This is a genomic window from Sphingobacterium griseoflavum, assembly GCF_014653155.1.
In the GTDB taxonomy this organism is placed as follows: Bacteria; Bacteroidota; Bacteroidia; order Sphingobacteriales; family Sphingobacteriaceae; genus Sphingobacterium; species Sphingobacterium griseoflavum.
This window is the reverse complement of sequence record NZ_BNAF01000007.1, coordinates 229,773-287,443: the sequence shown is the minus strand read 5'-3', so window position 1 is coordinate 287,443 and position 57,671 is coordinate 229,773. Positions and strand designations below refer to the sequence as shown.

Below are 57,671 nucleotides of genomic sequence, written 5' to 3'. Positions count from 1 at the left end.
CCCGAACGCCCCCCCTGAATTGAGGGTAGGTATCCACGGTGGTGACGATGGATGTATCAGGTACAGGTTGTGCATATAAATCGCCCAATCCAACTAACAAAAAAAGAAATACAAACCACTTTTTCATCCTAACCTCCTAATATGTCTATCAAATTTAAGCAAGATCTATGCCTTTGCCAAATCCACGTGTTCCCGAAATCGACCGTTTTCATCGAGGATGTAGCTCATTGGGTTCTCTGGATCTTTTATTATCTCGAATAAAGTAAATCCCCAAGGCTTCCAAAAGTTCTCTAAGACCTGTCCATAGGTTTTCACCTGCCAATGATCAAATATAGGCTTCATGGTCCAATCGTTGAGCGGCATAGGCTCGACGTAAACCTTGTCTGGCGTTTCCATATAGGTATATTCTGGTAAGCGGTTGAAGAGGTAGGCCGAATAGAAATAACGCGCGCAGATCTCTTCAAACTGTATCGGATGTAAGCACCGGCCAGCGATAGCCCTCAGCACGTCTTCGTGATATATAGCATGCGTACCATTGTCCTGCAAGGTTGCAATGAGGGCAAAGTCATTCATACGGAAAGAAAACACAAGCGTATTTATTTCGTCCCGGTAATTGAAATCAGTCGACGCATTGTCTACCGGAAGGACTAAAATTGAAAATGGATTACGGTTTTCGAACTCCATAACCGTTCGGATGGACTGCAACATGAAATGCAAGTTGCGGAATTTCTGAACCAAAACCTGCGAAAAATTCATTGGCTCTCCACTTAATTGGGCTTGTCGTATACCAGACTGGATTTCATTAAACACCACACCGTAGAGTATTTTAGCAACCCACTGAAAAAGGGATAACTGCGGAAGATCTTTTACCGCATCATACCCCTGTTGCATCGCGCTTCCTACTTCCTCCTCCAACTTTTCAAATAATGCTGCCGCATTTGCTGAGCACGGCAGTTTGAGCTTCTTGTAGGTCACCATATTTTCATCCAACATTTTGAAAGGTTTATCTTCCAGGTCGAATGTTCTCATCATCCATACTGGAAATACCTGAATTTGTTCGTCGGGCGATTCGAGCGGCTTGCCTGAGAGAAAGCATGTATTATTGTCGAATTTAAAATCCGAAAACGGATTATACAGTATTGCTGCCATAAGGGGCAAATATATTGCTTTTAGAAGGTGTTATTGTTTGTTTGCGGTCAATTTTCCGGCAGAAGCCCGCTTTCACAATCCCACATTTACTTTAAAATCCTGTAACAGCAAGCAGGCATCCATGATTTGTCCATCGTTGGCACGAATCCCTTTCAAGGTTGATGTTTTACCTTTCTCCAACAGATTTTTCATTTCCTTCTCGTCCAAAAAAACACCGTTCAGCGTACGCCAAAGCTTAAAATCACAGCCTCGCGCATAGTGGTCGCACTGCGCGACCTTATCGTAGAGTTGCACTTGCCCGGCTACACATTTAGGGCATTTGATTTTACCTTTCTGCAATGGTTTCAGCTCTTCGTGCTGTATGGCGATTCGTAGCTGTAGCAATTCGTTGGTTATTTTGACTGTGTAGTCTTTGATATGTTTCATGAAAACATCATAGGACACCTTGTTAGCGCGCATCTCTTCGAGTTTTTGCTCCCATTTTCCGGTCAGCGTCACCTTCGCTATCGATCGGTCTTTTACCAATTGATAAACTGCCAGCCCTTTCTCGGTCGGAATCAGCTTTTTCTTTTCGCGTTTGATATAGTCGCGCTGAAACAAGGTCTCAATTGTTGCCGCGCGGGTTGCAGGGGTACCCAAGCCGCAATCTTTCATTGCTTGGCGCATTTCGTCGTCTTCTATTTCTTTTCCGGAGGTTTCCATTGCTTTTAAAAGCGATGCCTCGGTATGGATCGGCCGCGCCTTGGTAAAACGCTCCGTAAGATCCAGCGAAAGTATTTCCAACCGCTCTTCCGGAGTTAGTTTGGGCAGCTGTGCATTTTCGTTATCCTGATCATCCGTATTTTTATCTTCATCGGGAAGCTCCACTTGGTCAGCAGACAACCTCCATCCATATTGTTTAATTACCGTACCTTTCGCTATCAGCTCCACGCCATTGGCGTCAATGTTCACCGTGGTTATATCTTTCAGACATACGTCCGAAAAACTTTCTACCATGCGCTTGGCAATCATATTGTAGATGTGCTTCTGTTCTTTCAGCAAATGTCCAGGCTTTTCGTCGGTAACCAATAAAGCATGGTGGTCCGTTACCTTCTTGTCGTCAACAGATCTTTTGTTCAATTTGGCACCTATTAGGTTACGACTGATGGCAGCGATGCCTTCCTCTGCAGTAGCGGCGAGATGTTGAAATAGGTCTTCGATGTGCTCGAAGACATCTTCACCGATATAACGAGATCCTGTCCGCGGATACGTAATGACCTTTTTTTCGTACAGGGTTTGCGCGATGCTCAATGTTTGGTCGGCCGAGTAGCCATATTTCTTGTTGGCATCTTGCTGCAGCGATGTCAAATCAAACAACAAGGGAGGCTGTTCTTTTGTTTCTTTTGCTTCCACTTTAACAACCTTCGCCTGCGAACCAATAGATACCTTTGCGACAGCACCTTCTGCATCTTCCTTTTTATCGATTTTATTAGAGGTAGCTTTAAACTTGATGTTATCTTTTTCAAACCCAGCCTGGATTTTATAGAATGTCTGCGGCTTGAAGTCTTTATTTTCCAAGTAGCGGGAACAGATCATAGCTAAGGTAGGGGTTTGAACACGACCAAGCGACAACAAACCTCTATTGCCGGCTGCCAACGTGAGCGCTTGCGTTGCGTTGATCCCGATCAGCCAATCGGATTCCGATCGGGAGCGCGCAGACATATACAAGCTATCATACTCCGTGCCCTCTTTGAGGTTTGCAAAGCCCTCTTTAATGGCCTTGTCGGTCTGCGAAGATATCCAAAGGCGCCTGAACGGAACCTTGGCGTTAAGGAAATAATAAATATTACGAAAAATCAATTCGCCCTCTCGTCCTGCGTCCGTAGCCACAATGATTTCTTCCGCCTGGTCTAAAAGACGTTTGATGGTATTGAGCTGCTTAACAGCGCCAATGTCGTCCATCTGTTTCCCATCTTTTTTCACCTTCTTGGCTTCCAATCGAAATGCCTCTGGAATAATGGGCAGGTTAGAAACGGACCATGTCGCAAAGCCGTAGGCTTGGGGTGTACATAATTGCACCAAATGACCAAATGCGTAAGTAAACGCATATCCGTTTCCGGTGATATAACCATCTTTCACCTCCTTCGCTCCCATCACGCGAGCTAAATCCCTCGCCACCGACGGCTTTTCCGCTATAACGACTTTCATTTGGTCAATTAAAAAGTAAAAATATCATGTAAATGTCGCGTCTCCACCCGAACTGTCAAAACCTTAATGGCTAAACCAAAAATAGGCTATCAGCCGTAACAACAAATTCACGCTGTACCTCATTAATCTAGCGAAGGAATGGATATACCCTTAATCTTTCGGTAGAGGTCAACAGCGTACACATCCGTCATACCCGACACAAAATCGAGCACAGCTCGAATCTTCGCATAGGCCTGATTGCTGTCCGTATGAAATTGCTCTGGAATCATCGCAACCAATTTCTTATCGAACATCGTTTTGTTGGTCTTCAAATAGGCGGGTACAAATTCCTCCAAAAGTGCATTCATCACTTTATAACCTGCAATTTCGATTTGCACCACGGTAGGCGCATTGTAAATCTGCGCCACCGACACCTTCGAGATCTTCTTCATCTGTTCGACGATGGGCGGCTCTAACGCATCAATCAATGCACTTTCGAAAGTTCCTGCTAAAAACTTGTCTTGATTATTGGCAAATACCGACGCACAGCCTTGAATAAGTGTATTGATCGCCTTCGCGCGGAGCAGCTCGACCTTGCTCCCTGTATCGCTTAACCCATCCAGTCGCGAACGGAGGTCTTCACCACCACACAAAGGGAGCAAGAGTTCTTCCACTTCCCTATAGGAAAGTATCTTTAGATGATGCGCATCTTCCAGATCGATTATATTGTAGCAGATATCGTCCGCAGCTTCCACAAGATATACTAGTGGATGTCGGAGGTATCCATTCTTATTTGTTGGATCTCTCTCTAGGCCAAGCTCCTCGGCTATTTGTTTAAAACTTTCAGCTTCGCCTTCAAAAAAGCCATATTTCTTGCGATGATGGTTTGTACGGATATGGCCATCTATTGCCGCACAGGGGTATTTGACGATAGATGCTAACGTTGCATAAGTTAATGCGTAGCCCTTTTTATCTTTTCCGTTAAACGGGTGTGTCAAGATGCGTAGCGCATTAGCATTTCCTTCAAAGTGCGTTAAGTCTGCCCACTCCTTTGGCGTCACGTGCTCTTGATACTTACGTCCGCCTCCTTCTGTAAAATAAGACGAGATGGCAGCTTCACCGGAGTGTCCAAAAGCCGGATTACCCAAGTCATGCGATAAGCAAGCGGAAGAAATGATGTTTCCCACCTCTTGCAAAAACGGATATTCCGTATCGATGGCCGGATTCTCTTTCTTCATGAGGTTGTAAAACAGCCTGCCCAACGAGCGCCCAACACTGGCCACTTCCAAGCTATGCGTCAATCTGTTATGGACAAAAACCGCTCCCGGCAATGGAAAGACTTGTGTTTTATTTTGTAGTCGCCGGAAAGGTGACGAGAAAATCAGCCGATCATAATCCCGCTGAAATTCAGAGCGAGCATCCAAGTGGTCGCTCACCTCCCGATGTTCGTAACCCCATCGCTTTGCAGACAGCAACTGTTTCCAATTCATGTAAACTGTAGATTTTGTGAGACAGCAAATATAAGATTTCTAAACTGGACACAGGAAAATCTCTTTCGCATAAAGCGCCTAGCGGTAGTCGTGCCATGCGACTACCCCACCTTTTTCATACAAAAAAAGCTGATAGTGAACTGCTAACGACATGAAGTTTATACACAGGTAACGACTTTTAACACTTTGTTTTTCATTATCAGCTGTATTGCGTATTTTTAAAAAAAACTACCTGAAAAGTACCATGATATACCAACTTCCTCATCCAGCAGATTTCGAACATAAAATCGATGGCAAAAACACGCACTTAATTATCCTGAAAAACCGATCGGGTATGCAAGTTGCGTTTACCGACTACGGCGCGCGTATCGTCAGCGTCTTAGTGCCCGACAAGTTTGGAGACTTGCGAGATGTCGTGCTTGGATTTAATAGTATCGAGGAATACCTCGCGGCAGATGAACCTTATCATGGCGCAACGATTGGGCGTTATGCAAACCGCATTGCCAACGGTCAATTCGAGCTGGATGGCAAAACCTATGTGCTGCAACAAAACAATGGGAGAAACTGCCTGCATGGCGGACCTAACGGCTTTCATTCCAAAGTTTGGGATAGACAAGTGTCTTTAGAAAAAAAAGTGGATTTTTACTATGTTTCTGCTGACGGCGAAGAAGGTTTTCCTGGCAACCTCAAAGTTCGGGTTTCTTATGAGCTAAGCGATGCAAACGAAATCTTGATCCGTTACAAGGCCGAGACTGACAGCGCTACGCCTGTCAACCTCACCAATCATGCTTACTTTAACTTGAACGGGGAAGGACATAGCGATATCCTGCAGCACGTCGTTCATATCCCATCCGATCATTTTATCGCGATTGATGAACAGCAAATCCCGCTTGGAGCAGCGATGCCAGTTGATCATAGTGCTTTTGATTTCCGGGCACCGAAAAAAATTGCGGAAGATATCAATGATGAAGAGGAACAGCTGCGAATGGGCAATGGCTACGACCACAGCTTTGTTAACACCCAAACATTCGCTACCCCTGCGGCGTCAGCTTATTCGGACCTATCGGGCATCCGATTGGACGTGTTGACGACGGAACCCGGTGTACAACTATATACCGGGAATTTCCTGACCGGAAATGACCGCGGAAAATCCGGTGGGGTCTATTTTCCTCGAACCGCATTTTGTTTTGAAACACAACACTATCCGGATAGTCCGAACCAAGAGCGTTTGCCGTCTACCATCCTACACCCAGGAGAGGTATTGGAATCGCAGACCATCTATCGGTTTTCAATAAAAAAGGAGGTGTAAACATCTCCTTTTTTATTGAATCAAGGTATCGAGTGCTTGTCGCACTTTCTCAAAGCCAAAAGAGGCTTTGACCTCGTTGAACATGCGCACGATCTGGTCGTTGCCCAAGTTGCCGATACTGCCTTCATGCGTGTGGTGAACCTCTTTTGCTGGCTTGAACGTTCCATTTTCGATGGCCAGCCCAATGTTCCGGTAGGCTTCTCGAAAGGGAATTCCCTGCAACACTTCATTATTGACAACCTCTACACTAAAAAGGTAATCATACTTCGGATCGTCTAAGATGTTTTCTTTAACATCAATATGTCCCAACATAAATGTTGCAATTTCCAAACATTCGTTCAACGATTGAAACGATGGAAACAGGTTCTCCTTCAACAATTGCAGATCGCGGTGATAGCCGGACGGTAGATTTGTCGTCATCAACGCAATTTCATTGGGTAGAGCCTGGATTTTGTTGCATCGGGCACGGATCAATTCGAAGACATCTGGATTTTTCTTGTGCGGCATAATACTTGATCCCGTTGTCAGGTGGGCGGGAAATGATATAAATCCGAAATTCTGGTTGATGAACAGACACACATCCATGGCAAATTTAGCTAATGTTGCAGCGATCGAACTCATGGCCTGCGCCAGAGTACGTTCGGTTTTTCCACGTCCCATTTGTGCATAGACTACGTTGTAGTTTAAATCGTCGAACCCCAATAGTTCGGTGGTCAGTGTCCGATTCAGCGGAAACGAAGAACCGTATCCCGCGGCGGACCCCAATGGGTTTTTGTTGCATATTTTCCACGCTGCTCTAAGCAGCTCCAGATCATCGACCAAGCTTTCCGCATAGGCACCAAACCACAGACCAAATGATGATGGCATAGCGATCTGCAGATGCGTATAGCCCGGAATAAGAATAGATTGATGTTCTTCGCTCAATGCAATGAGCTTCTCAAACAGTGATTCGACCGATAGTACGAGATGTTCGATTTCTGCCCGGAAGTAAAGTTTGAGATCCACCAATACCTGATCGTTGCGGGAGCGTCCTGAATGGATCTTTTTGCCCGCTTCCCCGATCCTTTCCGTTAATAGCATCTCGACTTGGGAATGCACATCTTCGACCGAATCCTCGACCGCAAATCTGCCTGCCGTAATGTCGGCATAAATATGCTTAAGTTCAGTCTGCACGGCCGCCAGATCAGCTGTTGGCAAAAGCCCTACAGCATTCAACATTTTCGTATGCGCAAGCGAGCCCAACACATCCGCTGCGGCAAGCTGCAGATCCATTGCGCGATCGTTGCCGACAGTAAATGCTTCCACAAATTTATCTACCTGTATATTCTTTTGCCAAATCTTCATTGCTATATGGTTTAATGCTAATTTATTCGAAGGGAAAGCTATTGCTCACGTTCTTTCCAAGCCCAAATTTAATATTCTTTACCAAATAAACAGATAGCCGTTTCCGAATCACGCATTTTTTGCATCGGGAGCGTAACCGGCTTTCGACAATTTGAACAGCTTCGTCTTCCAAAGACGCATAGGAGCATCATGATTTAAAATATCCCAAAAATGAATAAACCGGCTTAAATTGCCTTAAACACAATAAAAAAGTGACTACTCACTTTTTTTTAAAAAAACTCTTTGCGTGAATCTATTATATACCTATGTTTGTAGAAGTAAGGGGAAAATGGAAGAAAGAAAATAAAGGCAGTGAGTTTATACTTACACTTTATTTACCAAAGCTAAACGAACTAAAATGTGATAGACGAAGGTCTTAAATCTTGAAAAAATACAGCTAACCATTTATAAACTAATTTTGTTCTGAAAGCGTATCTCGACCTGTGATACGCTTTTTCTTTTAGTGTGTAGTCCGCATTAATTTATATCTTTGTAATAGATAGCAGGCCACTTTATTCATTTTTTTAAGCCTAAAACAAAAAAGCTATGGGAACAGAAAGTAAGCGACAACAACGATTTGCCGGGGTAATACAACAGGATCTTGCAGAACTTTTCCAGCGCGAAGGCAACGCGTGGGCTCCTGGTGCCTTTATTACTGTGACGCGTGTCCGGATGACTCCGGACTTGGCTATAGCGCGGGCATACCTTAGTTTCTTGAACACCAAGACAGCCAAGGAAGACCTTGCCAACATTCAGAGCAAGACCAACGAGATTCGCTACAAATTGGGAACGCGGATAAAAAACCAGGCACGAATTGTGCCCCAACTCGAATTTTTCTTGGACGACACCAATGAGTATGTCGAACATATGGATAAGTTGTTTGATGAAATCAGTAAGGAACCAAGACAACCAGATTAGCATCTGGTTTTTTTACTTTTTGAACGATGCCTTACCGACTAGACGACCGATTGGCTTTTCCACATCCTGCACAAGCGGATGAGGACGGATTATTAGCGATCGGTGGTGATCTCTCTCCGCAGCGATTGTTATTGGCTTATGCGCACGGTATATTTCCGTGGTATACAGCAGATAGTCCTGTCCTTTGGTATGCGCCGCACGAACGCTTCGTCTTATACCCAACGGAAATCAATGTTAAAAAAAGTATGCGCCAGTTTATGCGGAACACCGCACTGCACGTCACCGTAGACCGCTGCTTTCCAGAGGTCATTGCCCAATGCGCAAGCAAGGCGCGTGTTGGGCAAGAGGGAACCTGGATTACAGAGGATATGGAAAAAGCGTATATAAATCTGCACGACTTGGGCTTTGCACACAGTATCGAAACGTATGACGCGCACGGCACCTTAGTCGGGGGATTATATGGCATACAAGTAGGTGAAGTGTTTTGTGGGGAAAGCATGTTTTCCCATGTAGCCAATGCCTCCAAACTTGCCTTGGTTTATCTCTGCCAACAGATGGACTTTAAACTGATAGACTGCCAAGTATACACCGATCACTTGGCATCTATGGGCGCCAAGCTTATACCAGCCGATACGTATTATCAAATTTTGCAACAACAAGACCTTATACGCCATGCCTTTTAAAGAATATTTCGATATCCCATCTGATGTTACGTACCTAAATACACCGGGTAATGGCATCTTACCAAGGCAAACCAAGCAGTGGCGGGCTGAACGGGAACGCCAATTTTTTGACCTGAACAGCACGTTACGCGATCAGCAAGCCGATACGATCAATAGCGTTCGCGCCCAGCTTGCCGAGGTGTTTGGAGCCCACGTGCAACAGGTGTTCTGTACCCCCAACTTTTCGTTCGGTTACAATACGTTGCTTGATCGACTACCTAAAGAAACAAAGTTCTTACTACTAGCGGATGACTATCCGTCACTCAATTACCCAGTCATTAGTCGTAAATTTGCTTACCAAACCGTTGATGTCAGTGCCCAATTGGAGATGAACATCCGTACGGCAATTACGCAATTCAAGCCAGACATATTGGCGCTAAGCATAGTGCAATATATCTCCGGGATAAAAGTAGATTTAAATTTCATACAGGAACTTAAGCGGGAATTTCCGGGGTTACTGATTATCGGAGATGGCACGCAGCTTCTTGGAACCGAAGCATTCTCTTTCATCGAATCCGGATTTGACGCAGTCGGGTGCAGTGGTTACAAATGGCTTTTATCTGGATTTGGCAATGGTTTTTTGTTATTGAGCGAGCAATTCATCTCATTTCTGATCGATACGGCGGGCGAAATAGCGCCTCCCAAGGAGAGCATGTGGGCGGGCAAGTCATTGCTACAGACCTTTTTTGAACCCGGACATCAGGACACGTTAAGCCATGGTACGCTCGGGCAGTCCTTGGCCTTTCTGCATGGACTTGGCTTCGACAGGATTGAGAAACACATCGCGGCGATCGCGCAGATGGCCCATCAAGAACTGGCTAACCGAAAATTGCTTCTCCCGGAAGTGACAGCCAGGACAGTTCGATCGAACTTAATCAATATACAGGTTTCGCCAACCCACTACCCACGGCTCATGGAGGCCGGCATCAAGTGTTTTCCGCGCGGAAGCGGGATCCGAATAGGTATACATCTGTATAACACAGTCGATGACCTGCACCGCTTATTACAGCTCATTGACCGTTTTTAATTAATTAAAAGAAAATACGATATATGAAATATAAAATTGGCGACTTGGTTCGTTTTGTGGATGAACCAATCGAAGGGCATATCACCTCGTTCCAACAAAACGAAATTGTTGGCGTAACGGACGAATCCGGCTTTGAAATACCCGTTCTGATCAGTAAAATCACCCTTGTCCACGGGAATATGCGTCGCGCAGACGACGACGAGTCGCCCCGTAGTTCGTCGGCAAGCAATCAAAGGTTTGTGGAACGAGGCATCTATCTAGGTGTGGATGGTGAGCAGCGTGATGGATTAGCGAAGTTTTTTATAATCAACCATAGCTCATTCGAACTGTTGGTCAGCATTGGCGAGCGCAGTGGAAATAAAACAACAGGCTTATTTGCCGAAAAAATATCGTCGCAAGATTTCATACAATTCTACACGGCGAATTTCAGCAGTATGGGCAAATGGCCAAACTTTGACATACAGATCTTGCGCCATAGCACACAAGCAAACCTTTCTACCGAACCGATCAGCAAGGCGTTTCGCGTGAAACCCTTGGACTTGATCCAATCGAAAGAGCATGACCCTATCATGGAAGCAAAAGTATGGCGTTTCGAACTTGATAAACCTGAGGAGAACATTGGAGTGGATAAATTGAAGGACCACTTCATCAGCCATCGTCCCAACAGGCGATAAGGTAGCTGCAAGTAGAAAAGACATATGCCCGCCGGAAACTCATTCGCACGGGCATACGTCCTGTTGGCGCGCAAAGCGTATAGTTAACCTACCTCTTTCACATTTTTTTCCAAATCAACGGTAGACTTCTTTACCGACAGCACCAGCACAAACGCACCCGCGAAAAGGAAAAACCAGCCCCACTTAAGGTGTAGGGTTACCGACAACAGATTATCGACAAACTTCATCCCAAAATAATTGTTGATCTTAAAGTAGACGGCCACAAAGCCTAATGCACACCATAGTAAATAAATCTTTGTACTAAGCTGGTATAACGATACCTTTCGCAGAAAATACGCAAAAACACAGAGCCCCAACAAGCCGTATGTGATGTAAAATAAACTAGCATCAGTTTGATACAGGTTCCAATTTCCCTTGATCGGCACCTTCAAAAATGGAAGAAATAGCGGCGCAAGCGCTGAGATAAAGATGCCTAACAAGGCCATAGGTTTTCGGAGAATGTACATCGTTGCAATATTTTCTATGCAAAGATTTAGAAATCTTTGCCCATTTTACAACACTTTATTGAAAATATGATGGAAAAATATGTTGTCTACCTCGTTTTGCATTTGCCCAATAGATGATTTAGGTTACCTTAACTAAACAGCGCTTTTGTAATAACCAATAAATGAGCTAATTAACATTTTTTTAACATTATTTAAAATGATTCTAAATTCACCGTATTGACAGATTTTTGACAGAAAAACCTTTGCTTTCATCTACATTTGCAGGGAGAAATTATTGAGCAAGATAAGCTTTGAAGAATTTAAAAGTTATAGCATTTACCCACAAGCATGTCGAATTAAAAGACTTGGGCAATTTGGTCATCTGCAACGAAGAGTTGGAAGAACGCTTAATTAACCTAAAGAATACGTTGGATATTCCGGAGATTTTTTACATCGCGACGTGCAACCGTGTGGAGTTTGTTTTTTCTGGTGCCCATGAACTGAACGATGAATTCATCGCAAATTTCATGCATCGGATGAACTTTTGTGTTCCGAGCGAGCGCTTGCAATGTTACTTGGGACAAGTAACCAGATACGCGGGAATGGATGCGCTTACGCATCTTTTCCGAATGTCATGCTCACTGGAAAGTTTGGTGGTAGGCGAGAAAGAAATACTGTCGCAGGTGCGTAGAGCTTATGAGCGCTGCAGAGAGGCTGGGTTTACAGGAGACTATCTTCGATTGGTCATGGATCGCTTAGTCAAAACGGCAAAAGAAGTATACACCCACACAAACATTTCCCGCAATCCGATATCCGTTGTTTCCTTGGCTTATCGAAAGCTTAAAGAAACAAAACTCCCTCAAAACGCTCGTATATTGGTAATCGGATCCGGAGAGACCAATCAACATTTAGCGAAATACTTGAAAAAACATCAACATTCCAATTTTGTAGTGTTCAACCGAACGCTGGCAAATGCCGAAAAATTGGCTGCGGAACTGCATGCGGAAGCGTATCCGCTTTCTGCTTTAGGGAGCTACAAAAAAGGGTTTGATGTGATGATCGTCTGTACCGGATCTCCGGAAGCGATTATCGATGTGCATCTTTACAAGATGCTGCTCCATGGCGAGACCGACCGAAAAGTGGTCGTTGACCTCGCTGTGCCAAATGATGTAGACGTTGATGTAGTCGCTAATTTCCCCATGCATTACATTGAAGTGAGCAGCCTACAGGCCATTGCGGAAAAGAACAAGCAAGACCGTTACAACGAGCTCGAGAGCGCAGATGCTATCATACAGCAGAATATACAGGAGTTTCTTCCGCTAATAAAGCAACGTCGTGTGGAAGTTGCCATGCGCGAGGTGCCCGAGAAGATCAAAGAGATTCGGTCTTTTGCGCTTAATGAAGTCTTCGCGCAAGACGTTCAAAAGCTTGATCCCCAGGCACGCGAAATTTTGGAGAAGGTGATCAACTACATGGAGAAGAAATACATCAAAGTTCCTATGTTGATGGCAAAAGAAATTCTCGTAAAAAATTCCCAATCGGAAATCAATTAATCGCTTTCTTCGTTCAAATTGTAGCCTAATTCTGACAATGTAAGTCGGGATTGTACGACTATTTGGTTAAATTTGCACGTATTTCAACACAAAAATATCAGGAGTGAACAGAAAACTAATTATTGGGACCCGAGGTAGTCAACTCGCGCTATGGCAAGCCAATCATGTCAAAGCACGTCTTGCAGAAATTGGTATAGAATCCGAATTAAAAATAATCAAAACCCAAGGAGATATCATACAGCATCTGCGGCTAGACAAGCTCGAAGGGAAGGGTTTTTTCACCAAAGAGCTGGAAGAAGAGTTGCTATCTGCTCAAATAGATCTTGCTGTTCATTCACATAAAGACTTACCTACAGTAAATCCTCCGGGACTCATTATCGCAGCCGTTTCGGAGCGGGAAGATCCCGCCGAGCTCATCATCATCCATAAGGATTGTGTAGACATCAAGAAACGTTTATCGCTGAAGCACAACGCTTCGGTGGGCACCTCCTCAAACCGACGTAAAGCCCAATTGCTATCATTGCGACCTGACCTAGAATTCACCGATTTGCGGGGCAACCTTCAAACTAGGATCCAAAAGCTGCGCGACGAACAGTATGATGCGATCGTGTTGGCTAAGGCAGGTGTCGCGCGAATCGACATGGATCTTTCTGATTTCCACATCGAGGAGATCGCACCTATCGAAGTGATTCCAGCTCCTGCACAAGGCGTGCTTGCTATTCAAATCCGTGAATCGGATGAAGAGCTTTTCCATAGCCTGCAGGCCATACATAACCAAGATGTAGCGGCCACCATAGGTGTAGAACGCAAGGTGCTAAACATGTTCGATGGAGGATGCCATGCCCCGTTGGGCTGCTATTGTCGCCAAGCAGAACACGGAGGTTTTGAAGCTTGGACATCCATAGCTGAAGATAACGAAGATTTTCCTGACCGACTCTATGTACATTCCGACAGTACAGCCGGTATGGCAGAGCAAATATTTTCTAAATTCCAAAAGGGGCGTAAGATGCCATCTAGTGTGTTTATTACGCGCGATCTAGATGATAACTCTTACTTAGGTCGATACCTTGCCAAACACGGGGTGCAAATTGATGCACGCTCCTTGATCAAAATATATCCCACAATCAATAAGTTGGATTCCTTTATACTAAAACGCGCTGACTGGATATTTTTCAACAGCAAAAATGCCATCGACCACTTCTTCAAATTAAATCCGCTAATCCTGAAACGCACAAAACTCGCTGTGTTAGGAAGAGGCTCCGAAGATGCATTGCGCAAGTATGACCGCGTCGCCGACTTTTCCGGAGACAATTTGGGGATAAAAACTACAGACATCGCGAAAGAATTCGCAAAGCTCGTAGATGGTCAGACCGTTTTCATCCCGCGAGCAAAAGATTCGCTACTTTCTATACAGCAGGCGTTGACCCCGGAAACCAAGGTAATAGATATGCCGATTTACGAAACGGTACTGGAAGAGAATGTGGATAAGTCGAATGCTGATGTATTGATCTTTACAAGTCCAAGTAATGTGGAGGCCTATTTTAGAGATAATCTTGTAGAGCCAGGGCAACAAATCATTTGTATAGGCCATTCTACGGCCAAAAGTATCGAAGCTATGGGGTTACGTTACAGGCTACCATTCACTCCAGATGAAATCGGACTGTCCGAAGCAGTGTTCGGACTAAACTATTAATTTCAATGAGAGAGCAGAGGTTGCTCTCTTTCCTATTTATAAAAGCTTATCATACGATGTTACAACGTCCAAGAAGAAACAGAAAATCCACGGTTATTCGAGATATGGTTCAGGAAAGCCACCTATCGGCATCGAACTTGATCTTTCCACTTTTTATCGTGGATGGGGAACGGCAGAAAACCGAAGTATCGTCCATGCCTGGGATTTTCCGCTATTCGATCGATAACTTACTGCGCGAAGTTGAAAGTTGCCTAAAGCTCGGACTACGTGCTTTCGATCTATTCCCAAATATCGATGATTCCTTAAAAGACAAATACGCCAGCATAAGCTACAAAAAAGGAAGCCTCTACCTACGGGCTATCGAGGCGGTAAAGAAAAATTTTCCGGAAGCCTGTGTCGTCACGGATGTTGCGATGGACCCCTATAGCGCTGACGGCCATGACGGGATTGTCGAAAATGGCGAGATCCTGAACGATGAAACGTTGGAGATACTGGGAAAAATGTCTTTGGCCCATGCGGAAGCAGGCGCAGATATTATCGCTCCGTCAGATATGATGGACGGGCGGATCGGTTATATACGACAACTGTTGGACGCACATGGCTTTAAACACGTTTCGTTGATGTCGTATACGGCGAAATATGCGTCAGCTTTTTATGGCCCTTTCCGAGATGCACTGAACTCGGCCCCGAAAGCCGGCGACAAAAAGAGCTACCAAATGAATCCGGCCAACTCCCGGGAGGCACTGATTGAGGCGCAGTTAGATATGGAGGAAGGAGCCGATTTCCTGATGGTAAAACCCGGACTCCCCTATTTGGACATCGTGAAATTGCTCCATGACAACTTTGATCTACCGATAGCGGTATATAATGTTTCTGGAGAGTATGCCATGCTTAAAGCAGCCGTAAAGAATGGTTGGCTGGATGAAGAAAGAGCAATTATGGAAACATTGTTGAGCTTTCGACGAGCCGGTGCGACATCCATCTTAACCTACCACGCGAAAGAAGTTTTGGAAAAGGAATGGCTGAAGGCATAAACTGAGCATTTGCATTTCGTACTTTTTTCATGCTTGGTTCGGGCTTTCATGCATGGATCGGGCGTAGACACGCTAATCCGTTTTCAAGTTATTAAAAAAGCCCATATCTATTTAAAGCAAATACTGACTAAAAAATGAAGGTCTGTTTGTCAAAAATAGATAACTTAGCCGCTTACATTTCAGACTATGACAACAGCACACCAAGATATATCAAGGGTTACATCCGCAAAGCTATTTGAAAAGGCAAAAAAATTTTTCCCGGGAGGGGTAAACTCCCCTGTACGGGCTTTCAAATCCGTATATGGAACGCCGTTGTTTATCGAGCGTGGCGACCAAGCTTACGTTTGGGACGCTGACGGCAACAAGTTCATCGATTTTTGTTGTTCTTGGGGTCCGCTTATCCTAGGACATAACAACGGTGCAATCCGCGAGGCGGTGGCTGCCCAGTTGGATAAAGGGTTAAGCTTTGGCGCACCCACGCGCTTGGAGAACGAACTTGCCGAACTAATCCTGAGCAACAACAGCTATATCGAAAAAATCCGCTTTGTTAGTTCTGGTACCGAGGCGGTGATGTCGGCGATTCGACTGGCTAGAGGATATACAAAGCGCGATAAAATTGTAAAGTTTGAAGGTTGTTACCATGGGCACTCTGATTCGCTGTTGGTTAAGGCCGGATCGGGGTTAGTCACGTTCGGCGAGACATCTTCCGCAGGCGTTCCCCAATCTTTCGCCGAGGAAACAATCGTCATTGCACTCGACGACAAAAAGGCCGTGGAAGAAGTGTTCCTTCGTTTTCCGAATCAGATTGCCGCGGTTATTATCGAAGGTATCCCCGCCAACAATGGGCTACTTCTTCAAGATAAGGCGTATATGGCGTTCTTACGAACGATGACCGAAAAGCATGGCTCTCTTTTAATTTTTGATGAGGTTATCACCGGATTTAGGGTAGGGTTTCAAGGCGCTGCGCACCATTACGGCATTAAGCCTGATATCATTACCTACGGAAAGATTATCGGTGGCGGCATGCCTGTCGGCGCATATGGCGCTTCGAAAGAAATCATGGCACACATCTCCCCGGACGGCGGCGTTTATCAAGCGGGCACGCTATCCGGAAATCCGATTGCCATGGTTGCCGGCATAGCTACCCTATCACAGCTTGCATCACCGGGATTTTACGAGAAACAAGAACAGACGACAAAAGCATTTGTCCAAACGTTGAAAAGCTATATAGCCGATAAACATTACGATGTGCAAATATTCACGGTGGGCTCCATTTTTTGGTTTGCTTTTACCACACAGCAACGTATAAGCCGTGCCGACCAAATTGACCCGCAATCGATGGAGAAATATAAAGTTATGCACCGCGCCTTATTAAATCAAGGCGTATATTTCGGCCCTTCAGGCTACGAAGTGGGCTTTATCTCCAGTGCACATACCAATGAAGACTTGGAAACTACCATTCAAGCAATCAAGCAGGCATTGGATATCGTTTTTCAATAAATAAAACTTTTTGGACGCAGCTTTGTTATTTAGCAGGTGAATACATAAAATCATTCAAATCAAAAGATATGAAAATGAAGACATTGACAACTGCTCTAGCAGTTCTTGCAGTATCCGCAACGATTGTATCCTGTAATCAGACGACGAAGAATAGCGAAGGAGAAACCACAGATTCTACAGCTTTGGCTGATTCAGCTGGCGCTATTGCCGTAAACCCCTTACAGCATTCGAAAGATTTTCCAGGAGCAACACTGAAGATCGCTTCGATCACTTCGGAAAAGGTAGGCGCTGACTCGGCGAAGATTACGGTTAAATATGATGTGAGCAACTTTACGCTCACCGAACAAACAGAGCATGACCACCATATGGCCAACTCGCATGAAGGACAACATATCCATTTTATATTAGACAACAAACCGTACGCTGCGTTGTACAAGCCGGAACATACGGCTATGGTGCCGTTGAATTCCGAGCACTACTTAATGTCCTTCTTATCGCGTTCCTATCATGAAGCGATCAAGACCCCAGAAGCACACAAATTAATCAAATTTAAGATCGATGCAGACGGGAAATTAATGGAGGAGGCCGCTCCCAAGGATATTGCGCTCTTCTACAGTCGCCCGAAAGGTGATTATAAAGGTGAAGATACCAAAGCGCTGTTGTTGGACTTCTTTGTTGCCAACGGCACGTTGTCTGCCGACGGACATAAAGTCAAAGCATCTATCAATGGACAAGATTTTACACTCGATCAGTGGGTGCCTTACGAAATTTTAAACCTTCCTATGGGCGAGACTACCGTTAAATTGTCATTGGTAGATAAAGATGGTAATGCCGTAACAGGTGATAACGTTTCGGTAGAGCGTAAAATTAATCTTAGCGCCGAATAAAGCAAGATTATTGCTATAAAAAAGGAGATCCACGCCATGCGTGGATCTCCTTTTTTATTTTCAAACATGGATTAAAAGCCGACGCTTTTCAGATTTAATCCCGCACGCTCATTGAGACCAAACAACAGGTTCATATTTTGCACCGCCTGTCCCGAGGCACCCTTGAGCAGGTTGTCCGTGGCGTTTAAAATCAACAGCTGGTTGCCGTGCTTCTCTAGGTGTATAATACTTTTATTGGTGTTGACCACCTGCTTTAGATCAATATTTGCCCTGCTTATCCAGGTAAAAGGATGTTGCTGATAGTAGCTTTCATACAGGTGGTAAGCCTCGTCTTCACGCAGCGGAGATTCAACATAGATCGCCGAGAAGATGCCACGTGTAAAGTCACCGCGCTGCGGCACAAAATGAATTTTCTCTGCAGCACGTGTCAGAAGCGATTTTTCCGACAACGGTAAAAAACCGGCTTGCAGCTGATCCAAAGATTCGGAAATTTCCTGAAGATGTTGATGTTCGAAAGACTTGTAGGCGGACAAGTTGTTGTTGCGCCACGAAAAATGCGTTGTCGCGCCCGGCTTTTGCCCTGCTCCTGTCGAGCCTGTAGTGGCATTGACATGTACTGCGTCGGGCAGCAAATTCTCTTGCGCTAAAGGTAGCAAAGCCAACTGTATATTCGTAGCGAAACAACCGGGATTGGCAATGTACTGTGCTTCGCGGATCGCTTCCCTATTTAGTTCCGGTAAACCGTAAATGAAATGTTTATCCTGATACGCTGTATTCGCTTTCAACCGATAATCTTGCGAAAGATCGATAATCTTTACCCGTTCCGCGACGGGATTTGCCTGCAAAAACTTACGTGCATCACCGTGCCCCACGCACAAAAATAACACGTCAATTTCGTTATGGAAGTCTGCAGAAAAAGTGATTTCTGTCTCTCCAAGCAAATCGTTGTGCACCTCGTACACTTTATTCCCCGCGTTTGAGGCTGAATTGGCAAATACAATATCCACATTAGGATGATAGATTAAGAGTCGGAGTAACTCTCCTCCCGTGTAACCTGCCGAACCGATGATACCTACTTTAATTTTACTCATTATCCATGTGTTTATATAGCCCAAAGAAGAAAAGATAGAACCTCTGCTTAGCCCGCTCCGGCTACCGCCCTTACGGCCTATTATAACGCTGTCCTTTTATATGTCAGAAACTCCGTATCCGGATCTTCTATCCCAAACCCCGTTTTTACATAAAGACTTTGCGCCGTTGTATTTTGTATTTGCGTCGAGAGCCTCAAAAAAGTAGCACCTTCCTCCTTTGCAAATTGCGCCGCAGCTTCAATTAGCTGTGCACCTATACCCTGCCTACGTTGAGGCAGGTCTACGTAAAGGTCGTTCAGTATCCAGTTTTTTGCTGTCCGCATCGACGAGTACGTCGGATAAAGCTGCGTGAATCCAATGGCTCTGCCATTCTGGTAGGCCGCAAACAACACCGATTCCTCCTTTGACAAGCGTGCCTGCAAAAACTGTCGCGCGCGTCGTAAATCAGAATCTTGTTTATAGAACACCCGATAAGCGTCAAATAGAGGAACGACGTCTTCCAGCTCGCCCAAGGATATACGTACGATCATGCTTATTTTTCGTTGACTTTATGCCAAATTATTGTTTGGTTACCAAATATTTTGGCAAATCCTTTTACATCATCACCTGTGTAGCCTTCGTTCATTTCCCCATAGCTTCCGAATTTATTAGACATCAGGTCGTGATCCGACTCAATGCCAATAACAACAAATCGGTAAGGGTGTAGCTCTACCGTGACACGACCGGTTACTACCTGCTGGGAAGAACTCAAGAAAGCCTCAATATCGCGCATGACCGGATCGTGCATTTGACCTTCATGCATGTAGTTACCGTAGAAACCAGCGATTTGGTCTTTCCACGATAATTGCCATTTGGTCAAGGTATGCTTCTCTAAGGTATGGTGCGCTTTAATAAGGATTAGCGGTCCTGCCGCCTCAAATCCTACACGGCCTTTGATACCGATAATCGTATCGCCGACATGGATATCCCTACCGATGCCATAAGGTTGTGCCAAGTCTTGAAGCTGTTGAATGACTTTCACCGCGCCTAGCTCTTTGCCGTTCAACGCAATAGGTTCACCTTGCACAAAATCAATCGTTACCTGCTGCGGCTCGGTGGAAGAAACTTGCGTGGGCCACGCTGACTCTGGGAGATATTGATTGGAGGTAAGTGTTTCCGCCCCGCCCACAGACGTTCCCCAAAGCCCTTTGTTAATGGAATACTTAGCTTTTTCGGCATTTATTTCCACACCGTGTTTCGCCAAATATTCGATTTCCTCCTCCCGGGAGAGTTTAAGGTCACGAATCGGCGTGATGATCTCCACACCAGGAATCAACGTATTGAAGATCATATCGAAACGTACTTGGTCGTTTCCGGCGCCGGTAGATCCATGAGCCACACATGCGGCTCCGATTTGCTTAGCATAATTTGCGATGGCCGTCGCTTGGCAAACCCGCTCAGCAGACACCGAAAGCGGATAAGTCGCATTTTTTAATACATTACCGAAAATTAAGTATTTAATCGTATCGCGGTAGTAATCTTCCGTTTCATCGATCACTTGGTGTGACTTGACGCCCAAATCGTAGGCACGCTTTTCAATGGCTTGCAATTCCTCTTCGGAAAAACCACCGGTGTTTACCACGACCGAATGCACTTCAAGACCTAAATCTTTAGTCAGATAGATACAACAAAAGGATGTATCCAAACCACCGCTAAACGCTAATACTACTTTTTTCATTTTATTAAATATGGATTATGAAAGCTAATGACTAGCTTCAAATTTACAAAATTATATTCCCTTTATGATTCCTGTCCCTACCGGAAAGACGGCTGCAACAATTTTCCTTGATGATTTCCACAATTTTGCTTCAATCCTTTTAAGTAATGACTGTTTCTTCACGATACGATCCAGTCTTTCTTTCGCCTCCGCACGCCTTTGGATTTTTTCTTTCAATTCCCGTTCTTTTTCAACCGGATCCCAAAGCATGGCGGTACACATACAGTTCTTACGTTCTTTGCTAACGAGAATATCGTAATTCACGCAAGACTGGCATCCTTTCCAAAACTCTTCGTCCTGTGTAAGTTCCGAATAGGTAACCGGCTCGTAGCCGAGGTCCGAATTGATTTTCATCACGGCTAATCCCGTGGTTAATCCAAAAATCTTGGCCTGAGGATATTTTTCCCTGGACAGTTCGAAAATACGCTTTTTTATAGCTTTCGCTAACCCGACTTTTCGAAACTCCGGATTGACAATTAGCCCAGAATTGGCGACATAGTCACCATGGCTCCACGTTTCTATATAACAGAAACCAGCCCACCGTCCGTCTTTGTGTAAAGCAATGACCGCCTTCCCATCTTCCATTTTACGGGCTACATATTCCGGCTTACGACGTGCAATTCCTGTTCCCCTAGCTTTCGCAGATTCGAACATTTCGTCGCAAATTGCATCCGCGTAATCCGTGTGTGCAGCCGTAGCTGGAATAATTAAAAAATCTGAAAGTGTCATCTGAAATGTTGACCTATTATTTTGCACCGAGATGCTTTACTAAACGCTTAATATTTAACGATCGAGGGGACCACCGAGCTGGGCGATCATCATTGTGGAAGTAGCCTGCCTCCAGATCAAGCTCGAGGCAGAATAGGTCGTCGTAGCCTTAAAACCGGACAACTGAACATGTTTTTGCCATATAGAAATTCCATTACACGCTTCTTGTGAAGCTGTACCAGACAAGTCCCATGTGCATTAACTCGTTTCATTTAGCTGTCTTTCAATCCTTAGACTGCGCAAAAGTAAAAAATAATTTTTTTCTTTTCTGCAATTAGTGCATAGTTTTTTTATTAAAAAACCATTAACCTTTGCCACTCATCACCAATATACTAATAAGACGCATTATCGAATGAAAGGTTCAAAAGCGACCAAATTGCTTGCCTTTGACGGTTGTAGTTTTATAAGTCTATCTATTTGTGTAATATTGTACCAAATTTTAAGTCATATAGCATGGTCGGTCCTAGCATTATCTTTTATATTTTCTTCGCTGTGCCCTACATTTTTGTCATGTACTGGCTTGTTAAGCAGGACAAGAAAAAATACATTTGGGGGTTGTCTATCGTAACCATCATTGCGATTATTGGCATTATTGTTTCCCAAAAGGCCAGTAAGGTAGCCTTACAAAACTACCAACAACATCAAATCGATGCTCGTGAGATCGAAAGGGAAAATAAATCGGATTCGCTTCAGCTCGATTGACCTATGCAGTAGAACAGAACGCCACGTTGTGCTTGAAGGACAACATGACGTTCGATCCGCTTATCTGTGGTTTCTTAGTCAGTGATTCCTTCTAATTTGAAAAGGAAAGCATAAATCAGCGCTACATCTTTCAAATAATCAAAACGACCCGACGCGCCTCCGTGTCCGTAATCCATATCCGTTTTCAATAAAACCACCTTGTCACCCTTTTTGGTTGCACGAAGTTTCGCCACCCATTTTGCCGGTTCAAAATATTGCACTTGGCTATCGTGCAGGCCGGTGGTCACCAAGAGGTTTGGGTATTCCTTTTCTTCGACATTTTCATAGGGAGAATAAGACTTCATATAGTCGTATGCGGATTTACTATTGGGGTTACCCCACTCGTCATATTCGTTGGTTGTCAATGGAATCGATTCATCCAGCATGGTATTGACGACATCGACAAAAGGAACCTGAGCAACAACACCATTCCAAAGCGAAGGCGAAAGATTGATAACCGCCCCCATCAGTAAGCCGCCAGCGCTACCCCCTTGGGCATAAAGGTGCGACGAGCTGGTGAAGCGTTCCTTCTGCAGAAATCGCGCACAGTCCACAAAATCGGTAAATGTATTTTTCTTGTGCATCATCTTTCCATCCTCGTACCACTGTCTACCCATTTCTTCTCCTCCACGGATATGGGCGATGGCATACGCGAAACCTCTATCCAGCAAACTTAAGCGCGAAGAACTAAAGGTAGGATCCATGGACATACCATAAGAGCCGTACGCATAAAGCAATAACGGAGCTTCTCCATTTTTTTTGAAGCCTTTCCTGTACACCAATGATATCGGAATTTTAGTTCCATCAGCAGCCGTAGCAAACTGCCGTTCCGTAACATAATTTTGCGCATGGTAACCCCCGACCACTTCTTGCTGTTTTTTCAAGGTTTTTTCCCGCGTAGACATATTATAATCAAATGTCGATGAAGGTGTCACAAGGGAGGTGTAACCGTAGCGAACCACTTGGCTATCGTAGTCTTCATTGACACTGGGATAAACTGTATACGCAGGCTCCCCGAAATCCAAATAATGTTGGCTATTGTCCTTTAACGAACGTACGGCCATTTGTGTAAGTCCATTTTTACGTTCTGATACCACGACAAAATCCTTAAATTCATCCAGTCCTGCTACCAGAACATCTGCACGATGCGGGATGACATCCTTCCAATGATCTTTTGTAGTCTTATCCAAAGGGCTTTCGACTACCTTAAAATTTTTCGCGCCATCATTGGTCAAAATCAAGAAACGATCTGCGAGCGCTGTTACCGAATATAACACGTCTTTTCGTCGAGGCTGAAAAGATTTAAAGGCCGCCTCCGGCGTATTAGCATCCAATATAAAGACTTCCGAAGATAGTGTACCACCTGAATAGATCATAATATACCGGCCGTTTTTGGACTTATCCACGCCGATATAGTTTGTATTGTCTTTCTCATCATACACCACTGCATCCCCCTTCGTGGCTGTACCGAGCCGATGCCGCTTTATCTTTTCACTCAACAGCGTAACGGGATTCTTGGACGTATAAAAAAAGGTCTTACTGTCGTTGGCCCAAGTGGCCTCTCCTTCCGTCCGGTCAATCCGATCCGATAATAACGCACCTGTCTCCAAATCTTTAATATATATCGTATATTCCCTCCGGGAGACTGTATCTACGCCGAAAGCGAGCAACTTGTTATCGGGGCTCACCGAAAAGCCGGTTGCTGCATAGTAGGGGTGACCTTCGGATAGCACATCAACATCGAGCAGAATCTCCTCTTGCGCTTCAAGATGACCTTTTTTACGACAGAATTTAAAATATTGCTTTCCCTCCTCTGTTCGAGTATAGTAATAATACCCATTCTTTAAATACGGTACAGATTCGTCTTTTTCTTTGACGCGTCCTTTCATCTCCTGAAATAGTCGCTCCTGCAGTCCTTCCGTGTCTTTCAGCATGGCAGCCGTGTAGGCATTCTCCGCCTCTAGATACTCGAGCACCATGGTAGAGTCGGGGCCCTTCTTGAAATAATCATTCATCCAGTAATAAGGATCAGGAACGGTATCTCCATGCATCACTCGGACATACGGTTTCTTTGCTGCTACAGGAGCAGTAGCATCTGGCCAAGACGCCAAATGATTGATGTTGTTATCGGAACATGCTATTGCCATAGCGCCAATAATAATCATATACTTCCATTTTTTATACATCAGCACGTATTTTAAAGCTAAAGTTAATGTAAAAAGAATATGGATTTATGTTTTTTTAACAACATCTGCATGGTAGTTGCATTATATTTGTTATTGACTAAACAGAAACATATGATAGAGACAATGAAATTTTACGCCATACTGGGCTTGAGCCTACTTTCTTTTTTTGGCAATGCACAAACAAAAAAAACAAATCCGGCCAATTGGTACAACTTGGATTATCAAACAGACGGTGTCCGTGGTATCAGCACGGAAAAAGCCTACGAGCTCCTGCAAGGTCGTACATCCACACCGGTAATCGTTGGGGTTCTAGATGGAGGTGTTGACTACCAGCATGAAGATCTAAAGGATGTTATGTGGACCAATGCAAAAGAGAAAGCAGGAAACGGCAAGGATGATGACGGAAACGGCTACATCGACGACCTGCACGGATGGAACTTCATCGGCAATGCGAACGGTGAAAACGTACATTACGATAATTTGGAGGTAACACGATTGATTCGCGTCTATGAACCAAAATATATCTCTGTACTACCTTCAACACCATTGAGCGAGGCAGAACGTCGCGAGTTTGTGGCCTACCAAAAAATGATTGGGGACTATACCAGCAAACTGGATCAAGCAAATTTTGGCAACATCAACTATGGACGCCTGAAAGAAGAAGTCGATGCCATGGTTAAAAAGATGGGTAAAGACGTGAAAGATGTCACGAAAGAGGATTTCGACAATTTTACCGCTACATCCGACCGGCAGAAGATGGCTCTTCGCATGGCGAAGCGTGAACTTTCCAATACCCCTTTCGACAAGTTTTACAAAGACCTGGAGGATGGCGTTAAATATTTCAGTGCACAAACCGAGTATCATTTGAACAAGTCGTATGACCCGCGCCACATTGTAGGCGACAACTACGACGATGCGAGCGAACGATATTATGGAAATGCCGATATAAAAGGACCGGATGCGGATCATGGGACACACGTCGCAGGTATTATCGCCGCGAAGCGTAAAAACGGCATTGGCATAGACGGCGTAGCCGATAATGTGCAGATCATGGGCGTACGCTTAGTGCCCGACGGTGACGAGCGAGACAAAGACGTGGCCAATGGCATTCGCTATGCGGTTGACAACGGAGCGAAAGTTATTAACATGAGCTTTGGAAAAGGGTATGTATACAACAAAAAGACAGTCGATGAAGCGGTTAAATATGCCGAAGAAAATGACGTTTTGCTGGTACACGCCGCGGGCAATGACTCGAAAGACAATGATATCGTGAACAACTATCCAATGAAGTACTACACGGATAGTCTGGGCGCAATTGTGGGTGAAGCCACAAATTGGATCACGGTTGGTGCAACATCATCGGGCTTGGATGACGACTTATTGGCGAGTTTCTCCAACTACGGCTACAAGTCGGTCGATGTATTCGCCCCCGGCGTGAAGATAAACTCCACGATGCCTGAATCAACTTACAAAGAACAGGATGGAACGAGCATGGCTGCCCCTGTGGTGGCGGGATTAGCTGCCTTACTGCGCTCGTATTACCCCCAGCTTTCGGCCAAGGAAGTGAAAGATATTATTTTAAAATCAGTCACCAAGGTGGATGAAAAAGTAAAGGTGCAAGCAGAAGGTGCTCCAAAAAAAGTATTTTTAGCTGAAATAAGCGTCAGTGGAGGTATTGTAAACGCGAAAAATGCAGTTGAAGAGGCTGAAAAACGCGTCCAATCAGAAAAGTAAAAAAATGTTAAAATCTATATAATATATATTTCTATCTTGCGTTCTATATATAACTTAATTAAATAAAAGGCTTATGGTAGAACACTTTACACAAGATGAGCATGATACGAAATTAAGCGAAACGACGGTGGTTATGGTGGATCAGAGCGATGAAATCTTTGAAGAACATTTACGGTCCAGTTTTTCAAAACTGGAAAAATCACCAAGCGCGCACACGATCGACAAGATCTTGCATTACTCGAAAAGCTTAAAAAAGTAACATGGCAAAGTCTCTAAACAAAATTAGAGACTTTGTTTTTTGTAAGGAGTTTTGAATATCTTTGTTCATGTTAAAAAAGGAGCGATACAGGGAATTTGTCAAGTACTTTTCTACGCATAACCCCGATGCACAAACCGAGTTAAATTACAGTAATCCGTACGAACTGTTGGTGGCAGTTATTCTCTCTGCACAATGCACAGATAAACGAATCAATCAGATAACGCCGGCGCTTTTTGAAAGGTTTCCCGTGGTCGAGGCATTGGCAGCAAGTAGTGTGGAAGAGATCTTTTCGTACATTAAGTCTGTGAGCTATCCGAATAATAAAGCCAAACACCTTTTGGGCATGGCACAAAAGCTTTTGTTGGAATTTCGAGGTGAAGTGCCAGAGAAAGTCGAAGATTTGGTAAAACTCCCCGGGGTAGGACGCAAAACGGCTAATGTGATTTCATCGGTGGTATTCCACCGGCCAGCGATGGCCGTAGATACCCATGTATTTCGCGTAAGCAATAGACTAGGACTAACCAGCCGAGCCACCACGCCCCTAGCGGTAGAGAAACAGTTGATTAAATACTTACCTGAAGATACGATTGCTATTGCGCATCATTGGCTGATATTGCACGGGCGGTATATCTGTCTGGCACGCAAACCGAAATGTGAAATTTGCCCCATTACCTATTTCTGCAAATACTATGCAACCCTGTCAGCAAAACACGAACAAAAAAAAGACTAACATTATTAGTAAAATAAATTGTTGATCTCAAATATAAATTGTAATTTTGATATGTAAGTACTAAAAATATGAGTAACTCAGACAAATTAAAAGCTTTACAGCTTACTTTAGATAAATTAGAAAAATCATATGGTAAAGGTACCATTATGAAATTAGGGGATTCAGCGGTAGAACCTATCGAGGCTATTTCCACGGGATCGTTGGGTTTGGATATTGCATTGGGGATCGGCGGTGTACCGAAAGGACGTGTCATTGAAATCTACGGACCGGAATCCTCGGGAAAGACAACCTTGGCAACCCATATTGTGGCAGAAGCGCAGAAAAAAGGTGGTATTGCTGCTGTTATCGATGCGGAGCATGCCTTTGATAAATACTACGCACAGAAATTGGGTGTGGATGTGGAAAATCTGCTTATTTCGCAGCCGGACAATGGTGAACAGGCATTAGAAATCGCGGACAATTTGATTCGGTCTGGAGCAATTGACGTTATCGTTATTGACTCTGTTGCCGCACTGGTACCCAAAGGAGAGATCGAAGGAGAAATGGGGGACTCAAAAATGGGTCTACAGGCGCGTTTAATGTCACAAGCGTTACGTAAACTAACGGGTACGATATCGAAAACAAATTGCTGCTGTATTTTCATCAATCAGCTACGTGAGAAAATTGGTGTGATGTTCGGAAATCCCGAAACGACAACAGGTGGTAATGCACTTAAATTTTATGCATCGGTTCGTTTAGATATTCGCCGAACATCACAGATCAAAGATGCAGATGAGGTTTCTGGAAACCGTGTGAAGGTAAAAATCGTCAAAAATAAGGTGGCTCCGCCTTTCCGTATTGCCGAATTCGATATTATGTTCGGACAAGGCATTTCTAAGGTCGGCGAGATTATTGACCTTGGGGTAGAGTACGGCATCGTTAAAAAATCCGGCTCGTGGTTCAGCTATGGCGACACCAAATTAGGGCAAGGTCGTGATGCGGTTAAATCATTGCTTTTGGACAATCCCGATTTAAGCGATGAGCTGGAAGCAAAAATACGGGCTGAAGTAAGCGGTGTTGATCTGGATCAACACGCCGCACTAGAAGATTAGTTTTAAGACTTAAATAGGCTATGGAAGGGTTGTCGAAATTTCGACAACCCTTTTTTAACGGCTCGTTTTCAACTTATCCTTAAAGACCTTGCGAAATTTCTCCATCTTGGGCTTGATCACATAAACGCAATAGGCTTCTCCCCCATTCTTCTCGTAATATTGCTGATGATAATCTTCTGCCTTGTAAAATGCGGCAAATGGCTCTACCGCGGTCACAATAGGATCTTTATAAACCGCTGCTTTATTCAGCTGATCGATATAATATTGGCTCTTTTTAAATTGTTCCTGCGTATGCGCAAAAATTACGGATCGATATTGCGGCCCTACGTCGTTTCCCTGACGATCAAGCTGTGTCGGGTCATGCGATAGAAAAAAGGCTTCCAGCAGTTCATCATAAGAAATCGTGGCTGTATCAAACAACACTTGAATCACTTCTGCATGCCCGCTCCGACCGGAAGATACCTGACTATAAGTGGGGTTAGCTTTTTTGCCGCCCGAGTAGCCCGACAGCACCGATTTGACACCTTTTAACGTCGCAAATTGTGCTTCTACGCACCAAAAACAGCCCGCACCAAATGTAGCCGTATCCAAAGTTCCGGTGCTATGTGCCGGCAACTGCGCAAGAGCCGCGGTTTTATCGGCACCTTCATTCCGCTTTCCACTCGACTGCGCACATGCAGTTAGGAACGCAAACCCTAACAATATCGTCAGGAAATTATGTAGTCTATTGCTCATTTTTAAATAAGATAAGTATAAAAAAAAACGTCATTACTAAGTTTTTGACCGTACAGCGGAGATTTAGTTTAATATCCACCGGATCAGCTACAAAGTAATGACGTTCCTATAACAATAGGCCACAACCGACCTATTGACTAACTATTTTGCTTCTTGAAAACGCTTCGCGACAGCATCCCAATTGATCACGCTAAAAACGGCATCAAGATAGGCTGGGCGCTTATTTTGATATTTTAGGTAATACGCGTGTTCCCACACGTCAATACCCAAAATTGGCGTACCCTGTACTTCGGCCACGTCCATCAACGGGTTATCTTGGTTCGGGGTAGAGGTAACGGCTAACTGCCCATCTGTCTTAACGATCAACCAAGCCCATCCAGAGCCGAAACGAGTAGCTCCTGCATTCTGCAACTGCGTTTTCAACTCCTCAAAAGAACCGAAAGTTGACTTAATCGCATCGGCCAATTCTCCAGTGGGTTCGCCACCTGCGTTTGGCCCTAAAACAGACCAAAACAATTTGTGGTTGAAATGTCCACCGCCGTTGTTACGGACTGCTGCAGGATATTTAGAAATGTTTTTGTTGATATCTTCTAAGGATAAATTCTCAGCATCTGTTCCTGCGATAGCTTTGTTTAAGTTATCTACATAAGCTTGGTGGTGACGATCATGGTGAATTTCCATGGTGTCCTTATCGATGTGTGGTTCCAACGCATCGTTCGCGTACGGTAATGCTTCTAATTCAAATGCCATAATATTTCTGTTTTTAATTATTATAAAATTAATAGCACGAATATAACAAATTCACGGCAGGTTATGTTTTAAGAAAGTATGAATTTGTGGCCTTCCCTACCTTTTATTACGAAAAAATGATCGAATCAAATCGGCACACTTTTCCTCCAATACCCCGGAAACGATTTCGGTTTTCGGATGATAAAGATGTCCGTGTTTAGAGGCTCCTCTTTTCTCATCTTTTGCACCATATACAATACGCGAAATCTGCGTCCAATACGACGCACCTGCGCACATCACACAAGGCTCTATCGTTACATACATGGTACAGTTTTGCAGGTATTTCCCGCCCATAAAATTTGACGCAGCCGTAAAAGCCTGCATCTCTGCGTGGGCCGTCACATCGTGCAATCGTTCCGTGAGGTTATAACCTTTACCAATAATTTTTCCCTGGCTAACAATAATGGCGCCTATGGGCACTTCGTCCTCTTTGAACGCAACCTCCGCTAATCTCAGCGCCTCCTGCATGTAACGCTCATCTAAATGAATGTCATCTTCTGCCGCACCGTCAAAATGAAATACCCGCATGCTTACATCAATTTAGAACCGTTGGGCACGATACGCTCAACGGTAGTCAACACAATATCTCCTTGTTCATCCGCGAAACCTGTGACCAAGCATTCCGACATAAAATCAGCGATCTGCTTCTTCGGAAAGTTAACCACAGCAACGACCTGACGTCCTACAAGCTCTTGTCGCCTGTAGTGTGCCGTAATCTGAGCGCTGGACTTTAACACGCCAATTTCCGGCCCAAAATCAATCTGCAATTTATAGGCTGGCCTGTGTGCCTTTTCAAATTCAGCAACTTCCACAACGGTACCCACGCGAAGATCCACCTGTTCGAAATCCCGCCACGAAATCAATCCCGACATATATTAAAGCCGATTGGATTCCAAATTTGATAATTCCTTTGCCAAGGTGAACAGCACATAGTCCTTGGTTCGACGCAACCGCCGCGCTAACTTGTCAAGCAAAATATCCTCCTGACCAGCTTGATAAACAAGGTCCTCTTGCGTTAAATGATTATATTTTCTACTCAGTTTTACCTTAAGCACGTCCCATTCGGGATCAGATATTTTTAATGTAGCCATAACTATTCTTGAAAAAATACGTTATTATTGTAACGTAATAAAATAAACAAATATTTTTCACATGAAAAAATCTCTACTTACTTTAATTTGTTTGATTTTTGCTGTAGGCATGAGCAACGCGCAATTATTGCCAACATTCAAACTGGGTGTTAAGGGTGCATTAGGCTTTTCCAGCCTAAGCTCCGAAGGACGGTTTTTCAATTCCGACACCAAAACAGGATTTCAATTAGGGGCTTGGGGACGCGTCGGCATCGCAGGCTTCCATGTACAACCGGAAGCGTATTATGCCAGTAAAAAGGTCGGCGCGCAATTCGAACAATCCGGTGAAAAAGGCGAGGCAACTTTTCAAAGTTTCGACGTGCCAATTTTGTTAGGAACTCGCATCGGCTTGGGCCCAATAGGTGTTAGGGTTCAGGCAGGCCCGGTGTTTTCGTTCGCACAAGACGGAAAGGTAAACTTCACTACCGCGACAGATTGGGATCGATACAAGAAAACATCGACAGGTATTGTTGGAGGCATTGGCGCAGACATTAGCAAATTTACCGTCGACCTTCGCTATGAGCATGGTCTAACGGACTTGAACGAAAGTCCCGACTATAACCAGAAAATCAGAATGTGGACAATTGGTGTGGGATTTGCATTCTTATAGACCGAAAAAAGGCACGTGATAAAGAGGGGCTATGTCAACAGAAAAGACATAGCCCCTTTTGCTTAGAATTGTTCTAAATTATTCGATTTTATTGCCTATTGTCAGATTTCTGTTAACAAATAAATAGATTTGCGAATCAATATATAAAATCAAGGATAATGAGTAATTCAAAGCCAGTTTTAAGTTCTTCGCTGGGAAGAAAACTGATCATGAGCTTGACGGGAATTTTTTTATGTACGTTCCTAATAGTTCACCTGATTGGTAACCTGCAGTTATTTAAAAACGACGAGGGGTATGCCTTTAATAACTATGCGTATTTTATGACGCATTTCACCCCTATTAAAGTAGTTTCCTATCTTCTTTATGCATCTATTGTTATCCATGCTGTGTATGCTTTGATCTTGAGCATGCAAAACAAAGCTGCAAGGCCTGTCAACTACGCGCGGTATGATGGCAACGCGAACAGCACTTGGAGTTCTCGCAATATGGGAATTCTTGGTACAGTTCTTCTGGTATTTATTGCGACTCACATGCAAAATTTTTGGTGGAAATACCATAACGATCAAGTGCCTTATATCGAATACCAAACGGATCTATCAACCGGTGTAAGATCTTCGAGGGCATTGGAAGCCAATGAATTTATCGATTACCAAGTCAGCACGGATAATGGTGTAGAAATTGTCAAGGCGCGTGACCTTTACAAGCAAGTAGATTTCGCCTTTGAGAATCCATTTCTTGTATTCTTTTATGTACTAGCTATGGCCGCATTGTCTTTCCATTTGATTCATGGTTTTCAATCAGCTTTTCAGACCGTCGGTTTTTCACATAAAAAATATGTGCCGATTATCCGATTTATCGGAGTGTGGGGATTTGGCGTACTCATCCCAATTGGATTTGCGTTGATGCCGTTGTATTTCTATTTCGTTAAATAATATATAAGATATACTATTCATATCTCTTAAATATAAAGTATTTAAATATGTTAGATTCAAAAGTACCTGCCGGCCCATTAGCCGAGAAATGGTCAAAGCATAAATTTGAAATGAAGTTGGTCAATCCAGCCAACAAACGTAAGTTCACGATTTTAGTTGTGGGTACCGGATTGGCAGGCGCATCTGCAGCAGCTTCATTGGCGGAGTTGGGCTACAATGTGAAGACTTTCTGTTACCAAGACTCCCCACGTCGTGCACACTCTATCGCTGCACAAGGTGGGATCAATGCCGCTAAGAACTATCAAAATGATGGGGACTCCGTTTTCCGGTTGTTTTACGATACGATCAAAGGCGGAGACTATCGGGCACGCGAGGCTAACGTTTACCGTTTGGCCGAAGTGTCGGTAAACATCATCGATCAATGTGTAGCGCAAGGCGTTCCTTTCGCTCGCGAATATGGCGGTTTATTGGATAACCGTTCATTTGGTGGGGCGCAAGTATCCCGCACATTTTATGCGCGTGGCCAAACGGGACAACAATTGTTGTTAGGCGCCTATTCTGCATTAAACCGCCAAATAAAAAAGGGAAAAGTAAAATCGTACACCCGTCACGAAATGTTGGATTTAGTGAAGATCGATGGTCATGCACGTGGTATTATCACCCGCGACATGATTACCGGCAAAATAGAATCCCATGAAGGCCATGCTGTGCTACTGTGCACTGGTGGGTACGGTAACGTATTTTTCCTTTCCACAAATGCAATGGGCTGTAATGTTACGGCAGCTTGGAGAGCACACAAAAGAGGTGCATATTTCGCTAACCCTTGCTACACGCAAATACACCCCACCTGTATCCCCGTAACTGGCGATCACCAATCCAAGTTGACCTTGATGTCTGAATCGTTGCGTAACGATGGGCGGGTATGGGTACCGAAAACGAAAGAGCTTTCTGAAAAACTACGCACTGGAGCACTGAACCCGGCAGAGATCAAAGAAGAGGACCGCGATTACTTCTTGGAAAGAAAATATCCGTCCTTTGGTAACTTGGTTCCCCGTGACGTTGCATCCCGGAATGCGAAAGAAATGGTAGACGATGGGCGTGGTGTAGGAAAATCGGGCGTTGCCGTATTCTTAGACTTCGCGGATGCCATCAAACGTTTAGGCAAAGACACTGTAGAAGCGAAATACGGAAACTTGTTTGATATGTACTATCAAATCACCGACGAAAATCCATATGAACAACCGATGCGTATCTATCCAGCTGTGCACTATACCATGGGTGGTGTTTGGGTTGATTACAACTTGATGACGACCGTTCCAGGTCTTTACGCGTTGGGCGAATGTAATTTCTCGGATCACGGAGCTAACCGCTTAGGGGCATCTGCATTGATGCAAGGGTTATCCGACGGCTACTTCGTTATTCCATTCACTGTGGGCGATTACCTTGCCAAACTAGGCAGCTTTGCTCCAGTAGACAAAAACCATCCGGCTTTTGAAGAAACACGTAAAGAGGTAGAAGACAAAATCAACACCCTGTTGAGCCTGAAAGGTTCGAAAACCATCGATGACATCCATAAGGAATTGGGCAAAATCATGTGGGAGTATTGCGGTATGGCACGCACCGCAGAGGGACTGACAAAAGCGAAAGGATTGATCCAAGCATTGAAGAAAGAGTTTTGGACGGATGTAAAGGTATTGGGTGAAAACGATGAGCTTAATATGTCCTTGGAAAAAGCCGGGCGCGTAGCCGATTTTATCGAATTGGGAGAACTTATGGTTGACGATGCGCTAAACCGTAGCGAATCCTGCGGGGGCCACTTCCGGTTGGAGTCGCAGACAGAAGAGGGCGAGGCTATGCGTGACGACGAAAACTTCACCTATGTTGCTGCGTGGGCGTTTGCAGGTGAAAACCAACCTGAGGTTCTACACAAAGAAGAATTAGTCTTCGAAAATGTTAAATTAACACAAAGAAGTTATAAATAGTATATTGGGTGAGCGGGCTTGCTTGCTCAATCCTATTACATAACCATACTATCATGGCACAACATATGAATTTAACGCTGAAAGTTTGGCGTCAAAAAAATGATAAATCCAAAGGTCAGTTCGTCACGATCCAAGCGAAAGATATTGCTGATGATATGTCCTTTCTTGAAATGCTTGACGTAGTCAACGAAGATCTCACGCGTTTAGGAGAAGATCCAATCTACTTTGACCACGATTGTCGCGAAGGGATTTGCGGCATGTGCTCATTGGTCATCAACGGACGTCCCCATGGCCCTAAATACGGCATTACAACTTGCCAATTGCACATGCGCACGTTTCATGATGGACAAACTATCGTTATTGAACCTTGGCGCGCAGCCGCTTTCCCGGTATTGAAGGATTTGGCAACAGACCGCACATCCTTTGACCGCATACAACAGGCCGGTGGCTATGTTAATGTCAATACGGGAGGTGTGCCTGACGCGAATACTATTCCTATACCAAAGCGTATCGCTGACGAGGCATTTGAGGCTGCTACATGTATCGGTTGTGGCGCCTGTGTCGCGGCGTGTAAAAATGCATCAGCTATGCTTTTCGTGTCAGCCAAGATCTCCCAGTTTGCATTGCTTCCACAAGGACAGACCGAGCGTTACGAACGCGCGCAAGCGATGGTCGACCAAATGGATGCGGAGGGATTTGGTAACTGCACCAATACCGGCGCCTGCGAGGCCGAGTGTCCGAAAGGTATTAAATTAACAAATATTGCACGCATGAACCGTGAATATTTTACAGCAAAATTCTTCCGCGAGGAGGATGTTCATACACATAGTTAGGCTACCCTATCTATTACGGATAAAGAGTCCTCGTTACAAACAATAACGAGGACTTTTGTTATATTTACATTTTACGAAAACGGACTTAAATGCTGACAAAGATTCGATTCCTGCTTTTGATCCTAACATTATCTTTATTAGGTACGGCCATAACCATACATTTCACTATTACGGATGAGGAGATGTTGCAGTTGGATGAGCGAAAACTTACAGCAAGTATCCATCGATTTGAAGACAAGATCAATGATGTTTTAAACGATAGCTTAACCGTCAAGACGTTCCAAAACGTGGACAAATATCCCATACAGTTAGCGAAAATAACGGATGACCTTGCAAAGGAATATATCTTCTTATATGTTTATCGCGACAATCAAATCGTGCATTGGTCAACCAATATTTACGTACCTGTTAGCGATGTCGGCATCCAAACTAAAACGGCTTATCTGCAATCGGAAAACCGATCGTTCCTTGTAAAGAAAAAAAATCTACAGCATGGTGTTTCCGTTTTGGCTCTCGTTCCAATCAAGCGGAATTTTGAAAACCCGAACAATTACTTGACCAATAATTTCCTGAGTGTAATCGGTGTAAAAAACATAGAAATCGCACAGTATAATGATAACAAAAATATACGCAATGTCTATAGTAAAGACAACAACTACCTCTTCTCCATTAAACTCATTGATGGAAAAAAAGACAATATCTATATAGATCTCCAATTTATCTGTTGGATTGCAGCAATCGTCTGCTTACTGATTCTTACCAATAGCATATGTCTACATTTTGCCAAGAATGGACGCGCTTGGCTAGCCGTACTGCTATTCTTTTCCGTGCTGGTTATCGTCCGCTACATTGATCTACGATCGAATTGGTTGGCCGTGCATTCCAGTCTAGAATTATTCGATCCGAAATTCTACGCGTATAATGAATTTTTACCCAATGTATGGGCTTACCTGATGACCACGATGAGTATCTTTTGGTTTATATGCTTTGTAAAGCATATACAGCGCTATCTCTCGGTACCGAAAATGCTCATGAAAAAAAAGGTCGCTATTATATTTTGTTTCCTCGCAATCATTTCGGTTTATTTTATTGCAGAGGTCATGTTCTATTTCTTAGGGACCTTGCTTACCCATTCACCGCTATATGAAAATGACTTCACCAAAATTCTGAACCTTGGGTTTTACGGTTGGCTATGTATTTTGCTGTTCTGTTTCAATGTGACCTCTTTGGTCTTGTATATAGATGGCATCATACAAATGATAAGGTACATACTCAAGGATATCACCGAGATTTTAAACTTGGAATTGGGCTGTCTGATCATTGCATTGTTCCTTACGTCGATCATCGGGCATCATTTGTATTTCTGCCTCCTTTTCGGCTGCCTCCTCTCTCTACGCACCTACAAAACTTTCAGTTTTTCTGCTCCTTACCAACTTTCCACTTTCATCACAACGATATTGTTTTTATCCGGCATATCGGTCCTTTCGTATAACCATTACAACCGCATCAAGAAGGAGGATGTCATGAAACAATCGATCTCCCATTTGCTAGCGGAGGACGATGTAAATGCCGTTTCGCTTTTTGTGGATATCGAGAAAAACATCAACAATGACTACAAACTCGAAAAGCTACTTAGTATAAATGATTCAGCGGCGGACATACCTTATATTGCAGATTATATTAAGACGCGCTATTTAAGCGGATATCTCTCCAAATTTGATTTTCAAGCTTTTTTTTACAATAACGAGGGGAGGCCCCTAGAGAAATATGCGACAGATGTCGCTGCCGCCTACAGAGAGAAAGTTATCAAAAGTGCAATAAAAATCCCCTTTACAACAAATTTCTACCGCTTGAAAAGCGAACTGGGCACCCATGAGTATTTCACCCACCTAACCATCCCCTACGAAAACAATCCAGACAAATCCTTTCACATCTATATCAACCTTAAAAATCTCGCCTATAGCACGCTTTTACCTTATCCAGAGATCCTGTCGGATAGCAAATCATCTGCTTGGCAATTCGATGCATTTGAAAATAACTCTTATGCTTTGTACAAAGGACATACGCTTGTTACGCAGTATGGAACATACAATTATGCAGAAAACGATTTCAACATCCCGAATAAATTGCGCGAATTCATAGACGTAAAGGAGCACGACAATTTTCTTCACTTGGCCTATAAACCCGATCAATACACGACAATTGTACTCAGCAAACAAAAAACAACAGCTTGGGAATATTTGGCCTTGGGGTCTATTATTTTTATATTGCTTCTGATTTTCTTCGGTCTCTTCAACTTTACAAACTATATCTTCAAAACTGTCAGTAGCAAGTCGTTCCATTGGAATAGAATCCGTTATCATTTTAGGCTACTTTTTAACAACATACAATACAGTACACGTATACAAACCTTGGTTATTATGTCTGTTCTTCTAGGTATCTTGATCTCGGGCGGAATCGCATTTATCAGTATAAACAAGCAACTAGAGGAAACAACATCCGCCAACCGACTAAAGGAAATAGCCGAAATCACCAAGAAAATAGAGAACAGTATTGCGGGCACGCGGGAAGATACGCGCCAAGTTATCGTGAAAATACTGAAGGATATGGCACCTTCCACCATGACAAACTTCAACCTTTACGACAAGGGCGGCAAACTTTTGTACTCCTCGCAACCCAGGATATTCGACCTCAAACTGATATCAGAATACATCAACCCTGCGGCCCTGAGTAAGCTTGCCGTTCTGCGCAAGTCAGAAGCATACGAACAAGAACAGATTTCCATCTTCAAGTTTGCAGCCGCTTATGCCACGATAAAAAATGAGGAATACAAAACGGTAGCCTACCTTAACATCCCCTATTATACGACCGAAAAGGATGCAACGGCAAACAAAAACCTGCTCTTGAACACCATCTTGAATATTTACACCTTTATCATCATCCTGTTTGGGTTTATTGCGGTAGCGGTATCCAGCAAGATCACAAAGCCTTTGGATATTGTGCGCCAGAAACTTGCCGAAACCCAATTATCCAATAAGATCAATGAGCCCCTTTATTGGGAAAGGAATGACGAGATTGGCATGTTGATCAAGGAATACAACTACATGCTGATTAAACTGGAGGAGAGTGCCAAACAATTACGGGATGCCGAGCGGGAAAAAGCGTGGCGAGAAATGGCGAAGCAGGTCGCCCATGAAATAAAAAATCCATTAACCCCGATGAAGCTCGGCATACAGCAATTGATGCGTTCCTATCATGAAAACGATGAGCGTTTTTCCGAGCGGTTTCTGCGGATTTCCAATTCCGTGATCGAGCAGATAGATAGCTTATCCAAAATAGCAACCGAGTTTTCTGCATTTGCGAAACTTCCTGAAACAAACTTGGTGAAGATCAATCTTATCGAGAAAATACTGAAGGTCATGAATTTATTTAACAGCACGTCGACGACACTAATCGTGCTGAACAACGAAACGGCAGATCGGGCAATCTATATATTGGGTGATCGGGACCAAATGCTTCGCTCGTTTAACAATTTGTTCAAAAATGCTATCGAAGCCAGTGTTGGCCGGAAAAAAACAAAAATTAATGTCGAAGTAAGTTATCCGGATAAAGATCATGTACAAATCTTGATTCAAGACTATGGTTATGGCATATCTGATGAAGTGATCCCAAATATATTTAAGCCTAACTTTACGACGAAAAGTTCTGGGACTGGCTTGGGACTTGCCTTCGTGAAACAAACCGTTACCGGTATAGGCGGCAAGATCGAATTTGTTACGAAAGCAAATGCAGGGACTACCTTTATCATCACCTTACCGATATACCGTGACTAGCCATCATGGGCTTTTTAAGAACTCGACAAGCACCTCATGGTATGTAGAGATATGAAGCTCAACTATGGCGTAGAACGATACATGTGTAGCACGCCCCGGTCCAGACAAGTTCAACAGTTGATATTGGTGAAACGTAAATAATGATCAAATGCATTGGTTTGAAGGCGAGTTTCCAACCGCAGAACTATTTTCCGGCATGTTACTATTCCGTAAATCGACGAATAACAGCGGAACTACAGGAAGGATCGAAGTTTTTTTGTCGACCAATGCTAAGCGTCAACATTGGGAAAGTTTGGTAACTTATTTCAATACAATTCCAGCACGTCCCATAATTGCATTGTCATTGTACAGCAGTACGGTATAAGCGCCTTTTTTGAATTTGTCTAACGACCAAAGGAATTGGTACTCTTCGCCTTTATTCGTGAAGTTAATCACATCTTTGAATGTGTATTGCAGTTTCTCTCCGTGTACGTAAAAGAAGTTGTTTGCATCCCCAAAGAGATTACCAGAAGGATCCACGACACGTACGAATATTTCCTTATTTCCGTTTTTAGCTAAAGCGTTATCCGCTATGGAAAACAAAATCTGCAAACGATCCACACGTCTTGCCCGGCTCTCGATTTCTATCGTTCCCTTTTTCGATACCGAGACGCCATTTACATGTATGTTAGAAACTTTCAATCCGGATGCGATCGTAACCTTATCCTTGAGTTGGATATTTTCCTTTGAGAGCGCCGTTATTTTTTTATCGGTGGATGCCACTTTATTAAAGAGATCCAGATTTTCCCGTTCTAAAAGCTCATTCCGAACCTTCAGTTCATTCAGGTTGACACGTAGATCGGATACGTCACCCTTGAGCCTAGTAACTTCCTGGCGGGCAAGGAGGATATCTTCTTCGGTAATAGTCTGTTCTTCCAATTTCACGCGTAAATCTGAGATTGCTTTTCGAGCTTTCGCTTCAGAATCTTCCAAACTGGCATCTACCATTTCTGCGTTTTTGAGATTGACCAAATTATCAAGTTCAGCTTCTATACGATCAATTTCTATCTGTAAATCCTGCTTTTGAATAGCCATCGTGTACAGCTTTTCACCCGAAGATTTGAATTTTACATAGAAATATAAATTGGTAGCCAAAAGCGCAGCAATTGCAATCAGGAAAAAATAAATCTTGGAATTACTTTTCTTGATCGGGTCGCCCTGAACATTCCTCTCCGAACTGTATGTCTCTACCTTCTCAATATCCGCTTTCTTGTGCATTTTTATCTAGACGTATGTGGAGCAAAGTAATCGAATTACTAGCAATGAATGTTAAAAACAAAAATTGTTCCAAATAGCGCATCACACGAACATTAATAGCTTATTCAAAATAATTCAAACTTTGAAATCCGCCCTTACGAAGATATTCTTCCTTTCGCATTAGTTGTAGATCGCTAGCGACCATATCTTCAACAAGCATAGGTAATGTAAATTTCGGCTCCCATCCTAATTGCGTCTTTGCTTTGGCAGGATCGCCAATCAATAGATCAACCTCCGTAGGCCTGAAATATGCCGGATCAACTTTGACTACCGTTTGCCCTAATTTGATATTCTCAACAGGGATTCCCAGACGATTTAATACCCCTTCATCCCGATCGATAATCACACCCTTCTCCAAAGCATCCTTACCGCTAAACTCAACCTCTATGCCTAATTCCGCAAAGGCCATGCGCACAAAATCTCGGACCGTAGTCGTCACCCCTGTCGCGATCACAAAGTCTTCCGGCTTTTCTTGTTGAAGAATCAACCACATGGCCTCTACATAGTCTTTTGCATGCCCCCAATCCCGTCTGGCAGACAGATTGCCTAGAAAAAGCTTGTCTTGCAGCCCCAGAGCAATTTTTGCTACTGCGCGTGTTATTTTTCGGGTCACAAAAGTTTCTCCACGAACCGGACTCTCATGGTTAAACAGTATCCCGTTACAAGCGAACATATTATAGGCCTCTCTATAATTGACTGTGATCCAATAACCGTAAAGCTTTGCTACAGCGTAAGGGCTTCTTGGATAAAACGGCGTTGTTTCGCTTTGTGGCACAGCTTGTACTAGTCCATAAAGCTCAGAAGTAGAAGCTTGGTAAATGCGTGTCTTGGCCCCGAGACCAAGCAGACGTACCGCATCCAAAATACGCAGTGTTCCTATACCATCGGCATTTGCCGTATACTCGGGCGTATCGAAACTCACTTTCACATGTGATTGCGCCGCCAAGTTATAGATTTCATCTGGTCGAATCTCTTGGATAATACGGATTATATTGGTGGAATCGGTGAGATCACCGTAATGCAGTATAAAGTTTCGTGAGCTTAAGTGCGGATCTTGGTAAAGATGGTCAATCCTATCGGTATTGAAAGAAGATGACCGTCTTTTCAGTCCGTGAACGATGTATCCCTTTTTAAGGAGAAACTCTGCGAGGTATGCGCCATCCTGCCCCGTAATCCCCGTTACAAAAGCTACCTTTGGTTTATTTGTATCCATAATTTCAAATAATACGCAAATTTAAAAACATTTACGTTTTTCCCTTACCTATCTTTAAAATAAGCGAAATAAATAAAGCCACGCAAATGCGTGGCTTTATTCCGTAACATTTTTATTGTTGCATACGCGTAAAATTGAACACGAGGTTGCCCGTTCCGCCGTTGTCCAACGGGATAGGCATACGCATAACCAAAGACTGTCCATCAGAGTAAGAGAGGTTTAATCGGTAACCAGAAGTTACGTTTGCAGCTTTCTCTCCAGCATATAGCTTCTTAAACTGGAACTGAGGATGTGTATTTTCTGCTTTCCCATCATACACTGACCAAACGATATTACGCACCGCCCCATCCGCACAAAGCGTTCCGGAGGCATTGAATGTAATGCTTCCGCGATAATTACCTCCAGGTAAATTCCAAACACTGCCGATAAAACAGTCTACTGGCGCCTCATCGAATATATTCTTTATGGTATATGCTGCAGGGATATCTTCCCTATCTACCGCGTTTAAAACCCACTTGCCTTTTAAACCGCTTCGCCACTGTGACGCTGAAGGACCATCAGCACCGACCGAGGTTGATGTCCCAGCACCACCAGAAGACTTTCTCTGCGCCCCACAAGAGCCCAACACCAACACCATAGCCACGACGGTAAATACAGATAAGATATGTTTTCGCATAATGTAAAATTTAGTTTTTTATTTTTTAAGTATATTCGCAAATATAAAAATTGCGCTGATGACTTCATCCAAAAATCATACCATAAGCAAAATTGCCGCCAAAGCGGTCCTTCGTATAGTGGTGATCCTTATTGCGCTCCCCGTTATCCTATACTTTACCCACCCCAAGTCGATGGCTTCGCAGGTATCCTTTACGAATGTGTGGTCCATCGTAGCCCCCATCTTGCTCTTGCTATCCTTCCTAGTACTCCTCATCACAGTTCTTCGCGAAAAATACGCTAAATTGGAATGGAACTGGCTATTGGCCCTATCCGGGATTTTCCTTTGTCTTTACCTGATTATGTTTTCCATAAAAGTACTGTCCATTTTTAATTAGTTGAACTTAATCCGCCATATCATACGAAGCAGCATTCATGAACAAAAAAAGCTATTGGTCCATCCTCAAAAATATAGGTAAAGTCCTCATTACCCTTAGCGCGCTTTATTGGGTTTCGAATAAAATCTCCTTCCAAGATTTGCGAGACGCACTCCAAAACTGTAATTACATCTATTTGTTTGCGGCTTTATTATGCTATACCTGCTCGCAAGTGGTAGCATCTTCTAGATTGAAAAGCTTTTTATCCGTCATCGGCCTGAACCTCAGCGAACGTTACAATTTCCGCCTTTACCAGTTGGGCTTGCTCTATAACTTCTTTCTCCCAGGAGGTATTGGTGGCGATGGCTACAAGATCTATTTCCTGAAAAAGAATTATCCCATAAAGGGGCGACAAGTATTGAGCGCAGTTTTCTTCGATCGACTGAGTGGACTATGGGCGCTCAGTATGATAACGGGATGCCTGGTTATTTTCATGCCACGTCTCGCCATTCCTAACAGCTTTACGATAAGCCTTTTATCCATAGGTACGGTTACTTATATATACTTCCTTAAGCTATTTTTCAAGCCATTCCTATCGAAGTTTGTCATTACGCATCTGAAAGCGCTGGCTGTGCAAGGCCTACAAACGCTGAGCGCCATCAGCATCTTATACGCCCTTAATTTTGGCGGCAAATTTTCGCCCTATCTGCTTTTATTTTTACTGTCATCACTTGTCGCAATTGTGCCTTCCATACTCGGCGGTGTAGGGCTACGCGAATCTTTAATGACGTTTGGTGCAGAATATTTTCAATTAGATGGGCACCTTGCCGTACTCATCAGCTTAATTTTTTACATGATTTCGCTCACGGTGGCATCCTCGGGCATTTATTATATCTTCCGGCCGCAGCGGCTCGGAGCCAACAAACTGCCTACGGCCAATGAGGTCGAGCAAGAATTAGAAAAAGAAGAATAAGAACCATGGCAAATATCGTTATCACCGGTGCCAGTAGCGGCATTGGTTTTGAAGCCGTACTGGATTTAACGGCAAACAAAGCAAACAAGGTAATCGCGCTGGCACGTTCGGCAGATAAGCTGAGAAAACTGCACGAGATAGCAACATCCCTCAACCACGATGGCGGCAAGCTGTATCCAGCACAATTTGATATCGCTTACGACAATTATCCCGATGCATTAATACCCTTCATCACCTCCAAGTTTGACAAAATAGACATCCTTATCAATAACGCGGGTTTACTGATCAATAAGCCTTTTCTGGAAACTAGTTTGCAGGATTTTGCACAGGTTTTTCAAACAAACTTATTGGGTCAGGTAAACATGATCCAGCACCTTGTTCCCTACATGCACGAAGGGAGCCATATCGTCAATATCGGCAGCATGGGGGGATACCAGGGATCTTCCAAGTTTAGTGGCTTGTCTGCCTATTCGGCCAGCAAAGGAGCATTGAGCATTCTGACCGAATGCTTAGCAGAAGAGCTCAAGCCGCAGGGAATAAAAGTAAACTGTTTAGCATTGGGCTCGGCACAAACGGAAATGTTTGAAGCCGCCTTTCCCGGTGCAGAAGCAGCTGTGCTAGCCTTTGAAATGGGCCGCTATGTGGCCGAATTTGCACAAAACGGACACAAATATTATAACGGAAAAATACTGCCCGTAGCCACAAACACGCCATAACACGGTGCATACGCCCCAATCCGTCTGATTGGATCATCGTTCATTGATCCAATCAGACAAATCATGGAGTACCTGCTCGTTGAAAGTTTCTTCAATTTCCGCATACTCCTGTGGCGACCCTGTCTTAGCCTGTTGGAAAAGATGGTTCAATCCCTCATAGGCTTTCAGAAAATGATCCTTTCGGTTGGGAAGGTGATCGGTCAGGCTTTCTAGATTTGGCGCAAAGGGTACCTGTAAATCTTTGGTACCAAAAGCTGCAAAGACCGGCACGTCTATTTTTTCGATAAACGGAACGGGATCAATACGCATAAAATAGCGGTAACTTGGCAGCAGCATCATTTTGAATTCGTCTTCTTGCGAAGCTGTCAAATGCCCCAAAATGAGCGAAACATTCGCTATAATTTCCGTATATGCCTGCTGGTCGGACAGCTGTCCTTTGACGATGGCAAAATTACGCCTGTTTATCGCTTTAGCCTGCTCTAGCTGTTTGTCATTCATTCCTTGTATGCGTCCCAACTCATAGGCTTGCAGTAGCATCAACGAATCGATAGGGATAGCCGGCGGGGCCAGCAAGGCGATGAAGTCAATGTTCTCCGCTCTTTGTCCAGCCAACAGAGCAGCGATCAGCCCGCCCTCGCTATGCCCAATGATCCCTACACGAGAGGAATCTACTTGCTTTTGCTTTTTTACAAAGCTTAATGCTCCTAGTGCGTCTCTGCTGAAATCGCCTATGGTACTCTGCACATAGTTGCCTGTCGACTTGCCAACGCCCCGCTCATCGTAACGTAACACAACGACACCTTTTTTGGTGAGGTAGTCTGCAATCAGCTTAAAGGGCTGGTGCCCCTCCATCGTTTCATTCCGGTCTTGTGGACCACTTCCGGTAATCAGCACTACTGCCGGATGTTTGCCGTGCGCTTTAGGGAACGATAGCGTACCCGCCAGCTGCACCGCGTCGAATCCGTTGCCGAAAGATACGTCCAAAGTATCATATGGGTAAGGCGGCTGCGGCAATTGGGGACGCCGTTGAATTGCTGGTTCAAAAGGCTCCAAAACCAGTGGCAACCGTTTATTTTGCTGTTGAACAACGCCTCGTAGTTTTCCAGCGGCAAGCTTTCCCCGAAAAAAGAACTCGATAGCGGAAGCCCTCACATATAACGAATCATGCTGCACAAGCACTTTGTCAAAAATCAATTTCGACGTCGGTTGTCTAGCACGCTGCATCTCACCTGACCATTCGCCCATGTCATTCTTCTTGATATGGAAAACGATCGGCAGTGTTGCTCCTTGAATGGACAACAATCCTTTCCAGCTGCCCTCCATGCCCTGAGCAAAACCTAAGCAGGATTGGAACATCAAAACTAACGATACTAAAAAATGCCTCATCAAAATCAAATCTATATTGCTTTAGATAGCAAAATGTCGACCAATTTTAGGAACATTCCGTAACAGGACATATTGAAGAGCCCTGCAGTTTCACCGTAATAATTGTATATTTGCAAAATTTTTAAGCATGAGAAAATTAATCGGATTTATACTTACCCCCATTTTTTATTTCAGTTTTTCGCTGTCGCTTATCTTATTTCATCCCATACAATGGTTATGTCTAAAACTGGGCGGTTACCAAGCGCATAAAAAAAGTGTAGATATGTTAAACGGTTTGCTTGTGGCTTGCAACTATACCTTATTTAACCGTACCTCTTTTATTGACAACGAAACTATTCCGACGGGCAGACCAGTTATATTTGTTGCAAACCATCAGAGCACCTTCGATATCCCCCCTTTGATTTTCTTTTTAAGGAGGTTTCATGGAAAGTTCATTTCTAAAATAGAATTGGCTCAGGCAGGCATCCCCAGCATATCGTTCAATCTGCTCCACGGCGGAGCTGCAAATATTGATCGCAAGGACCCGAAGCAATCTATATCGGAAATACTAAAATTAGCAATGAACATGAAAGCTAAGGGTTGGTCCACCTTCATATTTCCGGAGGGCACACGCACCAAAACGGGTAAGATGAAGCCTTTCTCTATAGGAGGCATTGCCACGTTGTTAAAAAAAGTTCCAGATGCATTGGTTGTCCCTATCGCCATCAACGGATCCTATCGAATGGTTGAATATGGAATGTTCCCCTTAAGACCATTTACATCCATGAGTTGGGAGGTACTAGATCCTATCGACACCACAGGTATGAATGCAGAAGAAGTCGTAAAAAAAGTGGAAGAGATTATCAAGAAAAAGGTGGAAGGCAACTAATTGACCTTTCTATCTTTCCAATTGTATTTTCCGACGTTACCGGCAATGCCAATATAAATGAGGTACAAGGAATGGACAAATGACAAAAAGGGCAGACTAAAGAGCAATGTCCGACGACGTGCGAATGCACAAAGCGGGTAAATAAAAGCCAATTCGGCTATGACCTTCAGCCCAAAAGCAACTAAAAACAGCACATGTAAGTTGGGTAGGTCTAGAAAAAAATGTATGGCACTTGCTAGCAACGCCAGGTTGAAGAGCCAAACACTTACACCAAGCAGAACCACCCGCTTGTCCCTATATTTGGTACTCTTGGAAGCCCAACGCCGACGCTGGCTAATAAATCCAGCCAAAGTCGGCTTTGCATCCGTATATACCACAACATCTGTCGACTTGCAAAAACGGATCTTATCGGCGTGGCGTTCCGCTACTTTGTGCAGGAAAAGCTCGTCATCCCCCGAAGCAAGATCATCAATACCACTGAAACCACCCATTGCATAAAAAACATCCCGTCGATAGGCTAAATTTGCCCCGTTGCAAGTTGTCGGTTTTCCATTGCCAATACCTGCCGCGCCTAGACCAATAAGATACAGAAACTCTAATGTCTGCAGCTTTTCAAAATAGCTTTTTTCTTCCGAATATACGACAGGGGAAGAGAGCATCATGGCATTCGTTCTTTCGAAATAGGCGATAACGGTCGAGAGCCAGTGCACCCCCATCCGGCAATCCGCGTCCGTTGTTACGATAATTTCTCCAGTCGCGGCCGCTATGGCGCGACTTATCGCCAATTTCTTATAGGAATTTAATGTATCACCTTCCTGCAGCCGGATCAATTTCACCCCTCGATCACGATAAGCATGGACGATATCCGCGGTAGCATCTGTAGAATGATCATCTACAATAATAATTTCCATGTACTCTTTGGGGAAATCTTGAGAGACCATACAATCAAGCGTACGTGCAATATTTTCTTCTTCATTCCGTGCCGCGATCAATACAGATACCTTACGCTTGAAGATATGTCCGGCAGACTCCGGTGTGAACGCAGGAATACGGTTCCAACCCCTTCGCATATACAGCACTAAAAACGTATACACGATGGTCATGACGATCAGGAACACATCAAGACTTGTTGCTATTGACATAATTAACATTAAAGACGAAAATAGATCCTACGATAGCAGGGAGGATCAGGTTGACGAACCAGATGCAGGAAACGATAGCCATAACGGCGATCTCCTGCGTGGTTATATAACTATATAGATTGCTGGCTACAAAGCTGCGTACACTGAAATCGAATATATCGAGTGAAGGAAGGGCAGATTGGATAAAGAACAAAATAAAGATCATTAGTATCATAGCCGTGTATGGCATCCCAGGAAGGAAGACGAGCATCAGCACGATATACTGTGAAGTAAAAATCGTAAACCTTGCCGATGACAACAATAAAACATGCCAAAGCTGACGCGAGCTGAAATCTTCCAAGATAGCGAAAACTGTCTTAATATTTTTCAGGAAACGAAAGCGCCCGATCAAGCTCTCTATCCAGTGCACATTGAAATAAAGCACAAGGAAGGCAGCAGCATATATGATCGCCAAGAGCCATACGCCAAACTGCACGGAATCAGGTGTTGGAAGGTAGGTAGCGACAAACCATGCGATACTCAAGGCTCCAAAAACGCTGGTAAGCACGAGCTGCGCGAATAAGCCAACGCCCATCGCCACTGCTCCCGAAGCCCTGTTTTCAGGTTTCAACAGCATAATTCGACCACCATACTCCCCGATTCTATTGGGCGTAAAGATCGCCCAGGTAAGTCCACAGAAAACAGATTGTGTAGCTTTCCACCAGCTTATTTCCTCGATGCTTCGACTCAGGTACTTCCACTTTACCACCTCAATGGCCCAATTCATTAACATCATTAGCACGATAACGAGGGCTGTCGTGCGAGCAGCCCATTGATCTACACCATCCAATAGTGCCTGAAATTCGCGAAGGTTTTTCTGGTTGTGAACCTTGGTGACAATAAACCAGCAAGCCATTGCCACGATGGCAAGCTTGATCAGGAGGTTTAAATATTTTTTCTGCTTTTTTGTCAACGAATCCAAATAAAAGCACAATGTTACTAAATTTTGATGACATGTTACGTTAACATAGTCGATTAAGACCAGCAAGAAAAGATGGGCACAGCATCGTTTTACAAGACAGCGGGATGAATTTTGCTTATAAAATTGTAATATTGCGGTTATGCAACGAGAAAAGGCAAAAGAGCGGATTATATTGGGAATTGACCCGGGAACGGTTGTACTAGGTTATGGGATTGTCAAGCAAGTGGGACAGCAAGTCAGCCTCATATCACTTGGGGTGATCAAATTGGGACATTTGGAGGACCATGGACTAAAACTGCAGCGCATCTTCAAAAAGACCGCAGCACTTGTTCAAGAATATAAACCAGATTGCGTAGCGTTGGAAGCTCCTTTTTACGGAAAAAATGTACAGGTTATGCTTAAACTAGGTCGCGCACAGGGAGTGGCCATGGCGGCAGCCTTGAATTTTGACATACCTATTTTTGAGTATTCCCCGAGAAAGATAAAGCAAGCAGTAACCGGGAGTGGCAACGCCAGCAAAGAACAGGTCGCGGCTATGCTGAAAACTATTCTCAAATTTGACGAGACGCCCGAATTTCTAGATGCTACCGATGGGCTAGCGGTGGCCGTGTGCCATGCTTTTCAACAAAATTTCGCCCCAGGGAGCAAAAGCTACAGCGGTTGGTCGGCCTTTGTCAAAGACAATGAGAAACGGATTCGCTAGAGTTTAACCTGCCGAATAACATTTTTGACATTCAGCTCAACAATATCGGTCATGCTTCTACATTTATAATACGCTTCATTTTCATAGAATAGCGCATATCCCTCCCGCAACTGCATAATATTCTCTTTCGTGGACAACTGTTGCAGCTGTGAGGCATCGCGTAAATCCTTGATACGGTGACGTTCGCTTCGTACGCGATGTACAATGGAAGATCGCTCTTCCTGCTGGTATTGCAGCACTGTCTTTTCGTTGAGGTGGTTCATCGCTAATTTGACATAAGGAAGATTCTCCTTGAAATACTGCGGCATATAGACTTTCGAATTACCTTCGTAAAATTGCTGATCGAAATCTATCGCACGGATACGAAACTGGAAGTCATCGAAATCCGGTGTTATCTGCATGACGAAGTTGTAGGCGCGCATATCTCCTAAAAGGGAGATGATACACCGCTCGTTGAATTTCACAAATTCTTTGGCGATGCGTGTTTGATTATAATCCGGATTTATTATATTGCTCTTGCTGAAGACATCGCCGGGAATCCCGACGATATGTTCCTCTACCAACGTTTCCCTATCGACAAGATAATTTACCTGGTTGGGCGATAGAATTTCTTCAAGTTCCAGGCCATAGATGCGCGATGCATCCGCTTGCTTGATATAAAAATAATCATATACATCGTTCAATCTATTAATAATGCGAATCCGGAACGGTCGCGTATTGCCAAATGCACAATACTCGATTCGATCGATAATTTTATGCTCTACGATACGGATATTGCCCGATGCTTTTAAAATTGCGTATACTACTTTAAGTCCTTCATACAACTGATCGACTGCATGCGGTGGGTACAGAGGTGTTTCCCAAAAGGTATCCTGACCATATTTATCCATTACCGGCACCGTTTCCGAAAAATTTAATAGATCTTTATAGGCCACTGGCAGCTTTGCATCTCGCTGATAGAGGCGCAGGTACTTTGCAAGTCCAGTCCCTACTGGATACATAGGTTTCTTCCTTGAGATTTTTACGTCGTCCATTTCCATCCCTAACTTTTTAGTAAAGATAACATTCCTTGTTAAAAGCATGTAGGTTTTTGGTTTACCGCGGAAAAGGGTTTTAGTTGGCTCTGGGAAAAAAACGCGAGGAATACTGCAGAAATAAAACATTTATAAAAAAAGAACGATTTGTTACAAAAAACAAAATAGTATTCCAATTATACTTACTATTTTTACAAAAAAAATAAATTTTCAGGGCATATTGGTATGTATCGGTCAGACCTTAAAAAAGGAAGAAGCTCCCCGGGCGAGGAGCTTCTACGCTAACCAATTATAAACCTATGTTATTTTGAGGGAAGTAACATGCCTTTTTAACAAAACTTCTGTTTTTTATTCCGTTTTGTTAATACAAATATAAAATATATGCTATTTCTCTGCAAATTTTATTTGATTTTTATTTATTTTACAAAAAGTATCAGGTATTTTTACAACAAACCACCATTTACATGGACAAAAAGTATTCAAATTACGATTTAGACAATTTAGACGTTCAAATTTTATCCATTTTAATGGAAAACGCCTCGATTCCATACACTGAAATAGCAAAAAAACTAATAGTTTCGGGAGGAACCATCCATGTGAGGATGAAAAAGATGGAAGAACTGGGGATAATTAAGGGATCAGAGCTAATAATTAACCCGCAAAAGGTCGGTTTCGACATCACCGCCTTTTTGGGTATATACTTGGAGAAGGGATCCCAATACTCCGATGCAGTGAAGCAGCTACAATCCATCAAGGAAGTGGTGGAACTTCACTATTGTACGGGTCAATATAGCATGTTTGCTAAAATAGTTTGCCGCGATACGGCACATTTACGGAAAGTTTTGAATGAGGATATACAAGCGCTGACTGGAATCCAGCGAACAGAAACGATAATCTCATTGGAAGAGAGCATTAAAAGGCAAATCTCGCTTTAAAAAAAACCTACAAACCGGTCGTGAAAGGCCGGTTTGTAGGTTTTTTAAAGGATATTACCAAGCAAATCAATGTAAAAACGTATTCCTTGGTCTATCTCCTTCAAAAAGATGAATTCGTCCGCCGCATGCGAGCGTGCAGAATCTCCGGGCCCTACTTTTAACGAAGGAACGGGCAACAAAGCTTGATCGCTCATAGTAGGGCTTCCATAAACAGTAGCGCCAAGCCTTAAACCGGACTGAACTAGTGGATGATCAAGCGGGATGATTGAGGGATTTAACCGCGTAGAACGCGGTGTTACGCTGACATCGACATGCTGCCGAATAATAGCTAAAACTTCCGCATTCGTATAAGCATCCGTTGTTCGGACGTCGACCACAAAAGAACAAGAAGCAGGTACCACATTATGCTGCGATCCCGCATGAATCATTGTGACCGACATTTTTACAGGACCTAGGTAGTCCGAAATTTTAGGAAAAGTAAATGTTCGGAACCACTCGATAGCTTGGACAGCTTTGTATAGTGCGTTTTCACCTTCTTCACGAGCTGCGTGTCCAGCGATTCCGGTTGCTTCACAATCCAACACCATCAATCCCTTTTCTGCTACCGCCAAGTTCAATAGCGTCGGTTCGCCCACAATGGCACAGGCGATAGACCGCAGCTGTGGAAAGGCTGCCTCCACACCACCTTTTCCCGAAACCTCTTCCTCGGCAGATGCCAATAGGCATAAGTTATACCGAAGATCAACACTATCGTAATAGTGTAAAAAAGCGGCGAAAAGTGATACCAAACAGCCGCCAGCATCATTACTGCCCAGTCCAAATAGTTTGCCTTCGGCTACGCTAGGCGTGAACGGATCTCTGCTATAACCCGGGTTAGGCTTTACGGTATCGTGATGCGAGTTTAGCAAAATGGTTGGCTTATCCTCATCGAAGTGACGGTTGTAAGCCCACAAATTGTTACCCAAACGGTCGTAGGCCACGGCATGCTCGTCAAGAAAACGACACAGCAGATCTGCTGTGTCGTTTTCCTCTCTACTGAAGGAAGGTATAGCGATAAGTTGCTCCAGTAGCGTCTTGCATCCTGCTGTTAATCCCGCTATAGACCTACTAGTCATTGTAAAGCCCTCCAGCTTTCTTTGCAGAGAGCTTGATGCCCTTTATAAAAGCGGAGCTGAAACCATGATGTTCCATCTCGTTTAGCCCTGCAATGGTGCAGCCCTTGGGCGAAGTAACTTTATCAATCTCCCCTTCCGGGTGATTTTGTGTTTGCAACAAAAGATCTGCGGCGCCCTTCGCCGTTTGCACGGCCATCTTGAGCGCATCATGGGCATGAAACCCGATTTCGACCCCTCCTTGGGAAGCTGCTCTGATCGCACGCAGGAAAAAGGCGATACCACAAGCGCATAGCGCAGTTGCGGAGGTCATCAAATCCTCCTGAATAACCACCACCGCACCGACCGCCTCAAACAAGGCTTCCACTTGTGCAACAACTTCATCCGTGGCATTGTCCGTCGCGATACAGGTCATGGATTGCCCGATGGCGATCGCTGTGTTGGGCATCGCACGAACGACAACGGAATGCCCCCCCAGCACAGTTTTAACGTCAGCGCAGCTCACGCCGGAAACGACGGAAACAATAATCTGATTCGTTCTAACAACCGGTTGAATTTCCTCCATCACCTTCCTTAACTGCTGAGGGAGGATAGCAAGGACAACAATATCGGCTTGGGAAACGGCTTCCGCATTTTGGTCGCTGGTACCGAATCCTAAATCGGCTTCTTGCTTTAAGGCCGCAATATTCCGTCTTGTCAACGTAATATCGGCAGCTTTGTATTGCCCCGATTTCACCAAACCCTTGGCGAGGGAAAAACCGATGTTCCCGCTGCCCACTATCGTTATCTTGCTCATGATATTATTTTGCTAATAAACAGGTACCGAATTCTCCCTGCTGGTACAGGTGGAGATTTAGCGCGTTGCCAATATAAACATTTTTCACTCCTTTCCCAATAGCATGAAATGCATTCTCCAGCTTGGGGATCATACCCTCATAAATGACGCCCGACGATTTAAGCAACTCAAAATCATCGGCTTTTATCGTTTTAATAATCGATTTATCATCGTTCACATCGCTCAGCACGCCATCTTTTTCAAAACAGTAAATCAGTCGTGTATCATATATCTTCGATAGAGATACCGCGAGCGAAGAGGCAATGGTATCGGCATTGGTATTAAGGAGCTGTCCCAACCCGTTATGGGTGATAGCCGAGAACACCGGTGTAAAACCTGCTTCCAAAAATTTTTTAATACTCAAGGTATTAACGCTGTCGACAAGGATATCGCCAACATAGCCATAGTCTACCTCCCGCACCGGTCGCTTGACCGCCTTGATCGTATCGCCATCGGCACCGCTTAGTCCAAGTGCATCACAGCCAAACTTTTGCAGCGAAGATACAATCTTCTTGTTGGTCAAACCGGCATAAACCATGGTCACAATATCTAGCATTGCTGCGTCCGTTACGCGGCGGCCATCGATCATTTTAGCTTCGATACCCAGGTCGGCTGCCGTGCGTGTAGCTACCTTACCTCCGCCATGAACGAGGATCTTCTTGCCCTGTAAAGCCGCAAATTTCTCCAAGAAACTCTGTAATTGATCTTCGTCATCAATTACGTTGCCCCCTATCTTTATAACATTCAACACACTACCCATCTAATTGAATATATACTTTTTTTTATTTCAAATTTTCCAACATTCGCTTCAGCACCACCTGCGCGGCCCAGACACGATTACTTGCCTCTTTGATAACCAGTGAATTTGGCCCATCTAAAATTTCGGAGGACAACTCCAGATCACGTCGCACCGGAAGACAGTGCATAACTTTAGCATTATTGGTCAGCGCCAATTTAGCATTGTCCATCATCCAATTTTGCGCCACCGGATGTACCTGACCATATTCCACGTAAGAAGACCAATTTTTGACATATACAAAATCTGCTCCTTTCAAGCTGTCCGAAAGATCATCCGAAATGGTGGCACCCTTGGTGAAATCTTCACAGAGATCGTATCCCATCGGATGCGCAATCGTAAAATCGACCAGCCCCTGTTGCTGCGCTTTGCACATCCACTCTGCAAAAGAGTTTGGAACCGCTTGCGGCAGCGCTTTAACATGGGGAGCCCATGCCAGTACAACCTTAGGCTTATCGACCTCCTTATGTTCAGCTATCGTAATTAAATCGGTCAAACTTTGCAAGGGGTGTCTCGTTGCACTCTCCAAGGACACGACAGGAACACCGCAAAATTTCACGAATTTATTAAACAAGTCTTCATTGTAGTCGGTTTCCCTATCTTTCAAACCGGGAAACGAACGCAAACCCAAGATATCGCAATATTCGCCCATAACGGCTGCTGCTTCCCGTATATGCTCTACGGTAGTGCCATTCATAACGACACCATCTTGCGTTTCTAGGGCCCAGCCATCCTTATCCATATTCATGACCATCACGTTCATACCCAAATTCATCGCTGCCTTTTGCGTACTCATGCGCGTACGCAAACTCGGATTGAGGAAAACCAAACCTAAGGTTCTGTTTTCGCCCAACGCCTTATTTTCGTAGGGGCTTGCTTTCAAAGCCAATGCATCTTGAACAACTTTGGACAGATCATCAATGTCTGCTACCGAGAAAAATTTATTCATTTTTATGTTTGATTACGCTTTCAATCGTTCGTCGAAAGCCGTTAAAAACCGATCAGCAATATCCTTATCAATATTTAATGCAGGCAATATCCGAATCACATTGGGTTTTGCCTCGCCGGTAAAGATGCGATTCTTTTGAAGCAGATCTTTCTTTACCTGACTAAGCTCTTCGGGCAGTTCGATACCAATCATTAATCCCCTACCGCGAACCTCCTTCACCTTATCAAATTTCTTAAGCTCATCCATCAGATAGCTACCGACCGTCCGCGCATTCTGCAACAACTGCTCGGATTTAATCACATCCAACACCGCCACTGCCGCAGCGCAGGCCAAATGGTTTCCACCAAAGGTGGTGCCCAACAAACCAAAAGAAGCTTGAAACTTGGGCGCAATGGCCACAGCCCCTATCGGAAAACCATTTCCCATCCCTTTGGCCATGGTGTAGATATCAGCGGAAATACCGGCATAGTCATGTGAGAAAAAGTCGCCCGTACGACCGTATCCGCATTGCACAGAGTCTGCGATAAAAACGGCATCATACTGATCGCACAAGCTACGGATCAACTTCAGAAAAGCAGTAGACGCTTCACGAATCCCCCCAACCCCTTGGATACCTTCAATGATAACGGATGAAACTTCCTCACCATAACGGTTGAAAGCATCCGCCAAAGCTTCTTCATCATTAAAAGGCAGGAAGATCACGTTATCGGTTTCGTTCACGGGAGCTACAATATTAGGGTTGTCCGTGACAGCGACAGCCAGCGAAGTACGTCCGTGAAAGGATCTGGTAAAAGCTATTATTTTCTTTTTCCTATTATGGAAGGAGGCTAGCTTCAGTGCATTCTCATTGGCCTCGGCACCGGAATTACAAAGAAACAAGGTATAATCTCCCTTACCGGAAAGTTCCCCCAACTGTTGGGCCAACTGCTTCTGCATGGGGATTTCAATTGAATTGGAATAAAACCCGATACGATTCAGCTGCGCTGTCAGGGATTCAACATAATGTGGATGCGTGTGACCGATCGAAATCACCGCATGCCCGCCATATAAATCGAGGTACTCATTACCTTCGGCATCCCAAATTGTAGAGCCATGTGCTTTTACAATATTGATGGGATTAATAGGATAAACATTAAATAAGTCCATTTAAGATACGATATTAGGGAGTAAAAATCTCCTGTAGGCAAATATAAGTAAGACCTATGTTAATAAGCCAAGAAAAAACATATAAATTCAACCTCACACAAAAACAAGAAAATCCCCAACTGTCGGCAGCTGGGGATTTTCTATACAAGTAAGAAGACAATCTTCTTCTAAAATTAATCTTCTTTTTTCTCTTCTGTTGTAGGAGTTTCCTCAGCAGGCGTCGTCTCTTCAGCAGGAGTTACCGCTTCAGCTTTAACCTCTTCGGTTGCTTCTACGGGAGCTTCTGCTTGCTCAGCGGCCTTCTTCTTTGACGAACCGCGACGACGTGTCGCTTTCTTCTCCGTTTTGGCAGTTTGGCCATAAACTTCGTTATAGTCAACCAATTCAACAAATGCCATTTCAGCATTATCACCCAAACGGTTTTCCAACTTAATGATACGCGTGTATCCGCCGGGACGAGTAGCCACTTTTTCAGAAATTTCGCGGAACAAAATTGTTACCGCTTCTTTGTCTTTTAAGTAAGCAAATACCGTACGGCGAGAGTGCGTCGTATCATTTTTAGATTTGGTGATCAATGGCTCCACGTAAGTACGCAATGCTTTAGCTTTCGCCAAGGTAGTGGTGATACGTTTGTGCTTGATCAATGAAGTCGCCATGTTAGCTAACATCGCCTTACGGTGACTGTCAGTGCGGCCTAAGTGGTTTACTTTTTTTCCGTGTCTCATTTTAATTGTGTTGTTTTGTGCGTACCGTCTACAGAAATTAAAAAGGCAAAAGTAAAAAAGTAAAAAACCTATACAGTCTTTCTAATTTTTACTTTTTTAATTTTTTAATTCTCTAGGGAATTACGCAACAGGTCGCTTTATTTATTAATTTATTCTTCGTCCAATTTGTATTTAGACAGGTTCATTCCAAATGATAAACCTTTCGATTTAACCAATTCTTGGATCTCGCTCAACGACTTTTTACCGAAGTTGCGGAACTTCAACATGTCCGCCACATCATAGGTAACCAGTTCAGCGAGCGTGCGGATATCCGCGGCTTTTAAGCAGTTCAGCGCACGTACAGAAAGATCTAAATCTACCAATTCTGTTTTCAAGATCTTACGCATGTGCAAGATTTCCTCATCAACAACTTTAGTTTCTTCTTTCGTTTGTGATTCCAAAAGCATATTCTCATCCGAGAACAGCATGAAGTGCTGAATCAAGATCTTGGCAGCTTCTTTTAAAGCTTCCTCTGGGTGAATAGAACCATCCGTTGAGATATCCAATAACAATTTCTCGTAGTCAGTTTTTTGCTCTACACGGTAGTTCTCGATTGTATATTTTACATTTTTAATTGGGGTGTAGATTGAATCGACAGCGATTACACCTACAGGACCATCC

The 57,671-nt window shown here is 43.9% G+C and carries 56 protein-coding genes (2 of these 56 cut by a window edge); 26 read left to right on the top strand and 30 right to left on the bottom strand.

Annotated features, from left to right (window positions below; genetic code table 11):
- The 4 genes from IE165_RS11360 to IE165_RS11345 all read right to left on the bottom strand — a co-directional run.
- Positions 1 to 127, bottom strand: the 5' end (the start) of a protein-coding gene (locus IE165_RS11360) for an energy transducer TonB (RefSeq protein WP_189626729.1). 302 nt of this gene lie to the left of the window's left edge; 127 of the gene's 429 nt are visible here — the first part of the coding sequence; its start codon is at positions 125 to 127; its stop codon lies off the left edge, out of view.
- Between the two features lie 38 nt (positions 128 to 165).
- Positions 166 to 1,149: a hypothetical protein gene (locus tag IE165_RS11355; RefSeq protein WP_189626728.1), complete on the bottom strand. Its 984-nt coding sequence runs from the start codon at positions 1,147 to 1,149 to the stop codon at positions 166 to 168.
- Positions 1,150 to 1,221: 72 nt separating this feature from the next.
- On the bottom strand, positions 1,222 to 3,336 hold the full coding sequence (locus IE165_RS11350) for a type IA DNA topoisomerase (RefSeq protein WP_189626727.1): 2,115 nt from the start codon (positions 3,334 to 3,336) through the stop codon (positions 1,222 to 1,224).
- A gap of 122 nt (positions 3,337 to 3,458) precedes the next feature.
- Complete coding sequence (locus IE165_RS11345; RefSeq protein WP_189626726.1) at positions 3,459 to 4,805, bottom strand: deoxyguanosinetriphosphate triphosphohydrolase; 1,347 nt, start codon at positions 4,803 to 4,805, stop codon at positions 3,459 to 3,461.
- A gap of 244 nt (positions 4,806 to 5,049) precedes the next feature.
- On the opposite strand from IE165_RS11345, the gene IE165_RS11340 reads away from it, so the two are divergent.
- Entirely contained in the window at positions 5,050 to 6,114 is a 1,065-nt protein-coding gene (locus IE165_RS11340) for an aldose epimerase family protein (RefSeq protein ID WP_189626725.1), read from the top strand.
- A gap of 12 nt (positions 6,115 to 6,126) precedes the next feature.
- Here IE165_RS11340 and argH read toward each other — a convergent pair whose 3' ends face one another.
- On the bottom strand, positions 6,127 to 7,458 hold the full coding sequence (gene argH, locus IE165_RS11335) for an argininosuccinate lyase (protein WP_189626724.1): 1,332 nt from the start codon (positions 7,456 to 7,458) through the stop codon (positions 6,127 to 6,129).
- 585 nt (positions 7,459 to 8,043) lie between these two features.
- On the opposite strand from argH, the gene rbfA reads away from it, so the two are divergent.
- Genes rbfA through IE165_RS11315 form a run of 4 tightly spaced genes read left to right on the top strand, consistent with a single transcriptional unit; the run spans position 8,044 to position 10,838 of the window.
- Positions 8,044 to 8,415: a 30S ribosome-binding factor RbfA gene (gene rbfA, locus IE165_RS11330; protein WP_189626723.1), complete on the top strand. Its 372-nt coding sequence runs from the start codon at positions 8,044 to 8,046 to the stop codon at positions 8,413 to 8,415.
- Positions 8,416 to 8,441: 26 nt separating this feature from the next.
- Entirely contained in the window at positions 8,442 to 9,098 is a 657-nt protein-coding gene (gene aat, locus IE165_RS11325) for a leucyl/phenylalanyl-tRNA--protein transferase (RefSeq protein WP_189626722.1), read from the top strand.
- Positions 9,088 to 10,164 (top strand): aminotransferase class V-fold PLP-dependent enzyme, encoded by a 1,077-nt coding sequence (locus tag IE165_RS11320; protein ID WP_189626721.1) that lies wholly within the window; start codon positions 9,088 to 9,090, stop codon positions 10,162 to 10,164. The genes aat and IE165_RS11320 overlap by 11 nt, the downstream gene beginning before the upstream one ends.
- Positions 10,165 to 10,187: 23 nt before the next feature.
- Positions 10,188 to 10,838 (top strand): DUF8465 domain-containing protein, encoded by a 651-nt coding sequence (locus tag IE165_RS11315; RefSeq protein ID WP_189626720.1) that lies wholly within the window; start codon positions 10,188 to 10,190, stop codon positions 10,836 to 10,838.
- Positions 10,839 to 10,921: 83 nt separating this feature from the next.
- Here IE165_RS11315 and IE165_RS11310 read toward each other — a convergent pair whose 3' ends face one another.
- Positions 10,922 to 11,344 (bottom strand): hypothetical protein, encoded by a 423-nt coding sequence (locus tag IE165_RS11310; RefSeq protein ID WP_189626719.1) that lies wholly within the window; start codon positions 11,342 to 11,344, stop codon positions 10,922 to 10,924.
- Between the two features lie 290 nt (positions 11,345 to 11,634).
- On the opposite strand from IE165_RS11310, the gene hemA reads away from it, so the two are divergent.
- The 5 genes from hemA to IE165_RS11285 all read left to right on the top strand — a co-directional run bounded on the left by hemA (position 11,635) and on the right by IE165_RS11285 (position 17,990).
- Complete coding sequence (hemA, locus tag IE165_RS11305) at positions 11,635 to 12,876, top strand: glutamyl-tRNA reductase (protein ID WP_189626718.1); 1,242 nt, start codon at positions 11,635 to 11,637, stop codon at positions 12,874 to 12,876.
- 103 nt (positions 12,877 to 12,979) lie between these two features.
- Positions 12,980 to 14,569 carry a hydroxymethylbilane synthase gene (hemC, locus tag IE165_RS11300; RefSeq protein ID WP_189626717.1) on the top strand — a complete coding sequence of 530 codons (1,590 nt, stop codon included), beginning with the start codon at positions 12,980 to 12,982 and terminating at the stop codon, positions 14,567 to 14,569.
- Between the two features lie 56 nt (positions 14,570 to 14,625).
- A complete protein-coding gene (gene hemB / locus IE165_RS11295; protein ID WP_189626749.1) occupies positions 14,626 to 15,603 on the top strand; it encodes a porphobilinogen synthase in 978 nt (325 codons plus the stop codon).
- Between the two features lie 186 nt (positions 15,604 to 15,789).
- Positions 15,790 to 17,103: a glutamate-1-semialdehyde 2,1-aminomutase gene (hemL, locus tag IE165_RS11290; protein WP_189626716.1), complete on the top strand. Its 1,314-nt coding sequence runs from the start codon at positions 15,790 to 15,792 to the stop codon at positions 17,101 to 17,103.
- A 74-nt stretch (positions 17,104 to 17,177) separates the two neighbouring features.
- Positions 17,178 to 17,990 carry a hypothetical protein gene (locus IE165_RS11285; protein WP_229826516.1) on the top strand — a complete coding sequence of 271 codons (813 nt, stop codon included), beginning with the start codon at positions 17,178 to 17,180 and terminating at the stop codon, positions 17,988 to 17,990.
- A 71-nt stretch (positions 17,991 to 18,061) separates the two neighbouring features.
- On the opposite strand, the gene argC is transcribed toward IE165_RS11285, so the two are convergent.
- From argC to IE165_RS11265, 4 genes are all read right to left on the bottom strand, one after another.
- A complete protein-coding gene (gene argC, locus IE165_RS11280; RefSeq protein ID WP_189626714.1) occupies positions 18,062 to 19,081 on the bottom strand; it encodes an N-acetyl-gamma-glutamyl-phosphate reductase in 1,020 nt (339 codons plus the stop codon).
- Positions 19,082 to 19,161: 80 nt separating this feature from the next.
- Complete coding sequence (locus IE165_RS11275; protein WP_189626713.1) at positions 19,162 to 19,611, bottom strand: GNAT family N-acetyltransferase; 450 nt, start codon at positions 19,609 to 19,611, stop codon at positions 19,162 to 19,164.
- Positions 19,612 to 19,613: 2 nt separating this feature from the next.
- Positions 19,614 to 20,798, bottom strand: a complete 1,185-nt coding sequence (gene argG / locus IE165_RS11270) for an argininosuccinate synthase (protein ID WP_189626712.1) — start codon at positions 20,796 to 20,798, stop codon at positions 19,614 to 19,616.
- A 51-nt stretch (positions 20,799 to 20,849) separates the two neighbouring features.
- A complete protein-coding gene (locus IE165_RS11265) occupies positions 20,850 to 21,566 on the bottom strand; it encodes a GNAT family N-acetyltransferase (RefSeq protein WP_189626711.1) in 717 nt (238 codons plus the stop codon).
- 549 nt (positions 21,567 to 22,115) lie between these two features.
- Between IE165_RS11265 and IE165_RS11260 the strand changes: the two genes are divergently transcribed.
- A complete protein-coding gene (locus IE165_RS11260) occupies positions 22,116 to 22,307 on the top strand; it encodes a hypothetical protein (RefSeq protein ID WP_229826515.1) in 192 nt (63 codons plus the stop codon).
- Between the two features lie 74 nt (positions 22,308 to 22,381).
- Here IE165_RS11260 and IE165_RS11255 read toward each other — a convergent pair whose 3' ends face one another.
- Entirely contained in the window at positions 22,382 to 24,532 is a 2,151-nt protein-coding gene (locus IE165_RS11255; RefSeq protein ID WP_189626709.1) for a S9 family peptidase, read from the bottom strand.
- A 111-nt stretch (positions 24,533 to 24,643) separates the two neighbouring features.
- On the opposite strand from IE165_RS11255, the gene IE165_RS11250 reads away from it, so the two are divergent.
- The 4 genes from IE165_RS11250 to recA all read left to right on the top strand — a co-directional run bounded on the left by IE165_RS11250 (position 24,644) and on the right by recA (position 28,346).
- Positions 24,644 to 26,266, top strand: a complete 1,623-nt coding sequence (locus tag IE165_RS11250; RefSeq protein ID WP_189626708.1) for a S8 family peptidase — start codon at positions 24,644 to 24,646, stop codon at positions 26,264 to 26,266.
- Positions 26,267 to 26,339: 73 nt separating this feature from the next.
- A complete protein-coding gene (locus tag IE165_RS11245) occupies positions 26,340 to 26,525 on the top strand; it encodes a hypothetical protein (protein ID WP_189626707.1) in 186 nt (61 codons plus the stop codon).
- Positions 26,526 to 26,592: 67 nt separating this feature from the next.
- Positions 26,593 to 27,255, top strand: a complete 663-nt coding sequence (nth, locus tag IE165_RS11240; RefSeq protein ID WP_189626706.1) for an endonuclease III — start codon at positions 26,593 to 26,595, stop codon at positions 27,253 to 27,255.
- Positions 27,256 to 27,323: 68 nt separating this feature from the next.
- Positions 27,324 to 28,346 carry a recombinase RecA gene (gene recA, locus IE165_RS11235; RefSeq protein ID WP_189626705.1) on the top strand — a complete coding sequence of 341 codons (1,023 nt, stop codon included), beginning with the start codon at positions 27,324 to 27,326 and terminating at the stop codon, positions 28,344 to 28,346.
- Positions 28,347 to 28,400: 54 nt separating this feature from the next.
- Here recA and msrA read toward each other — a convergent pair whose 3' ends face one another.
- The 5 genes from msrA to IE165_RS11210 form a co-directional block, all read right to left on the bottom strand.
- Positions 28,401 to 29,081: a peptide-methionine (S)-S-oxide reductase MsrA gene (msrA, locus tag IE165_RS11230; protein WP_189626704.1), complete on the bottom strand. Its 681-nt coding sequence runs from the start codon at positions 29,079 to 29,081 to the stop codon at positions 28,401 to 28,403.
- A 141-nt stretch (positions 29,082 to 29,222) separates the two neighbouring features.
- A complete protein-coding gene (locus tag IE165_RS11225) occupies positions 29,223 to 29,831 on the bottom strand; it encodes a superoxide dismutase (RefSeq protein ID WP_229826514.1) in 609 nt (202 codons plus the stop codon).
- 96 nt (positions 29,832 to 29,927) lie between these two features.
- The gene (locus tag IE165_RS11220; RefSeq protein ID WP_189626703.1) at positions 29,928 to 30,398 is read right to left on the bottom strand and encodes a nucleoside deaminase; all 471 of its coding nucleotides are present in this window, start codon (positions 30,396 to 30,398) and stop codon (positions 29,928 to 29,930) included.
- 2 nt (positions 30,399 to 30,400) lie between these two features.
- A complete protein-coding gene (locus tag IE165_RS11215; RefSeq protein ID WP_189626702.1) occupies positions 30,401 to 30,742 on the bottom strand; it encodes a tRNA-binding protein in 342 nt (113 codons plus the stop codon).
- A gap of 3 nt (positions 30,743 to 30,745) precedes the next feature.
- Positions 30,746 to 30,961, bottom strand: a complete 216-nt coding sequence (locus IE165_RS11210; RefSeq protein ID WP_189626701.1) for a hypothetical protein — start codon at positions 30,959 to 30,961, stop codon at positions 30,746 to 30,748.
- 61 nt (positions 30,962 to 31,022) lie between these two features.
- On the opposite strand from IE165_RS11210, the gene IE165_RS11205 reads away from it, so the two are divergent.
- From IE165_RS11205 to IE165_RS11185, 5 genes are all read left to right on the top strand, one after another.
- Positions 31,023 to 31,610, top strand: coding sequence for a porin family protein (locus tag IE165_RS11205; RefSeq protein ID WP_189626700.1), 588 nt, complete (start codon positions 31,023 to 31,025; stop codon positions 31,608 to 31,610).
- A gap of 158 nt (positions 31,611 to 31,768) precedes the next feature.
- A complete protein-coding gene (locus tag IE165_RS11200; RefSeq protein ID WP_189626699.1) occupies positions 31,769 to 32,542 on the top strand; it encodes a succinate dehydrogenase cytochrome b subunit in 774 nt (257 codons plus the stop codon).
- Between the two features lie 47 nt (positions 32,543 to 32,589).
- Positions 32,590 to 34,524 carry a fumarate reductase/succinate dehydrogenase flavoprotein subunit gene (locus tag IE165_RS11195; RefSeq protein ID WP_189626698.1) on the top strand — a complete coding sequence of 645 codons (1,935 nt, stop codon included), beginning with the start codon at positions 32,590 to 32,592 and terminating at the stop codon, positions 34,522 to 34,524.
- Positions 34,525 to 34,577: 53 nt separating this feature from the next.
- Positions 34,578 to 35,357 carry a succinate dehydrogenase/fumarate reductase iron-sulfur subunit gene (locus IE165_RS11190; protein ID WP_189626697.1) on the top strand — a complete coding sequence of 260 codons (780 nt, stop codon included), beginning with the start codon at positions 34,578 to 34,580 and terminating at the stop codon, positions 35,355 to 35,357.
- A gap of 89 nt (positions 35,358 to 35,446) precedes the next feature.
- On the top strand, positions 35,447 to 39,190 hold the full coding sequence (locus IE165_RS11185; RefSeq protein ID WP_189626696.1) for an ATP-binding protein: 3,744 nt from the start codon (positions 35,447 to 35,449) through the stop codon (positions 39,188 to 39,190).
- A gap of 300 nt (positions 39,191 to 39,490) precedes the next feature.
- Here the strand turns inward: IE165_RS11185 and IE165_RS11180 are convergent, their stop codons facing one another.
- From IE165_RS11180 to IE165_RS11170, 3 genes are all read right to left on the bottom strand, one after another.
- The gene (locus IE165_RS11180) at positions 39,491 to 40,447 is read right to left on the bottom strand and encodes a DUF8428 domain-containing protein (protein ID WP_229826513.1); all 957 of its coding nucleotides are present in this window, start codon (positions 40,445 to 40,447) and stop codon (positions 39,491 to 39,493) included.
- Between the two features lie 100 nt (positions 40,448 to 40,547).
- The gene (gmd, locus tag IE165_RS11175) at positions 40,548 to 41,699 is read right to left on the bottom strand and encodes a GDP-mannose 4,6-dehydratase (RefSeq protein ID WP_189626695.1); all 1,152 of its coding nucleotides are present in this window, start codon (positions 41,697 to 41,699) and stop codon (positions 40,548 to 40,550) included.
- A 112-nt stretch (positions 41,700 to 41,811) separates the two neighbouring features.
- Positions 41,812 to 42,375, bottom strand: a complete 564-nt coding sequence (locus IE165_RS11170) for a hypothetical protein (RefSeq protein ID WP_189626694.1) — start codon at positions 42,373 to 42,375, stop codon at positions 41,812 to 41,814.
- Positions 42,376 to 42,433: 58 nt separating this feature from the next.
- On the opposite strand from IE165_RS11170, the gene IE165_RS11165 reads away from it, so the two are divergent.
- From IE165_RS11165 to IE165_RS11155, 3 genes are read left to right on the top strand one after another with little or no spacing between them, the layout of a single operon-like run.
- Positions 42,434 to 42,751 carry a hypothetical protein gene (locus tag IE165_RS11165; RefSeq protein ID WP_189626693.1) on the top strand — a complete coding sequence of 106 codons (318 nt, stop codon included), beginning with the start codon at positions 42,434 to 42,436 and terminating at the stop codon, positions 42,749 to 42,751.
- Between the two features lie 37 nt (positions 42,752 to 42,788).
- Complete coding sequence (locus IE165_RS11160) at positions 42,789 to 43,703, top strand: lysylphosphatidylglycerol synthase transmembrane domain-containing protein (protein ID WP_189626692.1); 915 nt, start codon at positions 42,789 to 42,791, stop codon at positions 43,701 to 43,703.
- Between the two features lie 5 nt (positions 43,704 to 43,708).
- Entirely contained in the window at positions 43,709 to 44,419 is a 711-nt protein-coding gene (locus IE165_RS11155; protein WP_189626691.1) for an SDR family NAD(P)-dependent oxidoreductase, read from the top strand.
- 33 nt (positions 44,420 to 44,452) lie between these two features.
- Here IE165_RS11155 and IE165_RS11150 read toward each other — a convergent pair whose 3' ends face one another.
- Positions 44,453 to 45,805: an alpha/beta hydrolase family protein gene (locus IE165_RS11150; protein ID WP_189626690.1), complete on the bottom strand. Its 1,353-nt coding sequence runs from the start codon at positions 45,803 to 45,805 to the stop codon at positions 44,453 to 44,455.
- Between the two features lie 127 nt (positions 45,806 to 45,932).
- On the opposite strand from IE165_RS11150, the gene IE165_RS11145 reads away from it, so the two are divergent.
- Positions 45,933 to 46,673, top strand: coding sequence for a lysophospholipid acyltransferase family protein (locus tag IE165_RS11145; RefSeq protein ID WP_189626689.1), 741 nt, complete (start codon positions 45,933 to 45,935; stop codon positions 46,671 to 46,673).
- On the opposite strand, the gene IE165_RS11140 is transcribed toward IE165_RS11145, so the two are convergent.
- A complete protein-coding gene (locus tag IE165_RS11140; RefSeq protein WP_229826512.1) occupies positions 46,670 to 47,815 on the bottom strand; it encodes a glycosyltransferase family 2 protein in 1,146 nt (381 codons plus the stop codon). The two genes, IE165_RS11145 and IE165_RS11140, sit on opposite strands and share 4 nt — an antisense overlap.
- Positions 47,793 to 48,767 (bottom strand): lysylphosphatidylglycerol synthase transmembrane domain-containing protein, encoded by a 975-nt coding sequence (locus IE165_RS11135; RefSeq protein WP_189626688.1) that lies wholly within the window; start codon positions 48,765 to 48,767, stop codon positions 47,793 to 47,795. Before IE165_RS11135 ends, IE165_RS11140 begins: the two co-directional genes overlap by 23 nt.
- A 148-nt stretch (positions 48,768 to 48,915) precedes the next feature.
- On the opposite strand from IE165_RS11135, the gene ruvC reads away from it, so the two are divergent.
- Positions 48,916 to 49,479: a crossover junction endodeoxyribonuclease RuvC gene (gene ruvC, locus IE165_RS11130; protein ID WP_189626687.1), complete on the top strand. Its 564-nt coding sequence runs from the start codon at positions 48,916 to 48,918 to the stop codon at positions 49,477 to 49,479.
- Here the strand turns inward: ruvC and IE165_RS11125 are convergent.
- The gene (locus IE165_RS11125) at positions 49,476 to 50,519 is read right to left on the bottom strand and encodes a hypothetical protein (RefSeq protein WP_189626686.1); all 1,044 of its coding nucleotides are present in this window, start codon (positions 50,517 to 50,519) and stop codon (positions 49,476 to 49,478) included. The two genes, ruvC and IE165_RS11125, sit on opposite strands and share 4 nt — an antisense overlap.
- A 458-nt stretch (positions 50,520 to 50,977) precedes the next feature.
- Between IE165_RS11125 and IE165_RS11120 the strand changes: the two genes are divergently transcribed.
- Entirely contained in the window at positions 50,978 to 51,448 is a 471-nt protein-coding gene (locus IE165_RS11120; protein WP_189626685.1) for an Lrp/AsnC ligand binding domain-containing protein, read from the top strand.
- Positions 51,449 to 51,492: 44 nt separating this feature from the next.
- On the opposite strand, the gene IE165_RS11115 is transcribed toward IE165_RS11120, so the two are convergent.
- From IE165_RS11115 to IE165_RS11085, 7 genes are all read right to left on the bottom strand, one after another.
- On the bottom strand, positions 51,493 to 52,563 hold the full coding sequence (locus IE165_RS11115; RefSeq protein ID WP_189626684.1) for a M20 family metallo-hydrolase: 1,071 nt from the start codon (positions 52,561 to 52,563) through the stop codon (positions 51,493 to 51,495).
- Positions 52,556 to 53,356: a pyrroline-5-carboxylate reductase gene (proC, locus tag IE165_RS11110; protein WP_189626683.1), complete on the bottom strand. Its 801-nt coding sequence runs from the start codon at positions 53,354 to 53,356 to the stop codon at positions 52,556 to 52,558. The genes IE165_RS11115 and proC overlap by 8 nt, the downstream gene beginning before the upstream one ends.
- Before the next feature lie 4 nt (positions 53,357 to 53,360).
- Positions 53,361 to 54,155 carry an acetylglutamate kinase gene (argB, locus tag IE165_RS11105; protein WP_189626682.1) on the bottom strand — a complete coding sequence of 265 codons (795 nt, stop codon included), beginning with the start codon at positions 54,153 to 54,155 and terminating at the stop codon, positions 53,361 to 53,363.
- Positions 54,156 to 54,177: 22 nt separating this feature from the next.
- Positions 54,178 to 55,140, bottom strand: a complete 963-nt coding sequence (locus tag IE165_RS11100; RefSeq protein WP_189626681.1) for a Rossmann-fold NAD(P)-binding domain-containing protein — start codon at positions 55,138 to 55,140, stop codon at positions 54,178 to 54,180.
- Between the two features lie 12 nt (positions 55,141 to 55,152).
- A complete protein-coding gene (locus IE165_RS11095; RefSeq protein WP_189626680.1) occupies positions 55,153 to 56,286 on the bottom strand; it encodes an aspartate aminotransferase family protein in 1,134 nt (377 codons plus the stop codon).
- Positions 56,287 to 56,459: 173 nt separating this feature from the next.
- A complete protein-coding gene (rplQ, locus tag IE165_RS11090; protein WP_189626679.1) occupies positions 56,460 to 57,011 on the bottom strand; it encodes a 50S ribosomal protein L17 in 552 nt (183 codons plus the stop codon).
- A gap of 149 nt (positions 57,012 to 57,160) precedes the next feature.
- Positions 57,161 to 57,671: the 3' portion of a DNA-directed RNA polymerase subunit alpha gene (locus IE165_RS11085; protein ID WP_189626678.1), read on the bottom strand. It continues 482 nt past the right edge of the window; 511 of the gene's 993 nt are visible here — the last part of the coding sequence; the start codon falls outside the window, past its right edge — the gene reads right to left on this strand; it ends in the stop codon at positions 57,161 to 57,163.

What these genes read in the sequence shown, in the direction of transcription:
- IE165_RS11160 (WP_189626692.1), top strand. Translation starts at nt 42,789, where the DNA reads ATGAACAAAAAAAGCTATTGGTCCATCCTCAAAAATATAGGTAAAGTC.
- IE165_RS11140 (WP_229826512.1), bottom strand. Translation starts at nt 47,815, where the DNA reads ATGTCAATAGCAACAAGTCTTGATGTGTTCCTGATCGTCATGACCATC.
- nth (WP_189626706.1), top strand. Translation starts at nt 26,593, where the DNA reads ATGTTAAAAAAGGAGCGATACAGGGAATTTGTCAAGTACTTTTCTACG.
- IE165_RS11210 (WP_189626701.1), bottom strand. Translation starts at nt 30,961, where the DNA reads ATGGCTACATTAAAAATATCTGATCCCGAATGGGACGTGCTTAAGGTA.
- IE165_RS11245 (WP_189626707.1), top strand. Translation starts at nt 26,340, where the DNA reads ATGGTAGAACACTTTACACAAGATGAGCATGATACGAAATTAAGCGAA.
- IE165_RS11285 (WP_229826516.1), top strand. Translation starts at nt 17,178, where the DNA reads ATGAAGACATTGACAACTGCTCTAGCAGTTCTTGCAGTATCCGCAACG.
- IE165_RS11170 (WP_189626694.1), bottom strand. Translation starts at nt 42,375, where the DNA reads ATGCGAAAACATATCTTATCTGTATTTACCGTCGTGGCTATGGTGTTG.
- argH (WP_189626724.1), bottom strand. Translation starts at nt 7,458, where the DNA reads ATGAAGATTTGGCAAAAGAATATACAGGTAGATAAATTTGTGGAAGCA.
- IE165_RS11220 (WP_189626703.1), bottom strand. Translation starts at nt 30,398, where the DNA reads ATGCGGGTATTTCATTTTGACGGTGCGGCAGAAGATGACATTCATTTA.
- IE165_RS11095 (WP_189626680.1), bottom strand. Translation starts at nt 56,286, where the DNA reads ATGGACTTATTTAATGTTTATCCTATTAATCCCATCAATATTGTAAAA.
- IE165_RS11165 (WP_189626693.1), top strand. Translation starts at nt 42,434, where the DNA reads ATGACTTCATCCAAAAATCATACCATAAGCAAAATTGCCGCCAAAGCG.
- IE165_RS11215 (WP_189626702.1), bottom strand. Translation starts at nt 30,742, where the DNA reads ATGTCGGGATTGATTTCGTGGCGGGATTTCGAACAGGTGGATCTTCGC.
- IE165_RS11125 (WP_189626686.1), bottom strand. Translation starts at nt 50,519, where the DNA reads ATGGAAATGGACGACGTAAAAATCTCAAGGAAGAAACCTATGTATCCA.
- IE165_RS11145 (WP_189626689.1), top strand. Translation starts at nt 45,933, where the DNA reads ATGAGAAAATTAATCGGATTTATACTTACCCCCATTTTTTATTTCAGT.
- IE165_RS11195 (WP_189626698.1), top strand. Translation starts at nt 32,590, where the DNA reads ATGTTAGATTCAAAAGTACCTGCCGGCCCATTAGCCGAGAAATGGTCA.
- IE165_RS11225 (WP_229826514.1), bottom strand. Translation starts at nt 29,831, where the DNA reads ATGGCATTTGAATTAGAAGCATTACCGTACGCGAACGATGCGTTGGAA.
- IE165_RS11275 (WP_189626713.1), bottom strand. Translation starts at nt 19,611, where the DNA reads ATGATCGTACGTATATCCTTGGGCGAGCTGGAAGACGTCGTTCCTCTA.
- rbfA (WP_189626723.1), top strand. Translation starts at nt 8,044, where the DNA reads ATGGGAACAGAAAGTAAGCGACAACAACGATTTGCCGGGGTAATACAA.
- gmd (WP_189626695.1), bottom strand. Translation starts at nt 41,699, where the DNA reads ATGGATACAAATAAACCAAAGGTAGCTTTTGTAACGGGGATTACGGGG.
- hemL (WP_189626716.1), top strand. Translation starts at nt 15,790, where the DNA reads ATGACAACAGCACACCAAGATATATCAAGGGTTACATCCGCAAAGCTA.
- IE165_RS11260 (WP_229826515.1), top strand. Translation starts at nt 22,116, where the DNA reads ATGTACTGGCTTGTTAAGCAGGACAAGAAAAAATACATTTGGGGGTTG.
- IE165_RS11355 (WP_189626728.1), bottom strand. Translation starts at nt 1,149, where the DNA reads ATGGCAGCAATACTGTATAATCCGTTTTCGGATTTTAAATTCGACAAT.
- msrA (WP_189626704.1), bottom strand. Translation starts at nt 29,081, where the DNA reads ATGAGCAATAGACTACATAATTTCCTGACGATATTGTTAGGGTTTGCG.
- argG (WP_189626712.1), bottom strand. Translation starts at nt 20,798, where the DNA reads ATGAAAAAAGTAGTATTAGCGTTTAGCGGTGGTTTGGATACATCCTTT.
- aat (WP_189626722.1), top strand. Translation starts at nt 8,442, where the DNA reads ATGCCTTACCGACTAGACGACCGATTGGCTTTTCCACATCCTGCACAA.
- IE165_RS11100 (WP_189626681.1), bottom strand. Translation starts at nt 55,140, where the DNA reads ATGAATAAATTTTTCTCGGTAGCAGACATTGATGATCTGTCCAAAGTT.
- IE165_RS11340 (WP_189626725.1), top strand. Translation starts at nt 5,050, where the DNA reads ATGATATACCAACTTCCTCATCCAGCAGATTTCGAACATAAAATCGAT.
- IE165_RS11255 (WP_189626709.1), bottom strand. Translation starts at nt 24,532, where the DNA reads ATGTATAAAAAATGGAAGTATATGATTATTATTGGCGCTATGGCAATA.
- IE165_RS11200 (WP_189626699.1), top strand. Translation starts at nt 31,769, where the DNA reads ATGAGTAATTCAAAGCCAGTTTTAAGTTCTTCGCTGGGAAGAAAACTG.
- IE165_RS11185 (WP_189626696.1), top strand. Translation starts at nt 35,447, where the DNA reads ATGCTGACAAAGATTCGATTCCTGCTTTTGATCCTAACATTATCTTTA.
- IE165_RS11310 (WP_189626719.1), bottom strand. Translation starts at nt 11,344, where the DNA reads ATGTACATTCTCCGAAAACCTATGGCCTTGTTAGGCATCTTTATCTCA.
- IE165_RS11265 (WP_189626711.1), bottom strand. Translation starts at nt 21,566, where the DNA reads ATGACACTTTCAGATTTTTTAATTATTCCAGCTACGGCTGCACACACG.
- IE165_RS11250 (WP_189626708.1), top strand. Translation starts at nt 24,644, where the DNA reads ATGATAGAGACAATGAAATTTTACGCCATACTGGGCTTGAGCCTACTT.
- IE165_RS11180 (WP_229826513.1), bottom strand. Translation starts at nt 40,447, where the DNA reads ATGCACAAGAAAGCGGATATTGAGAAGGTAGAGACATACAGTTCGGAG.
- hemB (WP_189626749.1), top strand. Translation starts at nt 14,626, where the DNA reads ATGTTACAACGTCCAAGAAGAAACAGAAAATCCACGGTTATTCGAGAT.
- IE165_RS11345 (WP_189626726.1), bottom strand. Translation starts at nt 4,805, where the DNA reads ATGAATTGGAAACAGTTGCTGTCTGCAAAGCGATGGGGTTACGAACAT.
- ruvC (WP_189626687.1), top strand. Translation starts at nt 48,916, where the DNA reads ATGCAACGAGAAAAGGCAAAAGAGCGGATTATATTGGGAATTGACCCG.
- IE165_RS11120 (WP_189626685.1), top strand. Translation starts at nt 50,978, where the DNA reads ATGGACAAAAAGTATTCAAATTACGATTTAGACAATTTAGACGTTCAA.
- IE165_RS11315 (WP_189626720.1), top strand. Translation starts at nt 10,188, where the DNA reads ATGAAATATAAAATTGGCGACTTGGTTCGTTTTGTGGATGAACCAATC.
- proC (WP_189626683.1), bottom strand. Translation starts at nt 53,356, where the DNA reads ATGAGCAAGATAACGATAGTGGGCAGCGGGAACATCGGTTTTTCCCTC.
- IE165_RS11115 (WP_189626684.1), bottom strand. Translation starts at nt 52,563, where the DNA reads ATGACTAGTAGGTCTATAGCGGGATTAACAGCAGGATGCAAGACGCTA.
- IE165_RS11155 (WP_189626691.1), top strand. Translation starts at nt 43,709, where the DNA reads ATGGCAAATATCGTTATCACCGGTGCCAGTAGCGGCATTGGTTTTGAA.
- recA (WP_189626705.1), top strand. Translation starts at nt 27,324, where the DNA reads ATGAGTAACTCAGACAAATTAAAAGCTTTACAGCTTACTTTAGATAAA.
- IE165_RS11350 (WP_189626727.1), bottom strand. Translation starts at nt 3,336, where the DNA reads ATGAAAGTCGTTATAGCGGAAAAGCCGTCGGTGGCGAGGGATTTAGCT.
- argB (WP_189626682.1), bottom strand. Translation starts at nt 54,155, where the DNA reads ATGGGTAGTGTGTTGAATGTTATAAAGATAGGGGGCAACGTAATTGAT.
- IE165_RS11190 (WP_189626697.1), top strand. Translation starts at nt 34,578, where the DNA reads ATGGCACAACATATGAATTTAACGCTGAAAGTTTGGCGTCAAAAAAAT.
- argC (WP_189626714.1), bottom strand. Translation starts at nt 19,081, where the DNA reads ATGAGTAAAATTAAAGTAGGTATCATCGGTTCGGCAGGTTACACGGGA.
- rplQ (WP_189626679.1), bottom strand. Translation starts at nt 57,011, where the DNA reads ATGAGACACGGAAAAAAAGTAAACCACTTAGGCCGCACTGACAGTCAC.
- IE165_RS11150 (WP_189626690.1), bottom strand. Translation starts at nt 45,805, where the DNA reads ATGAGGCATTTTTTAGTATCGTTAGTTTTGATGTTCCAATCCTGCTTA.
- IE165_RS11320 (WP_189626721.1), top strand. Translation starts at nt 9,088, where the DNA reads ATGCCTTTTAAAGAATATTTCGATATCCCATCTGATGTTACGTACCTA.
- IE165_RS11205 (WP_189626700.1), top strand. Translation starts at nt 31,023, where the DNA reads ATGAAAAAATCTCTACTTACTTTAATTTGTTTGATTTTTGCTGTAGGC.